This is a genomic window from Pararcticibacter amylolyticus (genome assembly GCF_003130405.1).
In the GTDB taxonomy this organism is placed as follows: Bacteria; Bacteroidota; Bacteroidia; order Sphingobacteriales; family Sphingobacteriaceae; genus Arcticibacter; species Arcticibacter amylolyticus.
The window spans coordinates 217,082-274,752 of the sequence record NZ_QEAS01000008.1 but is presented as its reverse complement, the minus strand read 5'-3'; the positions used below and the strand labels follow the sequence as shown (position 1 = coordinate 274,752).

Annotated in this window: 53 protein-coding genes and 3 pseudogenes (1 of these 56 cut by a window edge); 17 read left to right on the top strand and 39 right to left on the bottom strand. The window is 41.9% G+C overall.

Annotated features, from left to right (window positions below):
• Nucleotides 1-580, bottom strand: the beginning of a protein-coding gene (locus tag DDR33_RS11685) for an aminotransferase-like domain-containing protein (RefSeq protein WP_109415962.1). Its footprint begins 866 nt before the window's first position; the window shows 580 of its 1,446 coding nt (coding positions 1-580); its start codon is at nt 578-580; the stop codon falls past the left edge of the window.
• A gap of 267 nt (nt 581-847) precedes the next feature.
• Between DDR33_RS11685 and DDR33_RS11680 the strand changes: the two genes are divergently transcribed.
• Nucleotides 848-2,023, top strand: coding sequence for a hypothetical protein (locus tag DDR33_RS11680; protein WP_109415961.1), 1,176 nt, complete (start codon nt 848-850; stop codon nt 2,021-2,023).
• On the opposite strand, the gene DDR33_RS11675 is transcribed toward DDR33_RS11680, so the two are convergent.
• Nucleotides 2,020-2,277, bottom strand: coding sequence for a hypothetical protein (locus DDR33_RS11675; RefSeq protein WP_109415960.1), 258 nt, complete (start codon nt 2,275-2,277; stop codon nt 2,020-2,022). The genes DDR33_RS11680 and DDR33_RS11675 overlap by 4 nt on opposite strands.
• Before the next feature lie 410 nt (nt 2,278-2,687).
• Between DDR33_RS11675 and DDR33_RS11670 the strand changes: the two genes are divergently transcribed.
• Together DDR33_RS11670 and DDR33_RS11665 are read left to right on the top strand one after the other, a co-directional pair.
• Complete coding sequence (locus DDR33_RS11670; RefSeq protein ID WP_109415959.1) at nt 2,688-3,152, top strand: MauE/DoxX family redox-associated membrane protein; 465 nt, start codon at nt 2,688-2,690, stop codon at nt 3,150-3,152.
• Between the two features lie 30 nt (nt 3,153-3,182).
• The gene (locus DDR33_RS11665; protein WP_109415958.1) at nt 3,183-3,524 is read left to right on the top strand and encodes a hypothetical protein; all 342 of its coding nucleotides are present in this window, start codon (nt 3,183-3,185) and stop codon (nt 3,522-3,524) included.
• A gap of 61 nt (nt 3,525-3,585) precedes the next feature.
• Here DDR33_RS11665 and DDR33_RS11660 read toward each other — a convergent pair whose 3' ends face one another.
• From DDR33_RS11660 to DDR33_RS25830, 5 genes are all read right to left on the bottom strand, one after another.
• A complete protein-coding gene (locus DDR33_RS11660; protein WP_109415957.1) occupies nt 3,586-5,115 on the bottom strand; it encodes a TlpA family protein disulfide reductase in 1,530 nt (509 codons plus the stop codon).
• A gap of 19 nt (nt 5,116-5,134) precedes the next feature.
• Entirely contained in the window at nt 5,135-6,520 is a 1,386-nt protein-coding gene (locus DDR33_RS11655) for a RagB/SusD family nutrient uptake outer membrane protein (protein ID WP_109415956.1), read from the bottom strand.
• Nucleotides 6,521-6,530: 10 nt separating this feature from the next.
• Entirely contained in the window at nt 6,531-9,806 is a 3,276-nt protein-coding gene (locus tag DDR33_RS11650; RefSeq protein ID WP_109415955.1) for a SusC/RagA family TonB-linked outer membrane protein, read from the bottom strand.
• 78 nt (nt 9,807-9,884) lie between these two features.
• Nucleotides 9,885-10,115, bottom strand: a complete 231-nt coding sequence (locus tag DDR33_RS11645) for a hypothetical protein (RefSeq protein ID WP_109415954.1) — start codon at nt 10,113-10,115, stop codon at nt 9,885-9,887.
• Between the two features lie 143 nt (nt 10,116-10,258).
• Nucleotides 10,259-10,429, bottom strand: a complete 171-nt coding sequence (locus DDR33_RS25830; RefSeq protein WP_158280722.1) for a hypothetical protein — start codon at nt 10,427-10,429, stop codon at nt 10,259-10,261.
• Between the two features lie 621 nt (nt 10,430-11,050).
• On the opposite strand from DDR33_RS25830, the gene DDR33_RS11640 reads away from it, so the two are divergent.
• Complete coding sequence (locus DDR33_RS11640; protein ID WP_109415953.1) at nt 11,051-11,287, top strand: helix-turn-helix domain-containing protein; 237 nt, start codon at nt 11,051-11,053, stop codon at nt 11,285-11,287.
• A gap of 244 nt (nt 11,288-11,531) precedes the next feature.
• On the opposite strand, the gene DDR33_RS11635 is transcribed toward DDR33_RS11640, so the two are convergent.
• Nucleotides 11,532-12,371, bottom strand: a complete 840-nt coding sequence (locus DDR33_RS11635) for a hypothetical protein (protein ID WP_109415952.1) — start codon at nt 12,369-12,371, stop codon at nt 11,532-11,534.
• Nucleotides 12,364-12,948: a hypothetical protein gene (locus DDR33_RS11630; RefSeq protein ID WP_109415951.1), complete on the bottom strand. Its 585-nt coding sequence runs from the start codon at nt 12,946-12,948 to the stop codon at nt 12,364-12,366. The genes DDR33_RS11635 and DDR33_RS11630 overlap by 8 nt, the downstream gene beginning before the upstream one ends.
• 274 nt (nt 12,949-13,222) lie before the next feature.
• Between DDR33_RS11630 and DDR33_RS25825 the strand changes: the two genes are divergently transcribed.
• Complete coding sequence (locus DDR33_RS25825) at nt 13,223-13,396, top strand: hypothetical protein (protein ID WP_158280721.1); 174 nt, start codon at nt 13,223-13,225, stop codon at nt 13,394-13,396.
• A gap of 234 nt (nt 13,397-13,630) precedes the next feature.
• On the opposite strand, the gene DDR33_RS11620 is transcribed toward DDR33_RS25825, so the two are convergent.
• From DDR33_RS11620 to DDR33_RS11605, 4 genes and pseudogenes are all read right to left on the bottom strand, one after another.
• Nucleotides 13,631-14,539, bottom strand: a complete 909-nt coding sequence (locus tag DDR33_RS11620; RefSeq protein WP_109415949.1) for a hypothetical protein — start codon at nt 14,537-14,539, stop codon at nt 13,631-13,633.
• 82 nt (nt 14,540-14,621) lie between these two features.
• Nucleotides 14,622-15,895 (bottom strand): annotated as a pseudogene (tnpC, locus tag DDR33_RS11615) (IS66 family transposase); the annotation flags it as partial.
• Nucleotides 15,896-15,907: 12 nt separating this feature from the next.
• Entirely contained in the window at nt 15,908-16,183 is a 276-nt protein-coding gene (tnpA, locus tag DDR33_RS11610) for an IS66 family insertion sequence element accessory protein TnpA (RefSeq protein ID WP_238387770.1), read from the bottom strand.
• A gap of 174 nt (nt 16,184-16,357) precedes the next feature.
• The gene (locus DDR33_RS11605) at nt 16,358-20,047 is read right to left on the bottom strand and encodes a YobI family P-loop NTPase (protein ID WP_109415948.1); all 3,690 of its coding nucleotides are present in this window, start codon (nt 20,045-20,047) and stop codon (nt 16,358-16,360) included.
• Nucleotides 20,048-20,546: 499 nt separating this feature from the next.
• Between DDR33_RS11605 and DDR33_RS11600 the strand changes: the two genes are divergently transcribed.
• The 3 genes from DDR33_RS11600 (at nt 20,547) to DDR33_RS25570 (ending at nt 23,665) form a co-directional block, all read left to right on the top strand.
• Entirely contained in the window at nt 20,547-22,232 is a 1,686-nt protein-coding gene (locus tag DDR33_RS11600; protein ID WP_202913723.1) for an ATP-dependent nuclease, read from the top strand.
• A complete protein-coding gene (locus tag DDR33_RS11595) occupies nt 22,229-23,350 on the top strand; it encodes a UvrD-helicase domain-containing protein (RefSeq protein WP_109415946.1) in 1,122 nt (373 codons plus the stop codon). Before DDR33_RS11600 ends, DDR33_RS11595 begins: the two co-directional genes overlap by 4 nt.
• 81 nt (nt 23,351-23,431) lie before the next feature.
• Nucleotides 23,432-23,665: a hypothetical protein gene (locus DDR33_RS25570; protein ID WP_146198754.1), complete on the top strand. Its 234-nt coding sequence runs from the start codon at nt 23,432-23,434 to the stop codon at nt 23,663-23,665.
• A 58-nt stretch (nt 23,666-23,723) separates the two neighbouring features.
• Here DDR33_RS25570 and DDR33_RS26670 read toward each other — a convergent pair whose 3' ends face one another.
• From DDR33_RS26670 to DDR33_RS11555, 6 genes are all read right to left on the bottom strand, one after another.
• Complete coding sequence (locus DDR33_RS26670; RefSeq protein WP_238387769.1) at nt 23,724-24,185, bottom strand: type II restriction endonuclease; 462 nt, start codon at nt 24,183-24,185, stop codon at nt 23,724-23,726.
• A 98-nt stretch (nt 24,186-24,283) separates the two neighbouring features.
• The gene (locus tag DDR33_RS11585) at nt 24,284-24,643 is read right to left on the bottom strand and encodes a hypothetical protein (protein WP_109415945.1); all 360 of its coding nucleotides are present in this window, start codon (nt 24,641-24,643) and stop codon (nt 24,284-24,286) included.
• A gap of 46 nt (nt 24,644-24,689) precedes the next feature.
• Entirely contained in the window at nt 24,690-25,235 is a 546-nt protein-coding gene (locus DDR33_RS11580; protein ID WP_109415944.1) for a DMP19 family protein, read from the bottom strand.
• 100 nt (nt 25,236-25,335) lie between these two features.
• Nucleotides 25,336-25,920 (bottom strand): SMI1/KNR4 family protein, encoded by a 585-nt coding sequence (locus DDR33_RS11575; RefSeq protein ID WP_109415943.1) that lies wholly within the window; start codon nt 25,918-25,920, stop codon nt 25,336-25,338.
• Nucleotides 25,921-26,810: 890 nt separating this feature from the next.
• Nucleotides 26,811-27,365 carry a hypothetical protein gene (locus DDR33_RS11565; protein WP_109415941.1) on the bottom strand — a complete coding sequence of 185 codons (555 nt, stop codon included), beginning with the start codon at nt 27,363-27,365 and terminating at the stop codon, nt 26,811-26,813.
• A 325-nt stretch (nt 27,366-27,690) separates the two neighbouring features.
• Nucleotides 27,691-28,134 carry a hypothetical protein gene (locus DDR33_RS11555; protein ID WP_109415940.1) on the bottom strand — a complete coding sequence of 148 codons (444 nt, stop codon included), beginning with the start codon at nt 28,132-28,134 and terminating at the stop codon, nt 27,691-27,693.
• 346 nt (nt 28,135-28,480) lie between these two features.
• Here DDR33_RS11555 and DDR33_RS11550 point away from each other — a divergent pair, with 346 nt between their 5' ends.
• Nucleotides 28,481-28,936, top strand: coding sequence for a hypothetical protein (locus DDR33_RS11550; RefSeq protein ID WP_146198752.1), 456 nt, complete (start codon nt 28,481-28,483; stop codon nt 28,934-28,936).
• Between the two features lie 148 nt (nt 28,937-29,084).
• On the opposite strand, the gene DDR33_RS11545 is transcribed toward DDR33_RS11550, so the two are convergent.
• From DDR33_RS11545 to DDR33_RS11515, 6 genes are all read right to left on the bottom strand, one after another.
• Nucleotides 29,085-29,537: a protein-export chaperone SecB gene (locus DDR33_RS11545; protein WP_109415938.1), complete on the bottom strand. Its 453-nt coding sequence runs from the start codon at nt 29,535-29,537 to the stop codon at nt 29,085-29,087.
• Complete coding sequence (locus DDR33_RS11540) at nt 29,537-29,992, bottom strand: helix-turn-helix domain-containing protein (protein ID WP_109415937.1); 456 nt, start codon at nt 29,990-29,992, stop codon at nt 29,537-29,539. The genes DDR33_RS11545 and DDR33_RS11540 overlap by 1 nt, the downstream gene beginning before the upstream one ends.
• On the bottom strand, nt 29,961-30,371 hold the full coding sequence (locus DDR33_RS11535; RefSeq protein WP_109415936.1) for a hypothetical protein: 411 nt from the start codon (nt 30,369-30,371) through the stop codon (nt 29,961-29,963). Before DDR33_RS11535 ends, DDR33_RS11540 begins: the two co-directional genes overlap by 32 nt.
• A 218-nt stretch (nt 30,372-30,589) precedes the next feature.
• On the bottom strand, nt 30,590-31,462 hold the full coding sequence (locus DDR33_RS11530; RefSeq protein WP_109415935.1) for a sce7726 family protein: 873 nt from the start codon (nt 31,460-31,462) through the stop codon (nt 30,590-30,592).
• 453 nt (nt 31,463-31,915) lie between these two features.
• A complete protein-coding gene (locus DDR33_RS11520) occupies nt 31,916-32,749 on the bottom strand; it encodes an HNH endonuclease (protein ID WP_109415933.1) in 834 nt (277 codons plus the stop codon).
• A gap of 296 nt (nt 32,750-33,045) precedes the next feature.
• Nucleotides 33,046-33,357 (bottom strand): hypothetical protein, encoded by a 312-nt coding sequence (locus DDR33_RS11515; protein WP_109415932.1) that lies wholly within the window; start codon nt 33,355-33,357, stop codon nt 33,046-33,048.
• Between the two features lie 98 nt (nt 33,358-33,455).
• Here DDR33_RS11515 and DDR33_RS11510 point away from each other — a divergent pair, with 98 nt between their 5' ends.
• Nucleotides 33,456-33,653 (top strand): toll/interleukin-1 receptor domain-containing protein, encoded by a 198-nt coding sequence (locus DDR33_RS11510; RefSeq protein WP_146198751.1) that lies wholly within the window; start codon nt 33,456-33,458, stop codon nt 33,651-33,653.
• Nucleotides 33,654-33,867: 214 nt separating this feature from the next.
• Here the strand turns inward: DDR33_RS11510 and DDR33_RS26975 are convergent.
• The 4 genes and pseudogenes from DDR33_RS26975 to DDR33_RS25820 form a co-directional block, all read right to left on the bottom strand.
• Nucleotides 33,868-34,137 (bottom strand): annotated as a pseudogene (locus DDR33_RS26975) (hypothetical protein); the annotation flags it as partial.
• Between the two features lie 208 nt (nt 34,138-34,345).
• Nucleotides 34,346-35,605, bottom strand: coding sequence for a TlpA family protein disulfide reductase (locus DDR33_RS11500; protein ID WP_158280719.1), 1,260 nt, complete (start codon nt 35,603-35,605; stop codon nt 34,346-34,348).
• Nucleotides 35,606-35,918: 313 nt separating this feature from the next.
• Nucleotides 35,919-36,233: a DUF1573 domain-containing protein gene (locus DDR33_RS11495; protein WP_262509937.1), complete on the bottom strand. Its 315-nt coding sequence runs from the start codon at nt 36,231-36,233 to the stop codon at nt 35,919-35,921.
• Between the two features lie 409 nt (nt 36,234-36,642).
• Nucleotides 36,643-36,987 (bottom strand): annotated as a pseudogene (locus DDR33_RS25820) (DUF3427 domain-containing protein); the annotation flags it as partial.
• A 369-nt stretch (nt 36,988-37,356) separates the two neighbouring features.
• Between DDR33_RS25820 and DDR33_RS25815 the strand changes: the two are divergent.
• Together DDR33_RS25815 and DDR33_RS11475 are read left to right on the top strand one after the other, a co-directional pair.
• Nucleotides 37,357-37,497 carry a hypothetical protein gene (locus tag DDR33_RS25815; RefSeq protein ID WP_158280718.1) on the top strand — a complete coding sequence of 47 codons (141 nt, stop codon included), beginning with the start codon at nt 37,357-37,359 and terminating at the stop codon, nt 37,495-37,497.
• A 262-nt stretch (nt 37,498-37,759) separates the two neighbouring features.
• Nucleotides 37,760-38,350 (top strand): hypothetical protein, encoded by a 591-nt coding sequence (locus tag DDR33_RS11475; RefSeq protein WP_109415924.1) that lies wholly within the window; start codon nt 37,760-37,762, stop codon nt 38,348-38,350.
• Nucleotides 38,351-39,280: 930 nt separating this feature from the next.
• Here the strand turns inward: DDR33_RS11475 and DDR33_RS11465 are convergent.
• Together DDR33_RS11465 and DDR33_RS26970 are read right to left on the bottom strand one after the other, a co-directional pair.
• Nucleotides 39,281-39,841, bottom strand: coding sequence for a hypothetical protein (locus DDR33_RS11465; RefSeq protein WP_238387768.1), 561 nt, complete (start codon nt 39,839-39,841; stop codon nt 39,281-39,283).
• Between the two features lie 147 nt (nt 39,842-39,988).
• Nucleotides 39,989-40,168 carry a winged helix-turn-helix domain-containing protein gene (locus DDR33_RS26970; RefSeq protein ID WP_394341112.1) on the bottom strand — a complete coding sequence of 60 codons (180 nt, stop codon included), beginning with the start codon at nt 40,166-40,168 and terminating at the stop codon, nt 39,989-39,991.
• A 635-nt stretch (nt 40,169-40,803) separates the two neighbouring features.
• Between DDR33_RS26970 and DDR33_RS11455 the strand changes: the two genes are divergently transcribed.
• The 3 genes from DDR33_RS11455 to DDR33_RS11445 all read left to right on the top strand — a co-directional run bounded on the left by DDR33_RS11455 (nt 40,804) and on the right by DDR33_RS11445 (nt 42,689).
• Nucleotides 40,804-41,676, top strand: a complete 873-nt coding sequence (locus DDR33_RS11455; RefSeq protein ID WP_109415920.1) for a helix-turn-helix domain-containing protein — start codon at nt 40,804-40,806, stop codon at nt 41,674-41,676.
• A 72-nt stretch (nt 41,677-41,748) separates the two neighbouring features.
• The gene (locus DDR33_RS11450; RefSeq protein WP_202913722.1) at nt 41,749-42,168 is read left to right on the top strand and encodes an ester cyclase; all 420 of its coding nucleotides are present in this window, start codon (nt 41,749-41,751) and stop codon (nt 42,166-42,168) included.
• Nucleotides 42,169-42,179: 11 nt separating this feature from the next.
• Nucleotides 42,180-42,689, top strand: a complete 510-nt coding sequence (locus tag DDR33_RS11445; protein ID WP_109415919.1) for a DinB family protein — start codon at nt 42,180-42,182, stop codon at nt 42,687-42,689.
• Between the two features lie 559 nt (nt 42,690-43,248).
• On the opposite strand, the gene DDR33_RS11440 is transcribed toward DDR33_RS11445, so the two are convergent.
• Nucleotides 43,249-44,103, bottom strand: a complete 855-nt coding sequence (locus tag DDR33_RS11440; protein ID WP_109415918.1) for an RpnC/YadD family protein — start codon at nt 44,101-44,103, stop codon at nt 43,249-43,251.
• A 365-nt stretch (nt 44,104-44,468) separates the two neighbouring features.
• Here DDR33_RS11440 and DDR33_RS11435 point away from each other — a divergent pair, with 365 nt between their 5' ends.
• The gene (locus DDR33_RS11435) at nt 44,469-44,900 is read left to right on the top strand and encodes a hypothetical protein (RefSeq protein ID WP_146198750.1); all 432 of its coding nucleotides are present in this window, start codon (nt 44,469-44,471) and stop codon (nt 44,898-44,900) included.
• A gap of 406 nt (nt 44,901-45,306) precedes the next feature.
• On the opposite strand, the gene DDR33_RS11430 is transcribed toward DDR33_RS11435, so the two are convergent.
• The 6 genes from DDR33_RS11430 to DDR33_RS11405 all read right to left on the bottom strand — a co-directional run bounded on the left by DDR33_RS11430 (nt 45,307) and on the right by DDR33_RS11405 (nt 55,481).
• Nucleotides 45,307-47,436, bottom strand: a complete 2,130-nt coding sequence (locus tag DDR33_RS11430) for an alpha-galactosidase (RefSeq protein WP_202913721.1) — start codon at nt 47,434-47,436, stop codon at nt 45,307-45,309.
• Nucleotides 47,437-47,468: 32 nt separating this feature from the next.
• Nucleotides 47,469-48,473, bottom strand: coding sequence for a glycoside hydrolase family 43 protein (locus DDR33_RS11425; RefSeq protein ID WP_109415915.1), 1,005 nt, complete (start codon nt 48,471-48,473; stop codon nt 47,469-47,471).
• 63 nt (nt 48,474-48,536) lie between these two features.
• A complete protein-coding gene (locus DDR33_RS11420; RefSeq protein WP_109415979.1) occupies nt 48,537-50,003 on the bottom strand; it encodes a RagB/SusD family nutrient uptake outer membrane protein in 1,467 nt (488 codons plus the stop codon).
• Nucleotides 50,004-50,015: 12 nt separating this feature from the next.
• Nucleotides 50,016-53,387: a SusC/RagA family TonB-linked outer membrane protein gene (locus DDR33_RS11415; RefSeq protein WP_158280716.1), complete on the bottom strand. Its 3,372-nt coding sequence runs from the start codon at nt 53,385-53,387 to the stop codon at nt 50,016-50,018.
• 227 nt (nt 53,388-53,614) lie between these two features.
• A complete protein-coding gene (locus tag DDR33_RS11410; RefSeq protein ID WP_109415913.1) occupies nt 53,615-54,829 on the bottom strand; it encodes a FecR family protein in 1,215 nt (404 codons plus the stop codon).
• Nucleotides 54,830-54,887: 58 nt separating this feature from the next.
• Entirely contained in the window at nt 54,888-55,481 is a 594-nt protein-coding gene (locus DDR33_RS11405; RefSeq protein ID WP_109415912.1) for an RNA polymerase sigma factor, read from the bottom strand.
• A gap of 415 nt (nt 55,482-55,896) precedes the next feature.
• Here DDR33_RS11405 and DDR33_RS11395 point away from each other — a divergent pair, with 415 nt between their 5' ends.
• A complete protein-coding gene (locus DDR33_RS11395) occupies nt 55,897-56,952 on the top strand; it encodes a WD40 repeat domain-containing protein (RefSeq protein ID WP_109415910.1) in 1,056 nt (351 codons plus the stop codon).
• A 532-nt stretch (nt 56,953-57,484) separates the two neighbouring features.
• Here the strand turns inward: DDR33_RS11395 and DDR33_RS25810 are convergent.
• On the bottom strand, nt 57,485-57,671 hold a 187-nt coding region (locus tag DDR33_RS25810), incomplete at its 5' end, for a hypothetical protein (protein ID WP_202913720.1).

Here is a 57,671-nt window from a genome sequence, read left to right as displayed (position 1 = left end):
GACTGGTTAAGGCTGTATTTGCTCCCCTGATCACCGAACACTGCCTCTGTTTTATGCTCACTCCACTAAACCTGGCCAGGTTTTCAGCAATCCGGGAAACGACCTTTGCTTCCTGTGCGGCATAGTTTCCCGGAAAAGAGTTGGTGTAAGCCGTGCGGCATTTCGACTTCTTTTTTGCTTCCAGCGAGGGGTCGGGATATGGAACGTCCAGGTCGAAACGGATGATCTTATTTCTTATCTGGCAGGACGGCAGAACATCCAGCGGCTCTACCATGCGCACGGGATAAGACGCTTCTTCCGTTAGTCCCCTTATCTCCTTGCCGGTTTCTATTTGTCTGACATATATCCGTTTCCGTTGATCGGCAGCCACATATCCAGCCGATTGCAATTGCTTGCCTGCCTTTACAATCAAGGTATAGCTCAGGCCTGTAAGCTTCTGCTGCCTCCTGTAGGCAGGCAACTGCTGACCGGGTGTAAGTTGTTTGTTCTTAATCGCCGTGATGATCTTGTTAACCAGTTGCTTCGTCTTTGAAATCCCCTTTTCAAACTCAAAAACAAAATATTGTTCAGGATCGTTCATTTCTTCATTTTGATAAGCGTTTCATCTTTCGGCAGAAAGCGGTTCAATAAACCTTAAAAAAACCGGTGGATGACACTATTCATTTATATTTTCTTCGGATGAAGTTCTTTTCTAGTCAATATTACGACTTGAATTAAAAAAGTATTACTGGTATACTATAAATTCAGGGTCTGGTATGTTTTTTTAGCGGGCCGGCCTGCTTAAATTGCCTGTAGATCATCCACAGATTAAAACCTTTTTTAAGACATAGATTTAACAAAAGAGGATATGCTCAATGAATCAGCTAAACTGACATCGCTTGTTGGCCAGCTTAACGCCCTGAATTCCGGAGACTTGCAGCAACTTACCGGTCTCACGGAAGCTATCACTGCCGAGTGCATACGTCTGAAGGCCGCCGTTTACCAGATTTTCAAGTCAGAACCCAATGAGTCAATAGCGGCATGGGATATCAATAACTTTCATGCAGAGCTTATCAGGCTCAGCAATCTTGTTACTGAAAAGCTTCAGTGGCGGGATGATCACGACATCGTGGAGGTGATGTCACCAGTCGGTGACATCCACCCTCTTGCCTATGCCCTGTATTGCCTTACCGATATGGTCAACTTCAGCGAAAACTGTTTCCGGGGCTTCGTCGGCAGCTGGCAGGCTGTTCCGCACTTTTGCGTGATAAAAATGAGGGCGTTGCTGCGAAGCACGTGGCCTGCCATCGAGCAGGGCCTCCGGAAAAAGAGAATTAGCTTCTGGATGATCCGTGAAATTAGCAGCGGGTTGAACGCCCTGGTGAAGAGGACTTACCCCGCTATCACCTACCGCGACCACGATTATCTCCAGGTGTTCCTTTCGGAACTCGCCCGTCTGGCATCTGATCCGCGTAAAAAGAATTGGGAGCAACGTCTGCTTTATTTTCTGAATCATTATAATTTCAACCACATGGGATTCTTCAATCACTGGACGGCCTCTTTCCGGAAAAGACTGGAAGCGCCGGTTGAGGTGGAAGATAAGATCAGGCTGATTGACAACACGAAACACCTGTTTAGCCATACTAGCGGATTGAAACACCTGGCTTTCGATCCGGGATCAGATACCCTGAATGCCCATATCCTTTTGTTCCTGGATGAACAGCGGATACTGATCTCCGGCAGAAGCACCAGCTCTCCCCGACCGGCTAAACTAAAGATGCGGTTGTCCGCTGACGAACTTAGCCTGGAGTTTCATTATAGATACCGTCAGAACTTGTTTAATTACCAGACCAGAAAAGAGGCGGCTCATGACTTTGCCGCCGTTCACAGCAGCAGCCAAACGGAAGAAATCAGTGCTCACACCATCGGGCGACTGGACAAAAAAAGGCTTTTCTCCTCTGCGGTCAAATATCATCGCATCCTGCTTGCCATAGACAAACAAATAAGGAAGGATTTTGATATTGAGGAGAAGGGATCAGATTAATTTTTCCTATCCACTCTATGGCTAATCCTGACATTCGAAACACCCTTTCTGATATCTTCCAGGGATCTTGGATTATTAGCCCAAATACCGAATAAACCCTCAGGATCGATCCTTTTATCCCCCTTCTTTACCGGAACAGCACTAAAGCTATCTTCAGTGGAAATGACTTTTATAGAATTTATATCAAGTGATTTAAGTAAAGCAGTTAACTTTTCAAAATCATTTTTGCTGTCTACTTCGATAGTTACTTTCATATTGCTTAAAACAAGAGCTATTAGCAAATCTACAGAATAACCCATAATATATCGAAATACCCTTCTTCGTTACGAGGCTTAAAATATTTTTAAAGAAGTGGGGGTCGAAAAACGGTATCCCCGCAAAGCCGTTCGCAGCACGGCACGCCACTTTTCATTTTATTTTGCATCTCATTACCACTTTTCAGGTCCCTTTTTCACTGCTTTTCGCACTTTTCGCAACCCGTCCGCCCCGGCAGTTTTTGACTTTCTTTTGTGTAAAACAAAAGACATATACTATGAAACGCAAAAACACCCGCGAGCGCAGATTCGCAGTATTCTGACTCCAAGTAAAGAAATGTCCTGCAGAGCAGGAACCCAGTTGCGACAGCAGTCAAATCAAGTTCAGTGTAAAAGAAAGTCATACGATCATGTATCACGTACTCATCAATAAAACAAACATATTCAACAACAGGATCAGAGCCCTCTTTACAGGCAAAGTAAAGGACTATACCGTGTTCGTCATCTGTATGCTCTGCCTTGTCCTTTTCGTCATTTCAGCATACGATAAGATTGCTGATCACGAAACGTTCGAAAAAGGGCTGGCAAGAGTTGCTTTCATCGGAAGATATGCCCCGCTGATAGCCTGGACAGTACCCATACTGGAAGCAGGGATTGCTGTATTGCTGATGATACCTCCGGCCAGCAGGCTGGGACTTTATGGGTTTACGGGACTAATGATCGTCTTTACACTGTATATTTTGAGCATGCTGCTGTGGGCAGAACACCTTCCCTGCAACTGCAACCTGCTTCCTCACAAAGATGAGCTGGGGCGGACATTTCCTTTTCAACCTGGGCTTTACAGGGTTGGCCCTGTTTGGCCTGAAGATCAGTAAAAAACATCCATTAATTTAAAGAGAAACATCATGAACAATTTCAGTAAATTTTTATTGGGCCTGTTCCTTGCTGCCTTAACGGTGGGAGGCAGTGCTTTCAGGTATGCAGAAAATGCAAAAGCAGCAAGAGCTGCGGGAGATATTTATGGAAATAAGCCGGATGATAATAGTTATCAGCGTCTTACTGAAGGATACAATCCGGATCTATGCGAAGGAGAAAGCCCGAACCCATGCCGCTATACAGTGACAACCGAGGGTGCAAGCCACGTGACCGCAGCCTCCTACACGGTATCTGAGCTGGAAGCATTTGCCAACATGTCGACCCCATGGGTCATCCGGTCTACCGAAAGAGGACAATATTTCGGCAATTAATACAGAACCCATTACAACAAAAAGAGGTTATCAGCCCGATAACCTCTTTTTGTTGAGCCCTTTATTGCAGCCCTTTTTGCATCAGTTGGATGAATTCCCTGGTCGTTCCTGTACTCGTATCCGGACCGCTTGGCCACGGAGGATTAGCCGAAAAAACCTTCCCGTCTTTTACTATGAACATCTTCGGATAAGCGCCGATCTGCAGCGACTTAATAACCGGGTGGTTTTTCCCTGCCCCACCGGTGTAAAGATTAACTGCTTCCGGCTCGGTGTATTCATGTGTCTGAACACTTCTTTTCCATTGCTCTCTGTCTTTATCAATACTAATGGAAACAAAGCGAACACCCGGATGATCTTTATACGTTTGCCATACTCCTGCCATTGCACGTTTCAAATTCGCACATCCGGGACAGCCCGTATACCAAAAGTCGACGATCAGCAACTTCTCTGACAAATCTGAAAGCCTGACGAGCTTGCCCTGCGTGTCCTCCAGTTCAAATGGAAAAAAATCAGCTCCCACTCTTAACTGCTCTGATATATTTATCAGGACCAATCTGTACCGATCCTGGCCAGCCAGAGATAGGCCTTCTTCCAGAAAGCTGGTAATGGAGGGCCGGGTTTTCCAGTACAAAAAGAACGACGCAAGTAATTTATCTCTGATCACCCCTGAGTAACCACTCTTAATCCTGTTATAAACTGCTGCAATATGCCGGGGTTCAGCGTTCGCCTCCAGTTGCATGCCGTCGAATAAGCGGGTTAGAGTCAGTTCCCGTTCAAAAAGAAAATCTGTATATAAGGGGGCGGCGGCGAGGATACTTTGCGGCAAAACGGGACCTTTAAAGTTGCGGATATCATTATATAGCTCACTGGCAAGGAAAGCACTGTATTCTTCCACACTACCCGTCATCCTGACGCCTGCCAGAAAGCTGTTGTATGCCAGGCCATAAATATTGGCGGTCAGGATGTCCGCCATTTCCCGGCCAATCCTGCTTCTGTAACGATTAATGACCGCCTTTTGCACCTTAATAGCCGAATCAATGCCTTTCTTTTGTTTACTATAGATCGCACTAAACTGACCTGCATTGAACAGGGTGGTACGATCTTTAAGAATGAATTTTGCCTGGTGCAGGTCAGTCTGACAATTTAACCTCGCTGATCCCTTTCCCGTAAAACGGATATCATTTTTCGAAAGAACACATCTCAGGTCGTCCCCGTTCTCCAAGATGTACACGTTATTATTGTCATTTACCCATTTCCGGCCCAACAGATTGTCTTCATACCTGAGGATCATGTACATCCTCCTGGCTAAAAGCGGGATCATCATCGTAAAAGGCTCATTGAAACCCACCTTCAGCTCAATCATTTTACTTTTAAAGTTCGCACTGCCCGACAATATCATGCCATTGAAGGGACATTCAGAAACAATAGCATAAAGCCGGGTTTTCCCGCCGGGCATCTGCTGAATTTCAGGATCGGCAACCCTGCCCTTTAGAGAAATAAAAGGAGTTGCCGCCGATGCATGTGTTACGAAGAACGCGAATGCGGGAAGTACTGTGAGTAATATGCGGTTGATTCTCTTTATACTGATCATAAGATTTTTGATTGATGCGTTAACGCGGGTTCTGAGGGATCCCGCTCCTGGTTATTTCATGGTCCGGGATTGGAAATACGTAGCGGGGATCATTGGGCGGCAGGGTATATCGGGTCCCGTTTAGCTCACGAGTGAGGGTGATGTTGGCGCCCTCCTTATTCAGCCGCTTAAGGTCGGTCCAGCGGAGGCCCCGCCATATCAGCTCTTTTCTACGCTCTTCGAGTATCCGCGCGAGCAATACATCTTCGTTTGCAGTATCAAACGGAACAAAGCTGCTCTTTTTGTACCGTTTGACCAGCAAAGCATTTAGAAAAGAAAGCGATTCAGACAGGTCATGACGACGCACTGCACACTCGGCCTTAATGAGGTATACTTCGCCGGTGGCAAGCCCGGTAAAAGAATACAACGAAGTTGATCCGTTGTACATCATTTTCATCGTATAAGCGCCGCTGTTTTGTCTCCGGAAATAAATCAGGGGACGCAGATCGTCTGCATGGTAAAGCTGCCGCAACGCGGGGCTGATGGTATAATACCTGTTGCCTGGACTCAGATTAATACTGGTGTAGTCGGTAGTAGTCGTTTTCCTGAAGATCAGCTCGTCATTTGTAATGGCAAACGGAGTGGTGCTGGTCTGGCTTACGGTATTGTAGTCAATCAGTTTATTGTAGAGAGACAATGAGCTGTCGGCCTGTAATTCCGCCAGATCATATTTCCGCATACTGAGGTAAACCCGGGCCATCAGCGCATACGAGGCCGTCTTTGAAGGCCTGTTCCGGTTGTTAGCTGATGGAGCAGCGCTTAGTAAAGCGGCCGATTGCTGCAAATCAGAAAGTATCAGGTCGTAAGTACGACGTACTGACGCCCGCGGCTGGATATCCTCAATAGAGGGATTCGTTTTGAGAGGTACACCCGGATCATTATCTGCTGATGCTTCGTCAAATGCTTGTGCAAAATTGCTCACAAGATCATAATAAGCGAAGGCGCGGTGGAACAAAGCCCAGCCTTTAAGGAAGTTAAAGTGATCGCGTTCGTTCTGGGAGGGCGTCATCTTTGCAAGTCCCGCAAGTACGCTGTTCGCGTAAAAGATACATTCATAGGGCGTACTCCAGTCACCCGCGTCTATTTCTCCTCCAAAAATGTCACGGTTCCATATATATGCGTTCCGCTCGGCCGCCCTTCTTGCACTCTGATAAATCTCATAGCTAAGGAATTCGTATTCATCGGCAGAGAGAGTGGGCAATGCCGAGCTTCCCAGGATGTTTGTATTCTCCAGCAGACCCTCGAAATCATCAAGAGTTTCCGGTTGTATAATATTTGTATCCGGCTTAACGTCCAAAAAATCATTACGGCAACCTGAGGCCGCAAGCAACGCAAATACAGAGAGAAAGGTGAATATTCTATTCATAAGATTATCATTAAAAACCAGCTTTTAAACCAAATGCGACCGACAGCGGTGCCGGGTATCCCACACTTACGTCGGGGTCAAGCCCTCTCCTGTTCGCCTTCCAGAGGATTCCCAGGTTCGTGGCATAGCAATAAATATCAAGGGATTTATTGACGGTGTACGATGCCCTGATGTCCTGCAGGCGTATCTGATTGCCTTTTTCGACCAGTACTGAAGAGTACTGATAAAACTCATCGCGGTTACCCGTCGCAGGATATATCCATGCCGGCACATCGGTGAGCAGTTCGTCACCCGGTTTTTGCCACCGTTTATCAAAATCGGGCTGCATATAAGCCCCGGCGTTCAATGCCCCGTACCTGACCGAACTCCTCCGGAAGTAATAACCGTATTTATAGGTGAGAGCAAAGGAAAGCTCTGCCTTTTTATAGGAAAAGGTGTTACGCAAACTACCATATAAGGTAGGGACCGCCGAGCCATAAAAGTTTAGTTGATTATAATCCATCGAGTTACGGATCTGCAGATAGTCGGTACTGATTTCCCCGTTCAACTCTCCCCTGGGCTCCCCTGTTGCATCCAGGCCACGCCACCTGTAAGCAAATACCGATCTTACGGGATATCCTGCGATCGGAGTGATTGGGGTGGTAAGGATCGAAGCATTCGTCAGAGGATCCAGCTTGTACTCCTTTACCCGGTCTTTCGCAATATTGAGAATTCCCGTTGTTGTCCAGCGGAATGCGCCGTTGGTATTCAGGCTGTTCAGTTGCAGATCAAATCCCCTGGTCATGGAATTTGCCGTATTTCCGGTATACGAAACCCTTCCGGTCTGCGGTGCAACCGGGCTGCTGCCGATCAGGTCTATCCCCTTCTTGGAAAAATATTCCACGCTTCCCGACAAGCGCCGGGCCTGGGTTGCAAATTCAAGCGCAAAATTGATATTCCTCACCCGTTCCCACCGGAGATCGTCATTCGGCGGATTGGTAACGGAATAGTAATTACGGTTGAACGTATTCAGCCCGGCAGGCTCAGCCGTAAGATATGCCGACAGACTACGGTCTACATTACCGTTGTATCCATAGGTCGCTCTGAGCTGTAAAAAAGAAAAGAGGTCGGAACTGAGTATGGCCGACTTATGAGCATTCCATGCAAATCCTGCCGACCACAACGGAACTCCCTTCTGGTTAGCCTTTACGCCGAACAGATTCGATTCGTCCTTACGATAACTTCCAGACACGATGTACCTCTCATCATAGGTGTATGAAGCGTTAATATAGTATGAAATATAACGGTCTACCGTGCCGCTTTCCGATGTCCGGCTGGAGATCCTGGAAGTTATGCCCGCGTTATAATAGTAGGGAAACTGGGTAATGGCATCCACCACCTGGCTGGTTGCGGTAGAAGGCTTGTAGGCATACAGCGTGTATGAGTTATAAGCTGTTTTGTCCTCCCTGAGTTCATAGCCAGCCAGGGCCGATACCTCATGCTTACCGGCGATCAGCTTCCTGAAGTCGGCCTGCACCCTGCCGTAGTTCCCCTGGTTTGAAGAAAACGACGGAGTATAAATATCGCCCGTTTCTATCGGCCTGATCACTTCTCCGGTAGCAGCATTGATCCGTGAAAACTTGTTGATCATGTCGCGGGTGTAAAAGGAATTAGCTCCGTAAGACACTTCTCCCCGCAAATTCGAGCTAAAGTATTGGTAACTGGCAGAAGCAGTGAGCGACGGCAGGATCTTGTAAGCCGCTCCAAGGAGGATCCGGTAGTCGTTGGTCTTCGGATTCGACCATGAACTGCCGTTTCGCAATTCCTCCAGAGGACGAAACTTCCAGTCGAGCAGTTTCCCGTTTCCGGCGGTGTCCGTGTACGCTGAGCGGTAATATCCGTTCATGAGAACCGGAAGGGCATTTCCATGCTCGTCAGCGATCTGCTCGTATGGCAAAAACGGGGAATAACCCGCGGCGTTGGTGTTCTTCATTTCACTGCGGGTGTAGGTAATATCCGGAGAAAGAGTAAGTTTCCCGGCGAGAAAAGAATACGAATTGCTTGCCTTCAGGGTGATCCTCGAACTGGAGGCGGCTACCTCATTGGGCAGGTCTTTGTCGTATCCGGCAGAGAAGAAATACGTTTGGGCGGGGCCGCCTCCCCTGATGTTGAAATGATACTGCTGGCGTGTGCTGTTCCGGTAGTAATATTTATCCAGCTGGTCGCGCATGTCGAGGCTGCGCAGTGCATCGATTTCCGCGTTTGCCTGTGCGGCAAAGTCGGGCTGAAGCTTTGCTTTCTGCAGGAGTTCAACCACCGGCGATATCACCATGTAATCTGTATTGAGCGCTGTTGTATACGCTCCTTTTTCATAAAGCGCTTTTTCCAGGTCGATAAACTCGCCGGATGACAACTGCGGCTGGTAATACAGGTCTGGCTTAGCACCTACAGTGAGGTTGCTGTTCAGCTCCACTTTCGTTTTCTCATTCGCTCTCCCCTTCTTTGTGGTGATCACCAGCACCCCGTTTCCGGCACGGACACCCCAGATGGAAGCTGCGGCGGCGTCTTTTAAAAGAGTGACGGTTTCGACGTCGTTGGGGTTGATGGTATTGATATCCCCTTCGAAGGGAAAGTTATCGATCACAACCAGAGGAGCGGTATTGGCAAAGATGGTGCTGCGTCCGCGGATGTTGAAGCCTACCGTTTTGTCGACCAGCAAGCCATTGGTTACTCCGTTGAGGCGGCTGATCAGGTCGGGAGATACAGCCCGGTTCAGTGTCTTGTTATCAATAAAAGTAAAACTTCCTGTTGCCCTTTCTTTGGGGAGCTGCTGGTAGCCGGTGCTCACGACCTGCACTTCGCTGAGCTGGGTATTATCGGGATTGAGCGAAACGGGAAGGAAGGTCTGCCCTGGCTTCAAGCTGGTTTCGAGGGTTTGATAGCCGATGAAGGAAATGACCAGGACGGCACCGGGGGGAATGTTCTGAAAGGAGAAAACGCCGTCTTTGCCGGAGGAGGTGGCCAGTGCGGTGCCTTTCACTTTAATGAGTGCTCCGGGGAGGGCTTCGCCTTTTTCGTCGGTGACTTTTCCTTTGATGGAATGGCCAGTTTGCGCGTAGGTGCTGACGATGGCCATCAGGGAGAAGAGGATGATCATCAGGATGTAAAAACAGAGCAGGTACTGACCGAGAAGTTTTTCGGACGCTGGTTGTTGTATCGGGGCGGGAGTTTCCGCCGAAGGGTTATGATGTTTCTTTTTTTGCTTAAAACAGGACAAAAGAATCCCCTGTACTCGGATTTTGAGCATTTTTGATTAATGATTAAAGGGTTAAGAAAAGACTATGGAGGCCGGGCGGCCTTGTGTATTAAGAGGAAAACGCAGGGATTATCCTGCCGGGCCTCCTTCGTTCTTTTGGGATTCTTCAGCTGCGTTGCTGTGTTTGTAAATGTCTGACAAAAGGCCGTCGAGGGCTTCATAAAAAGAGATGAGGTTGCTGCGTTCTTTGCGGGAGAAGGAGCCGAATTCGCCGGTCACGACGGATCTCATTATTCTCCACAAATACTCTCTGCTATACTCCTCGTCGTAGTTTATCATAAATTCGGAAAACGGTGACATCAGATGTAAACCTCCTTTCCGGCTATTGCGATCAGAGAAAAAGGGTTGTTTCTTGCTTTCATTTTTAATGAGTTAAGGAGAAGTGAAGTTGAGTCAGGATCATCTGTCGAACTTTGATGGATATTCCTCGTGAACACCATCGATCATTTGACCGGGCGTTTCAATAAAAGAAGCAGATTCTCCCGTTCGATAGGCAACAAATCACCTAAGTTTCCGACTACGGCTGACTTCAGCAATGTCCATAACAATTGTTTGCTTTCCTCCTGGGAATGCGAATTAACGAACTGAAAGATCTGCTCCTGAGATTTCTTCATGTAATTACAGATGAATGAAATGATAAAAGATATTGAGGTGAGTTAGAGAGGTTTCAGATGGGATTTTTAGGTTTCCTAGCAAACAGTAAGAGAAATCGATAGAAAACGAGACCTCGCAAATAATCTTGCCTTTCTGATAATAGTGAAGATAAGTGCAACTTGCAACGAATTTTACCCGATGCTACCAGCCAAGAAGGTAAAGTACGAAAGGAAGTAACAGTCCCTTTACCTTTTTTAGTTATGTATACCTGGAGCTTAAATTCTTTTTGCTTGAACTGTTTTTTCATCAACTCGTTTTCTTAACGAGCCGTGCCACAAGATACAGGAATTACTAAAGTGTGGGACCTGCATCCCGTAGCTCCATAGATTCTCAGGTCTTACGTTTCCACGGGTGTATAGCAGAGCCCCACACCTTCAGTATTTGCAAATATACGCTTTCCCGAAAGTATTGGGGCATTTTACTGCTTCTTGCAGAAACGACCTGAGAGTGGAGCTGCAAGACTCTTTTTAATGCCTATATTATATCTCTATTTGTTTCTATTACATAACTCAAAGATAGCAAATTAGGCATAGTAAACAAATTTGTTGACCAGTATTTTTATTAATTCCGGAGTTTGCGCAATGAACTTGTCTCAAAAAAGCTTCAGAACGAAACTTGGAAAACGAATACAGCAATTAAGGGAAGATAAGAATCTTGAGCAGGGAGAATTAGCAGCTATCATAGGGAAAGATAAACAATTTATAAATCGGTACGAACGGCAAGGAGCTAATCCGACAGCTTACATTTTAGTTCAAATTGCAGAGGCATTGAATGCTTCAGTTGATCAGTTGCTAGATTTCTCAAATCTAGAAGAATAGTTTGTCTCATTTCTAACCGTTTGGTGTATTGTCACCTTACTTAATCCATTAAATGAGAATCTGTCTCGCCCGGAAAAGGAGAGCAGCCTGCAAATTTCATGTGAAGTTTTGCAGAATTTAAAATACGATTGAAGAGCACATCTTAAAATTTAACTTGAGGAAATATAACAACGAAGTGACATATTATATTTCAATATCATCTCGAAAAAATATGATGCAAGCCAATGTCTAAAAAAGTATTTAGTTAGTCTTGATCCAGTGCATAATTTTTCATTATTTTGATATATTTTTTCAGGAATAGTGTTAGCTCATCCTGATATTCTTTTGGAATCGTGCTGGCGTTGTGGGCTACAGCGTTTCGTATTTTAGATAGCGAATTTAAATGTGCCAACACTTCGTCGGTCTCTTTTCGATCATCAAATATATTAGGATACTGTTTTAAGAACTTACCGTAATCGTCCCACATGCAATAGTATAAAATAGTATCCCCTCTTTTTGGCAGCATCTCTGACAGATGGATTTCAGACCGAATTCTTTCAGCTTTAACCAAATCAATATCAGAACACACGGTTTTTTCCCAATCCTGACCAAGAATTGAACTCAATCGAATGGTCAAAAATTTTCTAATGCTATTTTCCAGATGATATAGCAAGAAATAAATTTTCGAAAAAAACTCAGCATTTCTCTTGATTTTTGCATTTAAAAATGGAATATCGCTAGGTTTCAATTCAAAGTGGCCAGCATTAACACTGTAGTTAATAAATGGCACTTCTTGCGCAATTATATTTGTCTTTAATTCAACGTTATAATTTCCCTCAATATGAAAACCTGTCTTAGTTTTTATAAATTTAACTTTTCTTCTTTTTGGCGTTGCTTTATTTGAATGACTTATTAAATATCGTCGGATATTTGATAATGGCACAAGTTTAAGTTGCTGAAATGCCAAAACAATATCTTTATGGTTGAAGTCAGCTTTCTTTTCTACTTCCAAAAAAAACAGTGCGAAGTAGTCTACTTTTTCTGAGGTTTTAAGATTAGTGAAATCCTTTACACTGTCTACAAAACTTTGCAAGTCATCAAGCATTATTTTCGTTTTGTGTTTGTTTTGACTTACGCTTTGTTTGCTTTACTTCTTTGGAGGTAGACCTGCCCGCTAAAATTTCCCTTGCATAGTTTATACCCTCCGGTTTCAGTATAAAATTTTCTCCACTTGTTTTGATCCAATCTTTTTTTATACAAGCCGCTATGTTATTATTCAAATTTCCACTTGTGCTTTTATTCAATCGATTATTTTCACGGTACTTTTCTAATATTTCATCACGAGTAAACGTGTCAGTTCCAAATTTTGATGAATAAAACGAATAACACAAGATCCACTCATTTTCATTCTTTGGATAGTTTTTAATCATCAAGTCTCTAAGACTTGGATATTCAGATGGGTCTGAGGCATTTTCGTTACTATAAGCCGCGTTTGCCCCATTTTGTATTAATGTTATATCGCCATTGGTAGGTGCACTTCTGTTGCCAGTATAATTTTGGGGTTGCGATGCGATGCCAAACCTTTCTATTAAATATTTTATAACTCTAAATTTCGCGTCTTCATCAAGATCCTTTACTAACTCTGTGCACTTTGCAATTGCTTCAATTTCCTTGTCAAACATGTTTTTACCTAAATCTGGATTAATAAAGGTACGACATTTGCCAACACACTACAAGCGAATTTACTCACACAACCAGTTGATTGTTGATAACTTAAGCTTCGCTGTTACAAAAGAACCGGATCCTTTGGATACTAGAGATATAATTCTTCTTCATAACCCCATTCAAAAGGGCTTCATAAATCAGTTTATATCGCGGCTATCTTCTTTGCGACTTGATTTGTCGCTTTTATTCAACAAATTAAAATGTATCTTAATGTTTAAATTTTTATGATTGATGAAAAAGAATAAGACTTCTGATAATAAAAAGACGGAACCACCAAAAATGGTGTCTGCAAGACCAATTTTCGATAAATCAGGTATTGACTCTGAACAAGCTAGAAAATATACGAGGGATTTTCTCCTGGAAATGGAGAAAATAAAAGATGAAAATAAACTTAAGAAATTCTAAAGAAGGACAATTTGACACCTGAGGAAATCTACATTTTGACAGTTAATTATTCTAGCTTTAAACTGTTCCTTTTTTGTGGGAGGTTACATATTCAAAAAGTTCAGCTCCCTGGAAATAAGATATTAAAGATGGATCTCAATAAAAAAGCAGATTCCGGGCTGGGTATCAGACTAAAGCTGAAATATAAAGATCTGCTGTAAGTTGATGTACTTCTATATGGGATTTAGCAGCGAATTACCTGTCAACATAATTATATTTAGGGACTTTAACCTGTTCTGATTCGACGAAAGATTTGGGAATAGAAAGAACGTATTGATTTGGCGTTAAGAAATAAATCCGATCCGAATTTTGATAGACGGATTGCATGGTTACCGAATTGTCTTTTTCTATATACGGCTTAAGCTGTGTTCTTTTTAGTTTGTCAACAGCAGTCATATCCAGGAAGTAGACAATTTTGTCACGCTTTTCGCCCCCATACTGAGCAGGAATATGACCAATTAAATTTGCGCCAACTGTTGATGCAAGAGCCAGCAGGGTAGTAACGACTATCGCTATTCGGCTTGCCTGATAGGTTGTGCCTTCTTTATTAAATATGCGAAGACCTATACAAGTTAGGAAAGCCATAAATACGACAAGATAAAACCAGGTTTTTGGTGAGACAACCCCACTGATGCCTATAGTAACATAGATAAAAAAAGACGAGATCATGAATGCACCTTTTAAGTACATGCGAACCGTTGATTTCATTGGTACTTTATTAATTATGGCAGCAACTGCCAGTATGCCTAAAACCACTATAGTCGAATTATCCATTGCCGTTTTTAGTAGCAAGGCCCCTAATGACAATGCATAGAGCAAAGAATAACCAAAAGCATCATGAAGGTTATCAATTAGTTCGGGGTAGGTAGACTGATTGACGTTCCTGTAATCTCCGAATTTAAATGTTGCAAAGCAGACTAATATTATGGGCGCTATGATTACAAGATACAAAATACCTAAACTCAAAATCCGTTCATCCAGGGCTACGTTTTCAGTTATTCCAAAATTGTTTAGATATGCATTCAGCATTACATATCCAAACAAGTACACGAATACAGCCACCAGCGGCAATAACCCAGCGTATTTCGCTAATTTTTCATACATATTATTGTACCTCCCCTTGTTGGTTGAACAATAATAATTAATTAAGTGGATAATAAGGTATCCGCCCGACCAACCCTGTCTTTTAGGACTCGATTAGTTTCTTATAATTCTGCGGATAGAGGTCTCGAATGTTCTTATGGTTAATCGTCATCATATTTTGCAGGGCGTGTTTCAACCACTGCAGCGGATTCACCTCATGCTTTTTGCAAATAGCAAAAAAGGAATAGATCATCCCTGCTCTGGCAGCTGCATCATGGCTTCCTGCAAAGAGGTAGATCTTGCGACCCAGAGAGATGGGCCTCAGTGCATTCTCGATTTGGTTATTGTCAATTAACAAGCTTCCGTCCTGCAGATAGGCGCTTAACTTATCCCAGCGCTCCATGGCATAGCGCATGGCTTTACCGATCTGACTTTTGGGCAAGGTGTTCTTTACCTCATGAAAGATCCATTTTCCCAGTTCATTGATCACCGGAAGAGATTCTTCCAGGCGAAGCGCTTTGATCTGCTGGGCACAGAGTCCTTCCTCTTTTGCCTTTCGCTCTACTGCATACAGTTGTTGGATGAGATGGAGGGCTTTAGTTGCCCTGGTTTTATCATTATCCCGTGCCCGTTCAAACTCCCTTCAGGCATGGGCCCAGCAGGCTACCGGTGTTACCTCGGCTCGCTGACCTATCTTTTCGTATACGCCGTACCCGTCACTCTGGAGGTATCCTTTAAAGCTTTTAAGCATCTCCGTAGTGGCTGCCGCACCCCGGGTAGGCTGATAGCCCATCATTACCAACCCATCTAAAGGACTATGGTAGACCCAATACCAGCCCATATGGGCAGCACCTTTCTTATCGCTTTCCAATACTTGATGCTGGTCTCATCGACCTGTAAATACCCTTTTTGATATCAAACCTGAGTTGCTGGTAGAGTGGTTCCAGTCTTTCCAGTGCCTGTTTGACCCAGCCTTCAATGGTAGAGGAGGCTATGGGGATGCTCTCCCGGGCAAAGCGCTGCTTTTGCCGGGAGAGCGGCAAATGATCCATGTATTTATCAGTAAGGATCATGGCCAGCAGCCCTGCTCCCGGAATGCCTTTATCGATCCCCGTTCGGGAAGCTCTCCGGTTTTTACTCCTTCTTCGTTTTTAGCGGTATACTTATAACGGATGTAGCGGCGGATAAAGAAGCGGGCAGGCTCACATTCCAGTTCTTCGGTTACTTCTTTACCGATGCAGACCATATCCGTTAGATCCCCCTCTGGGTGGATCTCAATTTCTCTACCGGTAAGTGTGCAGGAAGGGCAGCACGGCCTTTATGTGAAGACTACTTTTTACGGGTATAGGTGATCTGTTCTTTGATTTCTTCCTGTTGACAGGCTGAACATTAATACAAATGGATGAGCTGAGAAAGGACTTTCAGATCTAAGGCTGGTACTTTGACGCGCACTCCGTTAGGGTAACTAACTTCTATTAACTCTACCGATCCGGCAGGGGGAGCCAGCGGTATAAATCCTTTCTTCTTTTCTGATTCTTTGCTTCGGGATACCCAGTAGGCAAACGTCCCTACTTTCATTCCCAACTCCTTGCAGAACTCTTTTTGTGATAATCCACTTTGACGCCAGCGCTCAACCTCTGACCTCATTCTTTCTCTTTGATCCATTCCTTTTATCTTTATCGTGCGGACAAAGTAAGACTATTAAGAATTGAAGGTCAAGATGGGGTTAGTCGGGCGGATACCGATATGTGTTGATAATTTATAAAATCGCTAGATAAAACTATTTTCTTTACCGCAGTTAGCCTGAAGATTAGAAGTACCCTTTAGACTGTTAAAAAATCACTGGTAATTGGCTATTACCCGATATTTACCTTCATCCTTCCAATCTTTATCAAAGCTTTTTATCATCCTACGGTCTTTTAAGGTATTGAAAAGGTCCCTGTTGTATTCTGTTATTGAAAATGTTGGCTTATGCTTCTTTTTAAACAAATCTTTGTAATCGTCACCTAATTTAGAAACAAGTTCCTCAAATTCGGTATCAGAACATTTGCTGTTATGCATATTAAGTAGCCGGATCCTATCCTCTACTGAAGAAGAACTCTTAAATAGACATTCCATCAGTGAAGAGGATATTTCTATATATGCCGATTTTGATAAGATATGGCATACCTGCCTTGCTATAGTGATATTTTCAATAATCAAATTTTCATCTGTATCTTTTACATATTCGATAAGTTTTAATTTCTCTTCAAAGGAAAAGCTTGTGGATTGCAAAAGTTTGGATAGCTCGTTGCTTTCAATTTCTATGTCGTTGACTTTCTCGAAAAAATCGAGGCGATTTTTTTCAATAAACATTATGTGATAATTTTCTGCGCCGAATTTGCTACGCAAATTATTGTAATTGCCAACTTCAAAACTTAAAATGTTATTCTCAACGAGGTGTTTGACTTTGTCCTTTTCCAAGTGTTCGAAAGATAGCTCGATCCACCTCACAGGATAGCTCTTGATTAAGGAGGTGTATGCCTCATATGATAATTCGTTACAATACAAAATCTTTACAAAAAACGATTTGACGGTATTCTTATCATAAGATGTGATTACTGTCATATTTTGCTCTGAAAGTGGCTCAAAAGCCTCAGATTGATTAAGAAAATTGACCAGGGTACCATCCAGTTCTTTAGTATCTAATTGCTCGAAATAAACCAGCAGGTTCTCCCAGTTTACTTTTATTTTGTTGCCTTGGATCAGTGCTGCTCGGATTGGTTGGTTTTCAATATCGCTTAAATGGCAAAGTATTGTTGATTGTGAGCTTATTAGCGCTATTTTCGTACCTTCTGTAATCTGTTCATGGTTAAGCATTGCTATAAGAGACGACTCTGCCTCTTCATTATTTCCAGACCTCAATACAACTCCCTTCACATAGTTTTCTAAATGTGATTCAAGATAGGAAGTAAGTGTCGTGCAGCCGGAACTAAATACCGTCGTATAATTGGCCTTTTTAAGTTGCTGTTCATCGATATCGGGATTCTTAAAGGTAAGAATGGTAGCGATGTTATTGGCAGTTATCTTGTAAAAAGTATTAATATAGATATGATCAAATATCTCATGGGACTGTGCAGAAGGCATAGATAGGGATTCTATTTTTACGTTCAACGATGTCAATATATCTTTAGCCTTTTCTATATCTATGTGATTCAGCAATTCTATGATACGTTCATGTTTTTCGATATACGATTTAATAGTTGTACCTAATTCAACAATATCAGGCACATCTGCATGCTCTAAAATCAATAAAAGGTACTCATTCTTTCTATCCGTTGTGAAATTTCCTTTGTGGACAACCTCATCCCAAAACGCATTCCACTCTTTACAAAGCCTATTAATGAAAAGCGCAGAATGATTTCGACGTTTGTCAAGATATGTATCGATAAATGAAGTTTTCTTATCTGATACTGAACAGAGCTGTTTGATAACTGAATTGTATGCCTCTTTGCAGGAGCTGTAATTTTCTGCCATGTGATCCATTAGGTCGAAGTTCAATACGGCCAGACGGCTGAAATATTTAAGGGAAATTCTCTTAAAGAGGTTTTCCAACCGGGTAAGCTTATACTCGAATGGAGCGCTGATACCGCTTTTAAGGTACCGTAGAAACGTATTATCTTCTTTTGTCAAGTTTACTGCATGAAAAAGTGATATATAATCACTATAGTTTTCATTCAGATAACCGTTCAGAAGTAGGTTGCGAATGAGATAATTATCAGAAAAGCTTTCCAGATATGGATCGATGCTGACCAATTCAAATATTTTCTTAAGATTCCATGAATCCATTTCTATGATTTCAGCCTTTAACTTCTGGATGTCAGTTTTAAGCAATTTTTGTACGTTATCAACCCTGCCATTAATGAACTCAACTCGCTCGTCATAAGTAAAATACTGACTGACAGCAGCTTCTATTTTGCTAAACGGGAGATCAATATTGGTGCTGGTAAGATAATATTCGTTGCTGTAGTAGCGACTAGAATAAAATTGATAATTTACATTGGTAGTGGCTCTCAATTTATCAAATATTTCTTCATCAATAAGATCGCTGATCTTTCTCTGCTGGCCATCAATAATAAAGGCAACGGCATCTGGGATCTGATTGAAGTATTCTAAAAGATAGATCTTGCGTAGCTCATGAAGATCGTTAATCTGTTCTTTCTCAATATTTGAAATTTTCCTTGCTATTTCGTTGATCTTTTTATTGTGTGCCGATTTTAATCCTTCTATATATCTATCCTTGCCTGCGATAAAGCTATAAAGCTTTCCCTTACGTTTATGAAGTTCACCGAAATCGTCTGGAAACAAGTTTTTATAGGTTATCATAGCAAAAAGCTCATCCTGATTCAACTCATCATCATTTATATTTGACCGGTACAATTGATACTCATGAAATATGTTTGTAAGCAGCCTCATATCTATGTCATCAATGAAAGTGACTACATCTTCGGTAAATTCCTTCGATAATACCCCTTCTAGCGATGAATTTCCGATCAAACGAGCCATCTGTTCACCTGCATTTGAGGGATTTATAAATGGTATAACCGGAATGATATATTCAAAGAACTTTACACGTTCACTTTTATCGGTGAACATCTCATCTTTGATAGCGTACACAAAATTGATCTCTCTGGCAACCGATATGGAACTATTTAAAAGTATATTAATCTCACGAAGTTTGGTAAAAATGTCAGTGGTTTCAAAGCGGTCAAGATCCTCGATAACTACAACGTTATACGTTGTTCTTTCGAAGAAGTAAATAATCTCCTCCAGATGCTCGTTAAAAACTGACTTGTCGATTTTGTCACCCAGTTCAAGCTCTCCCTTGATCGTGAACTTGCTGATCTTTGAATTACTAAAAAGCCTTATTATTGATTTGGCAAATAGGCCAACGCCAGTGAAAAATATAATGAATGGAATTGGCGCAAAAAAGTCAAATTCTTTCTCAGTATCCCAGTTCTGTGGATCCAATTTGTTTACGTATTTTAATTGAAACAGGACGAGCGAACTGGCGACCCATAAGACTAGAGACGCTGCATAAAGCCAAATTTTTGCTGTGGTTAAATTAACAATGCGTTTGAACCTTGAATCCGGTATGTCAGAGGGCCGTACATGATAAAAAATCTGTTGCAGGATACTTACTTCAAGTTGTCGCTCCAGATTCTTACCACTGTTCTCCCCTGACCCATTTTTTTCATCCTTAATATCCTTGAAGGAAGCTAAAGACAGATTCAAATAATAGTATTGGGGAAATTGACTCTGGAAGGTCCTGATAATTGTACTTTTACCTGAGCCATAGCCACCAGTAAGCGCAATATTTGTAATTTCAGAATCGGTAATAGCATTTTTAAGCGCATCTAAATATGGCTGGACCTTTTTCAGATCTTCTGGCTTTGTTAAGATTTTAGGTGCAAGAGAATCGATTTGGCTAACTGGTTGAGGGGATGCCTTTTTAAAATACGCCAGACAATAGCGAATAAATTTAATCATACAATGCTAATCTATCAACAATTTAAAACAATATAGCATCAGAAGAAAATTTTTCGTATTTGAATTATCCCTGTGTATAGCTCGGATATGGAATGTGCATTTAAGAGACGGGGCATCAAAATAAAATTATTGTTTTGCCCCCAAGTACCAATCATTCACAAGATCGTCAAAGATACTTTAACAAGAAAGATCGCCAAAGAAGATTATGCCACGATCATCACTTCCATCTTTGAAGAGCAGGAATTAAAAGTTTAAGATCCTCATACGGTGGAACAGTAAAAGTTTACCATATTTTCAGTCTGCTTCTATCGATTAGCGGTTACCCGATTATTTCAGGGTCTTAATGCTCATTTAAACATTGTCACTTCTTGTTAAATCGATGAATGGATGGACGCTTAGTCCGTTTTCAATGCCTGAACGATATTGTCGGAATGGTGCTCGAGCGGCATTTGTTAGATCTTCTAAAGCGGATCTGGTGATCAAAAAGGCTAGATAAAAGATGGAATATTATTTCCTACTTTTACTTATTGAACCGATCACCATGCATATACAAAAAGTTATTATCGAGAATTTTAAATGTTTTAAAGGCCTGTTTAAGCTACCGCTGAACCAAGGGATAAATATTTTGGTCGGCAATAACGAAGCCGGAAAATCTACCATATTAGAGGCCATACATTTGGCATTGACTGGCTTATTGCATGGGCGTTATCTAAAGAATGAACTCACGCAGTATATTTTTAACAGCGAAGTAATTACCACCTATATCACAGAGCTGGAGGCAAAAGGTAAAAATGCCTTGTTACCGCATATTCTTATCGAAGTGGTCATGGCTGGTGACGACATCGCTGAATTTGAAGGCAATGGGAATAGAGAACGTGCAAAACAGGCCGGCGTATCGCTTAAGATCCAGTTCAATGATAAATACCAAGACGAATATGAAAAGTTGGTGCAGGCAGGTGGAATTAAAACCTTGCCTGTTGAATACTACGAAGTGCACTGGTCATCTTTTGCTAGGGATGAAAGTATTACCCCTCGGACGATACCTATTAAATCTGCCTTGATAGATTCTGCGAGCAATAGGTATCAAAACGGGTCAGACATTTACGTCTCACGTATCATCAAAGAGTTTTTGGACGATGAAGAGATCGTCAAGATTTCTCAGTCGCACCGGCAGATGAAAGAATATTTTATGGCTCAGTCTGCTATTCAAACAATTAATGAAAAGATCAGGAAAGCGGCTAAGATCACTGAAAAACAGATCGAACTTTCGGTCGAGCTTTCCTCCAAAAATGCCTGGGAAAGCAGCCTGATGACCTATTTGGATGATGTGCCTTTTCATTACATAGGTAAGGGAGAGCAGTGTATCATCAAAACCAAATTAGCCCTGGGGCATAATAAAGCCAAACAGGCCAATATGATCTTACTGGAAGAACCGGAGAATCATTTGTCCTATTCCAAACTAAACCAACTGATCGATGATATTCAAACTGAACAATCTGAAAAACAATTGCTCATTTCAACCCACAGCAGTTTTGTAGCGAATAAGTTGGGGTTGGAGCATCTGATATTATTAAACAACCAAAAGGCGGCTAGGTTGAACGACCTTAATCCGAAGACCCAGGATTTTTTCCGAAAACTGGCCGGTTATGACACCTTGCGTTTGATCTTATGTAAGAAGGCCATCCTGGTAGAAGGCGATTCTGATGAGTTAGTGGTGCAGCGTGCTTTCCGGGAAAAGCATAATGGTAAGCTTCCTATTGAAAAAGGAATTGATGTCATTTCGGTCGGTACCTCTTTCTTACGCTTCCTGGAGATCGCCGAAAAAGTAGGAAAACCGGTAGTTGTGATTACCGATAACGACGGTGATATTACAGCTCTGGAAAAGAAGTATGAAGACTATTTAGGCCCCAACGAAAAGGCAAACATCAAGATATATTATGACAAAACGGTTGACACAAGGCGGGGGACTTCAGATGCAAAACCGTTTAATTTTAATACACTTGAACCCAGGATCGTCGCAAGCAACAATCTGGCAAAAATGAATACCGTTTTAGGTACCAGCTATACCGATATCGAAGATTTGCACCGCTACATGAAAGCGAACAAGACCGATTGTGCTTTAAAGGTCTTTAACAGCAATGAAGAAATCGAATTGCCCGACTATATTTTAGAAGCGATCCAATGACAACCGGGACAAATAATTTGATCGTAGCGGCGGCAGGTTCAGGCAAAACAACACACCTGGTCAAGGAAGCGCTTAAAGTTAAAGGTAAACGGGTGCTCATTACGACGTTCACAGAAGCCAATGAGCAGGAGATACGAAATAAGATCGTAGAACTCAATCATTGTATCCCGCCTAATATCACTGTTCAAACCTGGTTCAGTTTTTTATTGCAGCATGGGGTACGCCCTTTTCAGGGCTGTTTGCTAGAGAAACGGATCAATGGTTTGTTATTGGTAAGCGGGCAGTCCGGTAAAAAAGGTGAAGACCGTTTTGGCAAACCCATCTATTTCAGTGAAAAGGAGTTCGAACGACATTACTTTACTCCCGGGATGAAGGTCTACTCTGATAAATTAGCCAAGTTCGTGGTGCGTTGTAACGAACGTTCCGATGGCGCAGTGATCGAGCGGCTTACAAATATCTACACGAATATTTTCATAGATGAGGTACAGGACCTGGCTGGTTACGATCTGGAATTCTTAAAGCTATTATTCAATTGCAAGGCAGAGATATTGCTGGTCGGCGACCCTCGTCAAGGCACTTATTCGACCGCCAACGCTGCTAAAAATAAACAATTTAAAAAGTCAGAGATCGTACATTTTTTTGAAGACCATTCTTTAGGTCTAACGACAGATGACACTTCTTTAATGGTCAACCATCGCTGTATTAAAGCTATCTGCGATCTTTCCAATTCCCTTTTTCCCGATTTTAAGCCAACAAGTTCTGGCAACTTTACGGTTACCGGGCATGATGGCTTATTTTTTATACGGCCGGCCGATGTAGCCGGATATCTAGCCAAATACCGACCGATACAACTGCGGGATAAGGTTACCCAGGCTGTCGATCAACAGTACGAGGTCATGAATTTCGGAGAGTCCAAGGGGCTGTCATTCGAGCGAGTGTTGATCTATCCGACCCAACCCATACTCGACTGGTTGAAGAGCCGTAGCACTGTTCTTGCGCCAACGAGCCGATCGAAATTCTATGTGGCTTTGACCAGGGCTAGAAGCAGCGTCGCTGTAATTTTTGATTTTAATGATAAAACCGAATATTCATCATTCACCAAATACACTCCTAGCTAATATGACGATGGTTACTGTCCCGCAATCACAAATGAAAATGTACCTGTCCTTTTAGCTAGATTAAAGCCAACAGGGAATCCCGTGTCCATTGCTGTAGTTCCCGAAGGTGGTACTACACGTAATGAATGCTTCGACAATGTAGCCGCTAAAATATTCCGCGATGGCGGGAAGATGATCGTACGCTGGCAGTTATGGCAGCATCCTTTCATGCTCGAAGCAGAATATCATGCGGTGTGGCGGTCGCCGGATGGTTCGATAGTTGACATAACCCCTAAAAATATCCTGCGATGTCACTATCTTTTCCACACACGTTAGTACATGCTCCCCATGGTTCCCCTGAGAAATGACAAAATTTCTTTGGATATTTCACGACTTAAAACAACAACGTAGTGTCACTATACTGCTTTTGCTTGCCGTCAACAATTGTTATAAAATCCTTCAGTGAAATCAGCTGCTTTTGCTGTTCAGAAGTATCTGTGGAATATAAGGGCGAGGGAATTACGAGTTGAAGGTGGTTGACCCGCATCTCCTCAGTCTGGTTCCGGCTGATTGCCGGTTCAAGAGTGATTAAATGCTTATGGGGAATTTTCGCTGCTTCTGACAACACCTGCCTCCATCTGTCTTTTGCAGTTGTCTTTAAACCCAGCATTGTGAGCAACGACGTGTTAAAGTGAGGATCATTATAATATTTGATTCCTCGAAAAATAAAATCAGGCCTATTATTTCTTTCAGTTACAGCCCCATGGGAATAATGAATCCTGTTTGCTGAGAAAATTACAGCAAGGTTATTTTCGAAGGCAAGCCCTGCCCCTCGCCTTCCTGCGATTCTGCACACTGAGTGAAAATTTGATAAACTCCTCAACGGTCGTCCTTTTGCTCTATGTCTGTATCTTCAATTTTATTATAATACCCCCGCACCTTTCGGGGTGAGGCTTACTTAACCGCATTTACGGCGAGATAAATATACCCTCGAATTTTTTCCCCATAAAAAAAACCTTCAAGTAGTTTTCCCTGGCTTTCTATGAGGTTCTCATTAAGGTAAAGTCTGGGTAGTTCCTGCATCAGCAACTGTATGATTTTATTGCTGAGCTCAATTTGCCTGCTAAGGCCGTTTTCGTCTTTATATTCGGAGAGGGCGTATTTTATCGTGCCGGCCAGGTACATGCTGAGATACCGGGCTGCTTCTTCCTTGTCCAGTACGCTGCTTTTAATATAATACTGTTCCGGCAACTGGGTTTCCAGCTTATTGGCGAGCAGTTTTGTTATGAGTTGTTCGTAGAGTCCTTCCTCCATTTATAAGGTTGTGTAGATTCAAAGGTATCGGTTTTTGGGGAGATTTTTAGCGGGAATCGTCGGGACAATCGCTGAAATTTTGTTTGTGGGTTCTTATGAAGTGAATGAGAATTGAGTTGAGGTCTTCTTTACCATATAACTGGTAGAATTGCCTGTCTAACTCATTTAGGGGGTTGTTGTCATACGATTTGCTGAAACCTTCAATTGTACCATCCTGTTGGTTGGTTATCTTGTCGTAATAATCTTCGTATGTCATATTTGCTTTTACTACAAGCTGGGAGAATCTGTTTGCTCCTACAAGCGAGAGTGCTTGTGGTGCCAGATGTGCATACTTTCCCGTAGGATTAAAATAGAACTGATTAAAGCCTCCGTTATTTACTTCAGACTGTAAATGCCAAATCACATAGATTGCCTGTCTTGCCTTTGACAGTGAAGACACGGCCCGGAACTCATGTTCGTCAAGTGACCTTATCTTTTCACGAATATTATGGAAAATAACCTGAATTAGACGGCTATCGTGGGTTTTATCAATTTTGCTGACAGTTAAATAGAGATACTCGGAGGGATCGAGCGATGTTGGAAGGATACGCATGTTCAAATTAAACGAAATTTCTGATTGTAAATCTGCGACAATGTTACGGCTTCTGAAAACAGCATTGTGTATGCTCTGTTAGAGGAAGACAAATAGTAGTTTATTGCTTTTTTTCAGAAAGTTCGTCAAATGCTTTAAAATCACAATTTAAATATCCGTTGTCGTCCAGGAACACAATACCGATACGATATGCATCAGCGATGACCTCAAACATATTTGTTAAAGAACTATAAGTATAATCAGGGTCAGAACCGAAAGTATTTGTCCAGAATATCCTGCCATAATTCGGTGTTTCTTCATTCAAATCCACCCAATAACAATTTCCTGTTCCATCTTCTAAAAACGGAAACAATTGCTTACCGGGCTGAAAATCTATAGTCCAATTATGAAAGCTTTCTTGAAACTCCATACTTTGAGCGTAATAGCTAACAGCATCCTCTAATGATAAGAAGTTGTGGATTGGTATCAGTCCCGTAAGGCCCGATGGTGTTACGCTGTCAATATTAGTTCCGTCTGCAAACAAATAAAGCTCTCTCAATTCGGCATTGAAGGTTAGGCCTAAAGCATCTTCTGCCTTTGCTATATGTTGTAAGCTGGCAGGCTCTCTCAGTATGTTAGGGAAGTGATATTTTAATTCCTTCTGCTTGATGAGAATTGTCGTGAAGCTTTGTACAATGCTGTTCATGAACGTAAAATTTTAACATTTGATATAGCTAAGATAGCTAACTCTACTGCATCAGCCTGCTCCCCAAAAAAAGAAAAACTTCCAGGAAATGCCTCGACTTTTCCAAGTGGATTCGATTCTGATTCCTGGCTTTACAAATTTTCAAGTTTAGATTTCTACAAAGACGCCAATTTGACCGCTCTGTGTTATTATTATGGCTGGTTTACCTTCGTATCGCGTTACCAAACCTTTGAAACATTGGCGGTGCCCTTTCCAGCCAGGATATACTTTTATTGTGCTACTCTTAATCACAATAGTCATGTTATACTTTCCTGACTGATTTCCAAGGTAGAAAAGTTTCAGTGAGTCATTGATAATTTTGTAATCGGTTATTGTATCACACACATAAATGTCTTTGCCTTCGTACTTTGTCATATCCGGACTTGTTTGAATGTGAGGCATTTGAACGTTAGCCATATTCTTCAAAGCTTCCTCGACGGATGGCCGCTGTGAATACCCACTGGTATATAACAGGATGAAAAGGAGTATAATGGCAGGAGATTTCATACAATGAAGATAAGGAATAAATAAATTGCATTTTTACGATCAAAGGATATTCTGAAAGGGAAGTTTTGATTATAACCCTTCTATTTCATCGGGAGTTAGGCCAGTGTCTTTTGCAATATCTGTCACCGAAATTTCCAATTTCTTGAGATTCAGGACAATGTCACGTTTCTCTTCGCGCATTTTAACTTCGGCTTTGGTCGCTCTTTCGCTGCTCCTCTGGCTTCACCTATAGCCTCACCTCTTTGGAAAAGAAAATCCTTTTCTTCTCTAAAAATTGACTTACTGCTTGCACAACCTTCTCAAATTGTGGTTGTATATATGCACATCCAGGGAACTGCATCTCTTCACTTTTCTCGCGTAGAAAGATCAAGTTCCTTGTTTATAATCAGGCTTGCTCTTTTCCGATCTAATTTTCTGTCTTTAGCTCTTTCTTCCCTTAAGCGCTTATTTACATTACCAATACACATCTCATATTCCGCGAAATAACTACCTTGCTTAATCATCATTCCGTTCATCGGACATGTCTCATATCCGCAGTTATGCTTTGAATACTCACCGAAATTCCGATGCTTTATTCTTTTATCGCGTAGTATTTTTTCCTGATTAATCACAATCATTCGCCACAATTCATCCTTGTCACTCTTTGTGAGCTCCAACCCTAAGGTTTTAACTTTAATAAAAGTCCAGGGATCTTTCACTTGTAGAAACTGAAACGTCTTTTCGAATTTCTTATTTGCGTAATCCCTGACTAATATCCTTTGATTTTCATCCAACCTGGGATTTTCTATCAAAGACCTATATAAGCCCAGTGTATTAAAGTCAGAATACTTTTTATGGTTATCGATGAAGAACATATATTCTTCGAACGTTAACGTATTAAATTGCCTTCCTACTTTCATTAATCTATAATTTTGTGGGTCGTATTAGTCAGAATTAAGCTTTGTTTGCCGGTAACAAGGATAGAACTGCGCCGCCTAAAACTGCTTCTGCCGTTGCCATTGCTAAAGTAGGAAAAAACGAGGTATTAGCAGAATGAGAATAATACTTTTGCATTTACGGGTTGCTTTAATCAAGGAAGAATAACCGTATTCGTTATTTTCAATCGGGTCTACCCGATTAGTACCTCTATATTTTGCGACCTTGATAGATATACCGTTTTCATCGGCCAACAGGTACGCCGCATAATTCAGGGCGCTATCTTCTGTGAATAATACTTTAACACGTTTATTTAAACGCGGTATTAGCTCTGACATATTGTATATTTTCGTTTTCCGCAGTAATGAAGATCATTGTTTCTGCCTCTATTTTCCCGCTTTTATAGTAAGTAAAAGTCTGCTCGTCTGAATTGAGAACGATAAGATCGCCGATAGAAATTGCTTTAGGGATGTATCCGTAAAATTCAGCATAATCTCCTTGTATCCTATAAGGAAATACGCCTAAGCTGTCAGATCCGGTAAATTCTCTCCTGTTTGATTCAATCACCTTTATTTTAACAATCCCATAGGAGTGGTTATGAGATCTACTATAGGAGAGTATCTTTCCAGAAAACTGAATGTTGTTTTTTATCAAGTTGCCAGCACTGGCCATCTTTTTTGCACCGAGGCGATATGATGCGAATGCAATAATGGAAAAAGCCGCAAGTAATATTATAAGTTTGCTGGTTTTCATATTCGTAACCCGGTTGATCCGGTAATTTAATAATCGTATAACGAAAGGGAACAGAAAAGCGGCTGGAAATCACACCCCGAAGATAACAATTGATTTTACAGAAAATCATTACTTTTACGTTTCTTTCGTTATGGATATGGAAGTAAATAAAAATGCCCGAACCTGGATCGCGTTCTTGAGTCTGACTTTTATACAGGTCCTATCCACCAGACAACTTAAGGAACTTCTGAGCAGATTTATATCAAGCAGGATGCCCGTCATCTGCAGCCTACAGATTCTGTCCATTTCATTCTCGCCGATTGAACCTTACGATTTTCGCAAGGTTTATTTGCACGACCAAAATGAAATGCGCGAAGAACATGGTGTTTTGATCGATGAGCGGATAAAGATTTTTCAGCAGTTTTTCAATCCTCCCCTTTCCAGGTTTAAATATAAAAGCCAAACCTTTCACTCGATGACGGTTCAAACCTGGACGAGGCAGACCGGCGACTTGCGGCAAATCCATATTTTCCGTTGTGCTATTCCTCTTGACACAATCATAGAAAGCACCGACCTTGAAACGGGAAGAGTAGCTGACCGTACCCCTGTGAAAGGCACTTTTTACTTTAACATATATGTTTTTAACAAACAAAGCTCCCGGAGAAACATGATCTACATTACTTCGCCCGATTTAGGCTTTCAATCATTTTGTATTGACGGGAAGTATGATGAATCAGTAAGGGAAACTATTGTCCTGGGCGCTTATGAGGCCCAGGAAAAGCTAAAAAAGAAGGTGTTTGAAATCTCCGGAATTCACATCTAAAGACTTAGGATAAGTGACCTTTCACCCTCATTTTTTGTAAACAACTTACAGATTAGGACTATTCCATGGCTTCGAGCAGTTTTCCCTGGCTCTCTATGAGGTTCTCATAAGGTCGTGAGATTCAAAGGTGTCGAAATCTTGTTTATTACTACACTCTTTCAGACTTTTGGACAAACAAATCCGTAATATCAATCGGAGGAAGATCATAAGGACCAAATACAGACAAACTTGTGGTTTGAAGTATATGAGTCCTCAAGCGATTAATTAAAAGATTAACAGCAGAATAATTTCTCAGATTATCGCGATGTGCTTCTGACAGTGCCTCGTTAGGATTGATCCTAAATACCCCTGCTCCCTCGACAGAAATTTTATATCCAGCAATCAAACTCTCATCTGTATTGATATCTATTTTAGTAAAGACTTGAAATTCATCCGGGTTGGTATCCTGAATATCAAAATCGATATCTATAACGTAATTTCTGAAAAAATCGGCGGGATTTATCTTTTTCTTTTTGGGTTTGACTTCTGGTTGTACAAATTGAAAATTGCTTTGAAGCAAAGCAAAATTTAACCAGGAAAGTGGAGAAATCTTTGCTTTCATTACGCTATCTTTTGTTCATTATAATCAACTCGCAATGCAACGGAAGTGTGTTTGCCGTAATCTGGAGTTAAATTCTTGTAAACGCCTACGAATCCATACGGATTTTCCACCTCAGGAAATTCAAATTTCGTTTTCGATATATCTGCATTAGTTTCCTTGGCCTTCACTTCAAACTTTAAGCTCAAAGCCTCCTGAATCCTGGCAAGAATCGTAAAGTTAGGGAGGCGATCACCTCTGAAGAGTTGGGTTATATAACTAGCAGATGTACCTATCCGCTCAGCCAAAGCCTTTTTGTTCAGGCCTTGCTGTTCGAGTGCATGTTCAACTTCACTCAAAAAATGAAAGGCTAATAATCTCGCCTCCTGATCAATTAATTCTTCTTTGGTGAAGCTGTTAAACAACTCATCAAAAGATCTTTTAATCTCAGCTGGGGTCGATGATTTCTTTGTAGTCATAACTTGCTACTCTATGAATGATGTTTAAAATTTTTTGATTGATTTTTTGCGTTTTCTTGCTTTCTAATAGTTCAGATGCTATAATTACAAAAGTCTTATCCTCCCTTGTAACCTCCCTGCAGTATATGCGAGCATTCTCTTGTCCTTTAAAAAACTTCATCGCCCGAACTCCTTTAGACTTTGCATCCGGCTCTTCTTTGTCGTATAGCTCAGTATTCCTGAGTCCATTCAAAATGACATTAGCTATATCTCTAAACTTGCTCTTATGCCTTTTGTCAGCACCGAGGAAAGCAAGGATCACCTCATAATTAGATTGGTCGACGGCTATGCACCGTTTTCCATCTTCTGACCGAGTGATAACTATTGCTTTTCTATCCATACAAACTTAAGCTATTGCTTAATTGTTTTCAATATTTATTTCAAAAATTTACATTCCATCTTTAAATCTGGGATTAAGAACACAACCCGCCACGGTTGGTGAAGACTTTTTGACCGGCTCGGGAACTGGTGATATTTTTCCTGAATGGCCTAAGCGTCCGCTTAACTCCCGTAAGGCAAGGAGTTCAAACTGTTTACATCGAAAATAAGGGAAATACATTACATTGTGAGGTTTAAAAAGTTATATAGATTTTGAAATTCTGTTTTATTGGGATTAATGGTGAGACAGATATGCTTAATTTCTTCCGGCGTTTCCCTTGACTGAATCATTCTCTCCTCATGGAATGCACGGGTTCTTAATTGCTTGAGCGATAAAGCATGAACGAAGTGCGGATCTAACTTCTCAATCAAAGCGAGGCAGGCACGATAGAACTTAATGTTGGCGACTTTCGGAACATCACCAAACGCTTCCAAGAGCAGATTTGAATACTCGTCCTTCCGCAAGGTATTCATCATAGTTTTACTATCTAACAGCGAGAATTCCTCAACTGCTTCCTTTATAACAGAAAGGCCTGAATCGGAGGAAAGTGACAATAGCCCTACGCTGTCATCACCTAGAATTTTCTCATACTTACCGACCAAAGAATGGTGCGTGACGAGATATATTTTAGGCGAGAACTTTCTGTAGTCGCTGATCTGCTTTTTAAGCTTGTAAGGTGAGTCGAGCTCGGTTTTTACCTCATACACGGTATTAGTGCCGTTGATGATGACTATATCTGCGATAGAGGCTCCTACGCGTAGCTCGTTGAGCATAACGGCTTCGTTAAGTTTGTGACGTTCTAATAAAAGGTTGTTTGCGATATGGTTTTTGTATATGTATTCATTCCGGTAATTATGCATCAGGTGCTTATAGGCTTTTCCGAGCACCTTTTTCATTGTTACCTCCTTCCTGAAACTTAACCTGGAACGATAGTGAAATATTGTTTCTGCGACGTAATCACTTTGTCCGCTTTTGAAAATCTCTTTAAAAGTTGGGACTGAAAATATCGCAGCGATAGATCTGAAGTAATCGTCTATCAGGTTTTTTTTCATTAACAGCCTTTTGGGTAAAACAAATTAAAGAAATATTTAACAAATAATGAATGAGTAAATGAATCTCTATGTTATCCGGTGGGACCTTAGATTGACAAACGTGCTTGGGCCGATGTTGACCCGTGTTTTGATGATAAAGTTTGATCATCGGATTGTTGGTGTATTCCCATGGATTTTAAAGCGGTTAAGTTTCCCGCGAAAATAATATTACTGGCGACGTGCGTACAATTCCTCGGTCCCGTTGCAAAATGTAGCATTTATGCTGGTCATGCTGGGGGATTCGTTGCCATTTTCTCTTCTGCCGGGGATGAAATAAAACGGCATCGTAAGAACCATGAGTCGTATTGTGTTTCATTTATGATTCGGGTTTGATTTCAGATCACTTTGCCGAGGAGGACTGGATGAAAAGATTGGGAATAGACCTTTGAGATTTGCTCGTTTATTCAAGTCCTCCTACTTTAGAAAGACCTGCCTTCTGTGATAATCGAGATATGGAATGTTGCTTTCATAAATCTTAGTCAAGCTGGTACCTCCTTCTGTTATGTTAAGCAATGCCGACTGTTCTTTTATTCTTTTTGATAAGAGGATGGCTCCGTCGTCCTTAAAGGAAACGAATCCGTGATCAAATAATAAATCAATCGTCGGACTTAGTAGTAAACCATTAAACGGATCTAATCTCTCGTAATTGGTAGAACTCTTCCAAGGCTTAATGTGTGAGGCCCTCAAAATCTCTGGTATCTTTATTCCGGTCACTGCACAGCCGTCCCAGAGATCGAAAAGACTCATACGGAACTTACCTTGTCCAATGCGGCTCAATACTAAATTTCTTTTCTCTGTGTTCCTCTCGGTATAAGGCAACTGTGGTTCTTCGGCTCCAGTTTTGTCTTTATGTTCACTATCCAGGATCTTAAAGATAAATTCAAACGGTTTATGGCTAAAGGGTTCATGATCGATGTACTGAACGATTCCCATATAGATAAACGGCTGATGATGCCTGTATCTATAGAATAAGTGAATTTCTTCACCATTCTGATGTGCGTTGATGATCCGGTTGTTATTGCCGCCTTTTTCTTCTCCATCCCAATAAAGAAAGTGGTCGATAATATAATCGTTATATTGAGTTGATGTGGCGGGCTTTTCTTTCGTAACGAAAAGAATAATGCGATTGGTATTGACAGGAGTGAACACTCCCCTACTGAAAGCTTGATGGCTCTGATAACCCCACAGTTTTGCCAGTTGTGGCCTGTCATAAGTGTTACCAACCTTAATTTTGGAAAAATCCATCATATTCGCATTCGAGACTGCTCAAAATTTTGTTTTGAAGGTAATAGTTATTGTGTGAATGACCAAAACTTTGAGGATAGTTAGGCTACAATTCCAGCCTTTTCTGCAAATCATTTATGTGAACCTATACCTGAATCCGTGCGTACGAAGTTACTTCAGCACAAACATTTCAGGTTTAGTGTTTTGGCTCAAGATATGGAACATGTTGTATCTTCGGATCTCCCTTGAATATACATCTGCAATGTACAATTATAACTGGTTTCACCGGAAAATGTTATAAGTGAAACGCGGTATTGTGATTAATCGAGATAAGCCGCCATTTCAATCTGACTGAGCTTCCCGTCTACGAATTGCATCATTTCTCTGGCCCGGGCAAATGCTTCTTCTTTTGTTGTTGCATGTGCTGTGTAGGCGCCGCTTTCAATGCCTATCATCGCTGCGCGACCTTTTACCTGCACGAAGCTTATCCCGTAAGGGTAATCGAAGACGGAGCTGTATTCGATAATGACGTAATGGGTTTCGGGGCTGTTTACGTACATGTATCCTTGTTCTCCGGTTTCTTCGTCGTCGTAGGCTTCGAGAACGGACCAGTTGGATGGGAGATTGATCATTTTTGCAAGGTTTTGTTGTTTCTGACGAAGTAAATATAGCTAATTATTTTAGTAAAAAGAAAGAAAAAATATGGATATTATTGCAAAATATAAGTAGTATGTCCAGAGCATTTATTTCCTATAGCCACTCTGATGAAGACGTTATCGAACGGCTTCACACTCATTTGGCCGTTATTAAACGAAATAGCGGTTTAGAAATATGGGTGGACAGTGAGATCGTTGCAGGAGGGCTTCTTGATAACGAAATTGAAGAAGCCTTGACCGGATCAATGAAGAGCTCACTCCCAAATATATAGCTGAGCGGCTTTGGACTAAGTTCATTGAACAAGTGGGGGTTAGCTTTTAGAATAATTCGGCGGTAGCAGAGTTTATGAAGGTTCGGGTAGTATCGAAGATGAATGATTCTAAGATAAAAGTATGGGCTTTTATCTTAGCTTTAATAGTGGCAAGCCTCTTTCTATGGATGGTACTAACTCCTCCGAGTGTTTTTAATATGCTACCTTTCGCTATTCATGAGGCGATAGCTCCTGAAAGTTTTTCAGAAAAAGCTTTTATTGTCACGTTTGATATAACAGTCTCTTTGTTGTTATTATTCGTAGGTTGGAGAATATTATTCAATGTATTGAAGAGATGATTGAATCCTTTTGTAATAAAAATCACCCGGAAGTTCATGTGCTTCTTCAGTTCCTGATGCTCAAACCCATGCACTGATAGACCGGTAAACCTGGATAGTTGTAGTCGGGTTATATAGGGTTTTCCCTGCAAAGCTGCCAGTATCTTTCTTGAATTTCTCTCATTTTATGATGACTGTAGTTGTCCTGGCGTAACAGTAAACGTTCCTCAGAAGAAAATTCCATGGGAGGCCTGAAGTGGATATTTTGACCAGCTCATATCTGAAGGGAGTTAATGGAAAAGTAAAGCGACTTTAACTTAAAACTGACTAAAGCTAAGAGCCAATTAAAAAGAGCCAGCATATTAAAGGCTCAATTTATATTTCATCTGCATTAACCAGGCGCTTTATATCGTCTATATTAGTTGCAGACATTGACTTGATTGCGTTTGGCACAATCTTTCCTGAAGGAGCCAGGCAGATGTAAGTAGGAAAGCTGGCTGTATTTACCATCGCCATTAGCTCTTCCACCAGTTTGTGCCCGGTAAAGAAGTGAATTCCTGGCTGCCGGAATTCAGCAATTTTGTTTTTCCACTTGCTTATATCTGAATCCTTATTGCTGCATAAATAGACGAACTGAACAGGAAGGTCCGATGATAATCTGTACAGTTCTTTACTGTAGGCCATTTGCGAGATACACGGCTTGCACCATGTTGCCCAAAGATCCAGGATTATAGTTTTTCCCGGGTAGGCGCGTTTAAGCTTCGCGAGAAAATCCTTTGCTTCCATGTCCGGTAGTATAGAAAGCTGCGCTCCAAAGGAAAGCGACTCCGGATGTTCTCCTACCAGTAAATTGCCGGCTAAAGGTTTGGCATCTTTCAGAATGCTATCGACTTCCCTCAAATGCTTACATGCGGTTTCGTACCGCTTCTTTAAAACTTCTCTGACCCATTGTGTTTGGGTTTCAGCGATAAGATCTTTTAATATCAGCGCGTTGTCTTTAGGATCATCACGGAAGATTTGCAATTTTAGAAGATTTGCCAGAGGTTCTCCAAAAAGGCTATCCAGTTCCCTCACCTCTTTCCTGACACTGTAATTGTTCAAATTGAGTTTAGACGCAACGTTTACATAATAGCTGTATAACGATCTGACGAACGTCATTCCATTATTTGATATCAGATAAGGCTTGTGTGCTTTAATTGCATCCCATAATATCGGCTGTTTGCCGGAAATATAAGCGGCGTGAAGCAGTCTACTGTAATAGTTGGACATCCGTTCGTTTTCTGACAACCATTCAAACCCCGATGGGTTTTCTGTTGCAAAAGCATGATCGATTCTTCCCTTTATCTTATACAAAGAGTCCAGCGGCAGATCTTCAGGAACTTTATCCATTTCATTTGCGGTATACAGCATCGACCGGCCCAGCCATTCATTTAACGCAGCGTCAGGCCCCCGATATGACACTCCTTCGCCAGAAAACTCCACTGGCTTGCGCTTCAATTTTGTAAGATCAAAGGTGATAGACAAACCTTTGTTTGCCAGTATTGCGGAATAGAAATACTTGTCGATAGTAAGCCAGATCTGCTGGTATGGAAATGAATATTCCAGTTCGATAGAAAAACGGCCATTGCGATCCACATGGACAGTTCTATCCGAATGGAATTCCGGGAACGGCGTTACGATAGTGTATGATATTGTTAAATCTTCCGGAGTCGGCCCGGGGGCATTTATTATCTGGCATGATACGACTGGAACGATAGCATTGAAATAAATCTTATTGAACTCTTCGTCAGAGCCTGATGTTAATCGACTCTGACACTTTCCAGGCTTAACGGAGTACACTATGGTAAAAGCAACAAGGAAAAGGAGGCAAAAAGATTTACGTCTCTTCAAAAAAGGCTGAAGTGATTCATTATAAGATTGCATATTGTTATATTGTTCTATCGTTCTATTATATTACAACAGCTCTGATAATCAGTATTTCAGGACTGTTGCAGGCATTCGAATATACCGTTATTTTTTGCATTATCGGCCCGGCCAAAGTAGGTAATATATTAACTTTTACGGTTGAGGAGTCTCCGGGTAGAATATCTCTTATTTCACACTCAGGTTTAGTACACTGGCAGTCTGAAACTATATCGTTTACTGTTAGGATCCGGTGACCTGTATTATAAAGCATAAACCTTACCTCAGTTTTCTTTGCCATTGGTATAGTATCAATCTTCAGAACCTTGGTAGCAAAATACGCATTAGCACAAGTGACCACATCGCCATTCTTTTTCTCATTCCTGTATCCTTTGCTTTTTTAATTCTACTTAAACCGCAAAATGAATTAAGGTTCATAGCCAAATATGATGGGGGTACTTTAAAAGGCAGGTGATTCATATAGTACTTTTTAATTTAATTATTTGAAAGGCTTTCATTACAATTTGTTCTTTTTATTCCTTAGCTCCCCTTTGGCTTCTAAGGCTATACTGTATGTACCCTAACTAGGCATATTACCCCCAAAGTAAATATGCTTTTTGTAAATATTTTTCCGCAACCGGACAATGCATGCGGCCTGGATAAGTATAAGGACATTCTGTATTCTTAGCCGGAGACGTTTTCTCCCATGTCGCAATCGACTCAATCCCACCATTCTATAGACCATTGGATCCGTTTGCGGTTTCAGTTTATCATTCATTGCGGATGCGGCTATAGTACTTTTCCCGCAAAACGCGGAGAATGATAGGCTCAGCTAACTGCCATTCTATATTCATAGGCTTGGCTCCGGTATAGCTTTTAAAATTTGCCTCTTCCAGGAAAACGTAAGACATAGTAAATCCATATTCGTCGTCATTCTGCTCTCTTACAAAGAGCAAAACCTTCCTGCCTGTAGTCTGATGATTGATATAGGCTTTTCCAGATGGATTTTCTGCTGATGCGCGGTTCTGGCTCTGCCAGTGAAACAGGCTTTCGTTAATAGCGTAATCTTCGTACAGCGTAGTCGGAGAGTATTCTTTTTCTGTCTTCTTGAGGGTAACGAAGAGGGCTTCGGCGTTTACTTATTTGTTATATGCTACTCCTTCCCTGTTTGAGCTCGCTTTTTCAAACTGATGGAGCCCTAATGCTGCCAGAATCTGGTCTCTGTTATACCTGCTGTGTACCTTTAACGGGAAGGGGAAGCCAGGATCAATGTCCTTTTCAATAAAATCTACTCTCAAGATCAGAAGGTCTGAAAAATGCTAATTACCACATCGCCAATCTGAAACCGGAATAAATATATTACAATAAGTAATATCCCTGTCAGTAAGAACGATTTGGCCTGACTGTACAAGTTTCTGTTTAATTGCAAGTAGGTTCCTGTTACGCAGGCAAGTAAGACCACAATCAATGCCCCCCAGTTACCAATGAAAATATTTACAGGCAAGCTTTCTATTCGTTCTGACTCTGCTCCTTCTCCGAAAGACATCCAGTATAACACTGGTATTACAAAGACATATAAGAGCGAACATATTGCCAAGGCTGTTATGAATACTATAAGAAAGTGAACGGCCAGCGTTTTGGCACTAAGTGCCTTTTTGATAGCTCGTAATGCTGAATGAATCATTGGTTCCTGGTCATGTTTATTCTTTAAGGTTCCTTGAGAACAATAGTACACATTCTATTAGTAAGCTCAAACTCCGTAAGTTTACTTTAATGCAAATATATGAGATCTTATGTTGAAGTGGAAGGTATTAACACTGATAACAAGCAGTATATGAACTAAGTTGAGGTTACTTGATCATCTATAAAATTGATTAATTTAATCGCGTGAAAAAGTATCTTCAGATAATCCTAATTCTTCTATCTACTGCTATAAAAACACCTGGTCAGACCTCGCAAAACTGCGATTCTCTTTCCAACAAGAGGTATAAACTATCTGCCTTATGGAATTCTCAAAATCCGCTTGGAGCAGTAATTGCCATTGATATGGCAGGGCCTGACAATAGTTCTGTTATAGTAAGTGATTACCAAAGCGACAAATGGACATGTTTAACTATTTTTGATCCTAAATATGGACAACATCCGGTGAGTGGTCATCGGGACTTTGGGCTCACTGCAAATGTCGATGGTTCTTATACTTTTTATACAAGGGGCGTTGACAGGCTAACAAGTTGGGATGCCGCTGCTTTTCAATCCTTCGCTGAGGCTATATCTGTAGCGGATGGTGCAGCGCCGTTTTCAATTGGAGATCAATTATGGAGTTCTTTTCAAATGATGATTGAAAATTTCACAAATTCGAATGGTGGAAATGCGTCAATTAAAGAGATGCAGGTCCTCCGTCCTAATTGGAGTAATGTAAAAGCTGTAATAGAAGGACGCGCCTCTTTAAGTACATTAAGTAAAGATTGTCCAGATTGATAACTTATAAATAAGGATATGAAAATTACATATATCGTTTCATGGTGTATCTGTTTTTTACAACTATGCTTCTTTATGTTCATGCCTATGGCAGGACCTTTATCCATATTACTATTACTTCAAAGGGGATATTATGACGAAAAAGCATTAAGAAGGATGATTGAAAACGACGATGTATTCAATGCTTTCGTATCTGGAAATAAAATTACCGCGATTCTATATTTTGGAGCGGTCATGATTAGCACAATCTCCCCGTTATTTTACAAGCTTGAAAAAAGGACAAAGTATCTTATCGGCATTGTCTGTTGTCTGATATCTCTGTTTGTTATTCTTATACCGAGATTGCTGGGGGTATTTTTCTGATGGTAGATATCATATTGAACGTAGTTATTTCTCCATAAAAAGAGCCACGCAATTGTGGCTCTGATATTTTTCTTTCTCATGCAAACTACATAAGGCTGCACACTGGCTCCTGATAGGCTCCTGACTGGACTCTGATCTGTAACGCTACAGCGTCGCTCACCCGACGCCGAGGCGTCGCCAAAATTCCGAATCGAAAGCGTCGCAAGAGCGTCTCGAAAGCGTTTCAAAAGCGTTTGAACTCCGAAGCCAATCAGGAGCCAACCGGAGCGAAACTACCGGCTCGGAGGATCGCTTAGCATTCATACCCAAATCGACTAAAGATTTGTCCCCAAACTGAAGCAATTAAAACTAGAGAATATTACTAACATGATGTACCATATTTCTGCTTCGTGCTGTCCCTTTGTTCTTCCCCGACGAATTGCCTACCGGTATCAAATAGGTCTGAATCCTGACAGTGTTTACTTGCTTTACTATTTTTCTACCGGCGGCCTGCTGATTGATATAGGCTTTTCAGGATAGCCATCAACGCCGCTAATACTATGGCAAATAGCAAGAAATGACTTGTATTTAGAAAATGATTATGTCTTGCCAGTGTTTATATTGCTTTGTACCTGGTGTTGTTTCAATGCCCTTCAAAGTAAGGATCTGTTTAGAAGCATCAAAATCAGCCTGAACGTTATCCTTTAACTCCAGCCATTCGTATCTCTTCTTCACTTTACGCCATTCAACAACGGGCAACCAGGGAATTGTTTGAAAAACCTCTATAGTCGTTGCCCGCGAATCGGAAATAGCGTTGCCGTTGTAATATTCTTTAACTATAATCCCATCCTGCAAACTGATGCGGTTATCGGGAATTACCTCTCCCATTATCAACCCAAGCCCGAGAATCCCTATAGTGCAGCTTAAAAGGGCTAAGCCGAACACCACAACAGAGCATAGGATTCCAATACCTTTAAGCAAGCCATTCCTGTCGTAAATCGCCGTCCATATAAGAATACAACACGTAAAATATATAGAAGAGGCCAGTATCCAGTCCACCAGTTCAGAAGTAGTAGAAATATCCAGCGCCAGCGCCAGGACGATAATCGCTGTGGTGCTTATACAAAATTTTAAAATCCTCTCGCACATTATTGGTTTGCTCCTATTCCGTCGGATTACTTCGAGGGTGATAAATGGATATACCAAAAGCACAAAAAGAGTAAGAGAAAAGATCATTTCCATATTATTATATCCGACCCTATTAATTAGACAATAATAATGAATTACGTGGGAGTATTATATATCAACCCCACGCACTGATAAGCCGGTAAACTCGGATAGTTGCGTTCGTGTTATATATGGATTTTCCTCCAATACTGCCAGTATCTTTGCTGAAGTTTCTCCCACAGTTTCTGCCACAGTTTCTCCCACAGTTTTCCCTGGCGACTGCCGTCGCCTCAGCGTAACAGTAAACATTCCATCATAAGAAAATTCAGGAGAGGGCAAGTTGGATTTTGACATTATTCGACCCTATCGGAAAACAGTTCCACCGTTGTTCTCGCTCCTTTGTCGTAATAATCTCTATGAGATAACTGAATCGATTGCCGGCAACAATTCACTTCTTAATCGGGGAGCCTTTCCTGTTAAAATGAACAAAGAAACATTAAAGCCTAATCTTGCCAGGGTGACTGAGATATTAGGTGAACAGAATAACTATCATTGCTGTAAATTGGATAGTCCGGAAGACGCAAGGTGATCTCACTAAGCAATAAGGAATCGATCTGGTTGCACCCATAAATGGTTGACCAGGCTTTGATCACCAAACCATCACTCCCCGAATCCATGACCGCGACAAGTCAGACACTTATCCGCAAGTAACTGTTACTAAAAATGAGGCAGATATCAAAAAAGAAATTTCAAGAAATTGTGAGAATCAACGTGATAATTGCCCGGTGAAAGATATTTTGAACCGCGTTGGCGATAAATGATCGACGGTATATCTCAGAAAATGCTCTCTGTGACTTTAAAAATATGCATCTTTACAACTGTGCCAATACCAACATGCCCGGGATCAAAGCTTCGCGGGAACGTTATGAAAAGGCGGTGGCTTTATGAATACGTTTTATTTACCTGATGATATTTTAGATGGTTCTCCCACTGGTGCAGATGAGGTAGTGATCCGTTGCTATACCTCCGATCAGGATTCCGTTAAGAACAGAATCGTTTTAAATCAAAATATGATCAACCTGTTGGTCAGTGGTACAAAGACGGTTGTTTACCCGGATGCCACGGCTGTGGTGAATGCCGGCGAACTGGTGGTGCTGTCAACCGGAAACGTGCTTACATCAGAGCTTTTAACAGGTGGGCAGCATTTCAGCAGTATCTTATTTTACTTCAGCAACGAGATATTTAACCGCTTCCTGATTAAATATGACCATTTGCTGCAATCGGTGATCCCTTTAAGCGGTAAACAGCCCTTCCTTATCTTTAAGCAGGATAGCTTGATCAAGCATTTTATCGACTCCATTCAGGCCTTGATGAATGGGGAAAGCCAGTTACCGGCTGCGGTAAGGCTGATCAAACTCGAAGAGCTGCTTTTATATCTTTTGCATTCAGACGCCGGGCGGTTCCGGGCTATTCAGATCATTACGAAAGATAAGGAACAACTGCAGATAAAAAAAGTAGTGGAAAGCCACATCGGTCAGTTGATCACGGTTGGTGAACTGGCGTTCCTTTGCCATATGAGCACCTCCACCTTTAAAAGACGGTTCAGGGAGATCTATCATACCACCCCTCAAAAATGGATGCTTACCAGGAAGCTTGAAATGGCTGCGGAACTGCTTAGATCTGCAGGTGAAAGCCCTTCGGGCATTTATCTGAAGGTTGGCTATCAAAATCATTCCAGCTTTTCGGAGGCTTTCCGTAACCATTTCGGTACCACCCCAAGCGATTACCAAATACAACAGTTGAACGTTATGCCATAACAACTGAACGTTAGGCCCTAACCTGTACCCACAGCCGGTTGGTACCTTTGTATCATCAAAACAACAATAACAATGGAAACCATGATAGAAAACAATAAAGCAGTTGTGCGTCGCTTTAATAAAGAGGTGATCGAACAGGGAAATATCGACAGCTTCAACGCACTTATGGACAGCAAGTTTGTTAACCGGTCGGCCCCGGCTGGTATGGATAACGGGCCGAAGGGTATGATCTGGTTCTTTAATGAGATTTTACGCCCGGCCATGCCCGACATAAAAGTGACCATACATGAACAGGTAGCGGAAGGCGATATGGTGACTACCCGCAAAGTGATTAGCGGTACGCAAACAGGAACGTTGTTAGGTGTTCCCGCGACGGGAAAGAAAGTCAGCATTGAGGTGATCGACATGGTAAGGGTGAAAGATGGCAAATATCTTGAACACTGGGGCATCACCACTTTACCCGAACTTCTTGCCACTTTAGCGCAGGCCTAAGCAAATAAGCCATGTTGAAACAATATTTTACTGATCTGGCAGCTTACAATAGCTGGGCAGATCAAAAGGTAATGGACTGGCTAAGCCAGATCACTGTTGAGCAATGGGAACAGGTCAATGTCAGCAGCTTTTGCAGTATCAAACAAACCGCTGTGCACATAGCCAGCGCTGAAAAGATCTGGGTTGATTTTTGGACTAAATCAGCAGATCCGGTGTACCTTTCGGCAACTTTTACGGGTACTAAAAATGAATTAACGGACATCTGGAAGGCAGCCTCCAATGATTTGGAAGCTTATATTAAAAGCCATCCGGAAGAGGATCTTATGCGATCAGTTAGTTTTATCTATCCGAATGGCAATACTGGACAGATGCCTTACTATCAAACATTTGCCCATGTCGTTAATCATTCAACGTATCATCGCGGGCAACTGGTTACACTCTTACGGCAGGCAGGCTATCATCAATTTTCCTCCGTTGACCTTGCTACTTACTTTGTCAATAAAAATGTAATTGACGCTTAATGCAGGCTTGTTCGGATACGCGCGCAATTGATGGTTATACCTGAATCTCATTCCTCACGAACTTCTTGTTCTCATCGGGAACGGTGAGGTATGCTTCAATTCCTTCCTGGGTGGTTTCTGTCTTCAGGGCGTGGTGAACTGTTCGAGCACCTTCTGGGTAACATCAATGGAGTTAATAGTTGTGAAAAAGCTTTTATACAGGCGAAGTTTTCTTTCCTATCGGCGAGCAGTTTTGTTATAAGTTGTTCGTAGAGTCCTTCCTCTATTTATAAGGTTGTGTAGAGTCAAAGGTAATATTATTATAGAGAGTTCAACCTAATCAGGAGAATTGCCCCAGGGTTCATGATTCTGGTTCAGAAAGATCAAGTTCCCGGTTTATAATTTGGCTTGCACTTTTAGGGTCTGATTTTGTACATTCTTATTTTCCGAAATTTGACATTGTTAATTTCGGATTATACCTCGGCCATGACCCGCTCTTTTTCAGCACCTTTTGCCTCGCCCCTTTTGAAGAGAAAATCTTTCTCTTCCCTGAAAAACTGACTTACTGTTTGCACAGGTTTTAGGCTTTGTCCAATGAAGCTCGTACTTCTCTGGCAAACTCTACAGAGGTACCTGCTGCTTTGGCTGCCTGCTCATCGGAAAAATGAAATTCGCGGATAAGATTGGCTACTACCTCATATGATTTCTTTTCTAAGCCTTTTTCCATGCCTTTGCTTTCACCTCTACGAAAAAGAAAGTCTCTCTCTTCTTTAAAGAATTTGCTTACTGCTTCCATAACTCGCTCAAATTGTGGCTCTATGCTGCGACGTAACTGTACAAAGATACGTAATTGTTTGAAATATCTGCTTTCTGCAAAATCACTCTCTTCGCCTCCTCTGATATCTTCCACGATCTCTTTAACAACCGAATAACTATCGTTGTTGGCAAAGTCTGCCAGGATGGCCAGCATCTTCACTTCAGGGTTTGCGGCATTCAAAAACAGCCTGTAATTCATCGAAGAAATCTCCAAAAGGTCATAACTGAATTTAAGCCTTTCTGTATGGAGATATTTTGCCATCAAAGGCTTCTTGTCGCGAAGAAAGATCACATATTGCCGCACCGGAAGGTGGTACCTGCGCATGAGCATAATGTAATATTCTACCATTCGGAATACCATCTCACCCTCGTCTTCTACCTGGAACTCTATATGAAGCAGGAAGGTTTCGCCGCTGACAGTAGTAATCTTCTTAAGGGCGTCGGGCTTTCGCTCTTTGGTGTGCTGGATATCATCGGGCAACTCTTCACTCTCTGCCACTTCAATACCCAAAACTTCTTTGATAAAAACAGGAAGGGTTACTTCAAGGTTTTCGCGCAAAATTTTATCGTATTGACCTGATTGCCGCGGTCCCGGATTTTTACTACCACTCTCAGACATATATGGTAATTGATTTTGGTAATACAATAATAAAAACTATCAGTCCGGTAGAAAAATGATCGTGATCACACAACTGCCTGTGAAATCATTCACCAAAGTTGAGATTTAATCGAACCATCACGTTGTAAAAGTCATCGGTGTTCGATAAGTTTATTAATTTTGACTATGTGTAAATCGCATGGAAATGAATATTTTCAGATAACAAACAGACAATACTATTGCTAAAAGGAAATTTAAAATATCGGGTATTTGCAATCTGCTCCTTGCTGATACTTTCAAGTTCGTTCCGGCCTGATTCGCTTTATGACTTCAGATCGGTTTACCTGCGGGATCTAAATGAAATGCATACAGAACATGGCGTTTCAATGAGTGACAGAGTAAAGATCTTCAGGCAATTTCTCACCCCACCGCTTTCGAAGTTTAACTATAGGAATCGAACCGTTCAGGGGACAAACATACAAAGTTGGATAAGGCGCAAAGGGGATTTGAGGCAAATCCGTATCCTTCAATCTACGATCACTATCGATACCATAGCAGAACTTACAGATATTGAAACAGGAAGGGTAACAAACCGCATACCGGTAAAGGGTAACTTTCACTTCAAGGTATACGTTTTTAACAAACTAAGCTCTCCGCAACGATTGATATATATTACTTCCCCTAATTCGGGGCTTCAATACTTTCTTATTGATGGAAAAGCTGATGGCCCTTTAAGGGAATCTATTGAGGTTGGTATGGATGAAGCGTTGGAAAAGTTGCGGAAAGAAGTCACTAAAGTTTCAGGGATTCGCATTTGAGCTATTAAATGGATGGTTCGAAATATTAACGTGCTGTTTTGTCACCTGTTGAGCTTTCCTATCCACCACAGTCCAACCTAATCAGGAGAATTACCCCAGGATTCATGATTCTGGCTCAGAAAGACCAAGTTCCCGGTTTATAATCAGGCCTGCGCTTTTCCGGTCTGATTTTCTGTCTTTAGCTCTTTCTTCCCTTAAGCGCTTATTTACATTGCCAATACACATCTCATATTCTGCGAAATAACTGCCTTGCTTAATCATAATTCCGTTCATCGGACATGTCTAAAGAATGACTAGTTGTTAGAGAGGCCAAAAACTATGGCAACCACCCTACCAGGAAAGATATTCAACCGCTTTAAAGCCAAAGGCATTCGCAATAAAATAACGCGAATGCCTTTAAGATCATTTAAATCTCTGTTATCTCGAACACAGCACTTGTGAGTGCACTATTTAACGATAGCTCAAGCCCATTTTTCATCAGGTAATCCCCGGAGTATGTTTTCCCGTTGTCAGGATAGGCCGATTTTGCATCAGGCAAAAGATTAATTTCCTCTACTTTGTAGTTTTTCCGCGGATCCAACCCTTCCAAAGCAACCTTGTTAAAGGTTTCGGCATACCTTGTATTAAGATTATAGGAAAATACCACCGACTGACTTTTATCTTTAGATACGTACATCAGTACCGCCCTGTTTTCTTCATACGGAGACACTAACCTGTAAAGGTCACCCTGCCAGATTATACTGCTCAAACGCTTGTAATTTTTAATGGCCTCCTGACTAAAGCGGATATCGGCACTGCTTAGATGACTAACGTCTATGTCATAGCCCAACCTGCCCATCATGGCGACGTCCGTCCGGAATTTTAGTGATTGCTTGCCCCAGGATGTAACGTGACTTGAAAGCGCTAATGACGGAAAGAAATACGAATATCCCCATTGCATATAAACACGTTCTAAACCGTCGGTATTATCACTCGGCCAGAACTCAGTGAAATATTTCAGCGCTCCGTAGTCAGTTCTCCCTCCCCCTCCTGAACAAAGCATCATCGGGAGATGGGGATACTTCGCCCTGATCCTGTCAAACACTTTATATAAACTCCTGACATATTCAATATAAACATGCGTCTGCTTATTTTTTAAATATGGAGAATATGTATTGGTCATCATCCTGTTGCAATCCCACTTTATATATGCGATACCCGGATATTTAGTGAGCAATCCATCCACAAGATCATAAATGAAATCCTGTACCTCAGGATTAACAAGGTCTAAAACCAACTGGTTCCTGTAATAATGTTCCTCCCTGTTTGGTACTTTCAATATCCAGTCGGGGTGCTTTTTGTAGAGTTCACTTTTCGGATTGACCATCTCGGGTTCAAGCCAGATTCCGAACTTCACACCCTTGCTCCCCGCATCCTTCACAAGATGCCCCAGACCATGCGGCAACTTTGTTATATTCTCCTGCCAGTCGCCCAATCCCTGCCGGTCATTATCTCGCGGATATTTATTCCCGAACCAACCATCGTCAAGCAGGAAAAGATCTGTTCCCAGCTCGGAGGCAAAAGAGAATAATTGAGAAAGCTTTTGTTCATCAAAATCAAAGAACGTGGCTTCCCAGTTATTCAGTAAGGTCATACGGGGTTTTGTTCCGTCGAGAACTCCAAAATTCCTTGCCCAGTCATGAATCTTTCTGCTGGCATTACCTTTACCGGCATTACTATATGCGAAAGTGAAAGCCGGGGTAACAAAATTCTCTCCCGGCTTTAACCAGTATTCTGATGCATAAGGATTCATACCTGCAATAACCCGTAATGAATTTAACTCATCAACTTCAAAAGCAAACTGAAAATTACCGGTCCATTCTAATGTTCCGGCTATCAGCTCTCCTGAGTTCTCGGTGGCAGGTTTATTTAAGGAAAGGAAGAACACCGGCGTCTGATACATCTGCGTCCGGGTTCCAAGTTTACTGTCAATAATCTTAATACCGCTGGTCAATTCACTTTCTTTCATTTTCATTTCCGACGCCCAGTCACCATGAAACTGTGTAAGCCAATAGTGCGGAGCATCGAAATGCAGCATACAGGAAGCAAAATTACTGAGAGGAATAGGTTTCTTCTCCTGATGTCTTATTTCCGTCCAGTAGCGAAAAACGTCCTCGTTATAATACCCCTCTATATGAAGTAAAACCTCTACCGGATAACGCGGGTCTTTTAACCGGATACTTGTTGATATGATATCTCCATTCCTGTTGCTGGTGGCGTCAGCATACTCCAACTCAAGCGAGGGGTTCCCATCATTGTGGACCAGCCGGATTGCCGGCTCAAATAAATTATCCGTTCCCGCAGGAATATAAACCTGATTCCGCCTCCTTCCGATTTTTTGATATTCCTCCCGATTAGCCAGCTTTCCGCCCAGATAGCTCTGATATAGCTTTCTGTCTTCCCCCACCCGGAATACCAGTGCATTTGACTTCGTTTCTGTTATTATTTGCGTGCTGTCCCTGGCTACAGAGCATTCCGCAATTGAGATGAGTCCCATGGTAAAAAATAGTAATAGACTGACATCGTATCTCATTTCACAATACTTAATTTTCCGTTGTTCTCACTTAATTGATAAATCACGGGATGTGCACCTGTATTAGGCGCATGATAAGAAATCCTCAAAACACCCTTAAAATCGGTAAAAATCATAGCGTGCCCGCCATCATCATCATTTAATGGCTGATCATCCTGCGTCCACGGACCAGCGATAGTTCCGCTTTCCGATCTGGCAAGACCGATTGCATACTTCCCCGCTTTTGTATAGCTTGACCATAACATTAAAAGCTCTCCGTTTTTTGCTTTATAAAGAAAAGGAGCATCCGTTACATAACCGGTTACTCCCTGAGAGGATATCGTCCCGGTCCAGGGCGCGTCACTTGCCTTAAAAAGCACTACAGGATCGCCGATAGTAGTTTTAAGATCAGATGATAACTTCTGTGCTGCAACCTGCCCGTCTGTTACCTCCAGCCATTCGTGACAGAAAACGATCCAGGGTTGATTCTGTCCGTCGACATATAAACTCCCGTCAAGGCACATCCAGGATGATGGAGTGACTGCATTATTAACCAGAGGCTGGAAAGGACCCAGCGGGCTGTCCGCAACAAGAATAGAAGTCCCCCGCTTGCTGCCGGTGCCGCTGAATGTTGCAAACATATAGTACTTCCCTTGGTATTTATACAGATCGGGAGCCCAGAAATCTTCCTTTCCCCAGAATGTTGACGCAGCATTAAAAGATGAGCCTTCATCTCTCCAGTTCACCATATCTTTGCTGCTGTATACTTTAAAGGAAGGCTTATTATTCACGTGCAGATAATAGGTTTTTGTTTCTTCATCTGCGAGAATAAAGGGGTCCCGGGCACTGAGACTTGAATACGCAATCGGATAAAGAAGCTTTGTCGAGTCAACAACAACGGGTGCAGGATCACCTCCATCCTCTTTCTTACAAGCAACAGTAGACAACGTAATTAAGGTTATAACGATTAAAGACATGCAAGCCTTTACTGCGTTGATGGTTTCATTTCTAAGATGTTTCATTTTCTTGTTCTTCTGTAATCAGGTCAAAATAGCCGGCAACCAGTCCGGTCGCCGGCCAATGGCTCAATAGCCGGGGTTTTGTGTTAAATTATAGTTTTCAATAAGAGCCCATTGAGGAATGGGAAATAAAAGATTCTTCTCACTGAAGCTGGTGGCATTTTGCCTTCCTGTTTCCAGATATTTCCCCATACGGATCAGGTCATCGCGACGTTTGCCCTCATACCAAAACTCCCATCCCCTTTCCTGCAGGATGCGGTCTCTCAAAGCCTCCTTGTTTGCGAAAGATGATAATTTAAGCTCATGAGACGAACCATTGTAATTATCAAAACACCGTCTCCTTACATCATTTATCAGATTTATACTTTCCTGGGTAGGTCCGTTGAGCTCATTCAATATTTCTGCTTTAAACAAGATGACTTCTGCATAACGGTCCAGCACCTTGTCATTTCCCGACCATATACCAAACGCCTGTGGGTCTATAGGATATTTCAGAGGCAGAGCACCAATATCACCTGAAGTCCTGAGATTAATCTGACTTCCTGAGCGGCTCGTATACTGAACAATTAGAGATTGCCTTCTCTTATCCTGAGGATCAAAAGTATCATAGAATGCCCAGGGCATACGGTGTCCGTTCCATCCGTCGAGCGAATTTCCTGAAGGAGACGGATAATCTCCGGGGATAATATTTACGTATGTATGATTACCGTATTCCTCACGTGGTTCGCCAACGACGACAAAGATCAACTCCCTGTTTTTTTCGTTCTGGGCGGAAAAGATATCCCTGTAATTAGGTTCAAGGCGGTAATAATTTAACCCGATAATTTCATTGGCTACCTGAAGGGCGTTCTGCCAGTCTTTTTTATACATATAGAATTTAAGGAGATAGTGCAAAGCTGCCCCCTTCGTCACTCTTCCATATTCTGCCTGCTCTACCGGAAGGTCATCGGCTGCAGATCTCAACTCTGTTTTAATGAACTGATCCACTTCACCCTGGGAAGGCCGTGCCGGTTTATAGTCCGGATCCGGGTTTAACGCCCTCTCCCCTTCAGTAATAAGAGGAAGCGGACCATACAGACGTGTGAGGTCGTACACAAAGAAAGCCCTTAACGCTCTTACCTGTGCTATATACCCTTTCTTTATTTCTGGTGCCAGGGAGGATTGTTCCATCTTTGCCAGAGTATAAGTACATCTCGTTACCGCGGGGTTCAACCATCCGTAAAATCCGGCGGACATTGCTTCGCCAATTACCCAGTTACCATTCAGAAAGTTCGTCCATCCCCATTTTGTGGTCCATTCTCCCGTTGCAACTTCATCCATAACCAAGGAGCTGCCGTCGGAAAATAAGTAGGGAGCCCAGCCACCTAACCGCAATTCATGATAGATTGCAGTGGTGGCAGCATTAAAATCCTGACCCGTTTTGTAAAAATTTTCAGTGTTTATAGACCCGGATAATTCAGGGTTCAAATCCTTTTCGCATGCAAGCAGAACGCTCGTCAACACTAAAAGGAGATACATATATAAATTCTTCATTTCTTTTCTCATTTAAAATTTAAGATCTAACCCAAGAGAGAAGGTACGTTGCTGAGGATATGACGCCCGGTCATATTCGGTTTCAGGATCAAGTCCTTTATAGTCGGTAATTGTAAACAGATTTTGAGCACCGACATATAATCTTGAAGATCTCAGGAACTTACTCCTGATGAGAGTTCTGGCCAGATTATAACCAAGCGTAATGGTTTTAAGCCTCAGGTAACTTGATTTTTCCCAATAAGGTGCTCCATAAGCATCAAAGCTGTTCACTTCTCCGCCGGGCATCTCTGTATCGGTATTGGAAGAAGTCCACCGGTCCTGAACCTCTTTCAGAAAATTAAAGTTATCTTTAAACCGCTGGGTTCCGTAACTGCCATACACACTATGTTCCATACGGGTACTAGGCCACTTCAAACCGCCAAAAGAGCCATAGAAAAAGAAATTAAGATCAAACCCTTTATACTCGAACGTATTGTTCAGGCCCAATGAGAAATCAGGAGCAGTAGTACCGAGCAATTGTACGTCAGCCTGGTTAATTTTTCCGTCAGGAACCCCTGTTAAATTACCTTCGGCATCAAGCCCCCTTATATCCTTATACTTTTGCTGACCGGGCAGCAGCCCTGGCATTGCCGGGGTACTCTCCCCGGGTTGTTTAATACCATCAGGAATGAGCGTAAAAACGGAAGTCAGCTCGTCAGTCTCTCCCTGATATGGCTGCAGCATAACCTTCGGGTCCCGTTTCTTCCATCTGTCCTGGTAAGAAGTATAAGTTAAAGCAGAACTCCATCTGAAAGGCTTCACAATATTGATAGAATTAATTGTTATTTCAAGCCCCTTTCCCTGCGTAGTTCCCACATTCCAGGGAATAGATCCAACTACCGAGCTTTGAGGCAATGATCTGTTACTGAGTAAATCATCTACCTGCTTGTAATATACATCTGCGCTTCCTGCAAGACGATTGTTAAAGAAACCAAAATCAATCCCCAGGTTGTATTCTGTTGTACTCTCCCACTTGAGGTTTGGATTTCCCAGCTTTGTTAAACTCACGCCGGTATTTAGATTACCATTGAAATAATAGTTTACGTTATTAAAGCCGAAGTATTCTGAGGCTGCATCATTGGGAATATTTTCGTTTCCTACCTTACCCACACTAAGCCGCAACTTAAGGTCTGACACAGGTTTTTTTCCCTTCATAAAGGGCTCTTCTATTACCCTCCAGGCAAATGCCCCTGACGGGAAGAATGCATACCGGTTATTTGCACCAAACCTGTCACTCCCATCTACTCTTCCGGAGAAGGTAAGTAAATACTTGTTGCTATAGCTATACTGGATTCTTGAAAAATAAGAAGCGAGAACATGCCTGTCACGATAAGAGCTAACGCTGGGCCGCTGGGATCCAGCCTGCAATGCGTCCCATCCAAGCAGGTCAGAAGAAAAATTCTGTGCCCTTGTACCTGAACCTCTGCCATTATAATTCTGATAAGAATAACCGGCAACGGCCTGGATATTGTGCACCGTACCAAAATCTTTCCTGTAGTTCAGTGTACCCTCCAATACATAATCATTCCGCTCGGCTCTGTTTATAATTGCTTCCCCGTTCACCTGGCTTCCATACCTGGTGGTCTTGGGAAAGTAGCCCTGTCTCAAACTATTCCTTATGTCGGCCCCCATATTAAGTTTGACCCACAGATCTTTTGTAAGATAGACATTAGAGAAAATACTTCCCAGCAGTCTTCTTGGCTCGGTCTCGTCTCTGATATCGAGAAAGGAGAGCGGGTTTCCCAGTAAGGGCTGATTGGGGTCCTCAATCCACTTATTGGTCAAAGGATCTCTTTCAGCTTTTATCAGAGGACTATAATTTAAAGCGGTTTCGATGATCCCGGCATCCGCGTCCCTGCCGCCACCCAACTGCGAGTTTTTTGCTTTTGTAAAAGCATAAGTGGCAGAAATACCATAATCCCACCATTTTGTAATTTTCTGATCGAGGTTAAGTCTGAACGAATATCTCTCGAGTCCGGATTCTTTTACAACTCCTTTCTGATTAAAATAATTAAAGGAAAACAATGCTTTAATGTTGTCATTGCCCTGGCTGATTGAAAGATTGTGCTGATTGATATTCCCGGTTTGCGTAATCAGGTCATACCAGTTGGTGCCGGTCCCCGCAGCGGCAATTGCCTGTTCTGTGTTTCTTGCGACAAAAGGAGGAACGTCAGAAGGATTTTTGTTACCATAAGGAGGCAGGTTGTTCTGCAAAAGATATAACTCATACAAATAGTTATTCTGCTCGGTCATATACTCTCTGGCATTTAGCAATTCCGGCTTTTTAGCAATACTTTGATAAGAAGTGTTAAAGCTATAATCAACACTAACCCCGGCTTTTGCCCTCTTGGTGGTAATCAAAATAACGCCGTTACTTGCTCTTGCCCCATAAATTGCAGTAGCTGAAGCATCCTTCAATATTTCGATAGAAGCAATATCATTAGGATTGATATCGTTCAGTGCACCGCGGCCTCCCATGTTGTATTTGTTTCCGCTACCCGGTTCAACAGCATCGTAGATGACAGGGAAACCATCAATCACTACGAGAGGCCCGTTCCCGGCGCCCGTAGAAGTTTGCCCCCTTATAAAAAGAGAAACACCGCCTCCGGGCTGTGAACTATTAAAAACCGTTAGTCCGGCGGCCTGCCCCTGCAGCATCTGATCAATAGCGGGCTGGGCAGTCCTGTCGATCTGCTCCGGCTTTACCGAAACAATCGCTGCGTTTACATCACTTTTTTTCTGAGTGCCATACCCTACTACAACTATCTCGTTAAGTGAAGTAACCTGCTCCTTTAAAGAAATTTCAATAGTACTTTTACCTTTCACCGGAACTTCCCGGGGGGCAAAACCGACATAAGTAAATACCAGTACCTGGTTATCTGACTGGACATTAATACTGAAGGTTCCTTGTATATCTGTTACGACCCCTGTTGGCTCCCCTTTAATTTTGACGCTTACACCCGGCAAGGGCTCACCGCGCTGGTCTGTAACCCGCCCTTTTATCGTGGTTATCCTGCTTGCTGAAGCTTCGCCGGATTCTTTCCCCGCGCCACTTTTCCAGCTTATAATGACCGTCTTATTATCAATAGCATAATCAAAAGGCTGATCCTGCAGGCAAATGGACAACACCTTTTCAATTTCGGTATTTTCAAATTTCACATTAAGTGGCTTTGCTTTCTCAAGAATCTCACCATCACATAAAATAAAGAATCCCGTCTGCTTTCTTATTTCGCGCAATACTTGTTCAAGGGAAGCTTTCTTGTGGTTTAACGTTATTTTTTGGCCATAACCGGCAGCACTAACCTGAAGAAAGGATACGACCATCAAAACAACAACAAGTTTCATAATCAGTAAAATTTTACGAAACAGGTTTCCATACCGGACTCCTGTTCCGAAAGAAGAAATTTCATACATTTGAAATTAGGTTATGAGTTTATAGTTGGACAGATTATTAATTTATTAACCTTACAGTCTGAATTCAGGCTTATACCAGGGGCGTTGCAACCGCTCCTGGTATTTTTACCTTCATCAGAAAATCCCCAAAGGGAAAGCATAGTCTGAAAAAGATAAAACTATGTCATGACAATTACCCTCCTTCCTTCTATTTTAAAGTGAACAATTTTAGTCATCTCAAGCATTTTCAATACCTGGGAAACGTTTTCAAACCTTGAAATGGATCCCCAAAGCTTCTTTCCGGAAACATCCGAGCGGTACTCAATTTCAACATCATACCACCGCGCTATCTTTTGCATCACACTTTCAATATTCTCATTTGTAAACATAAAGTATCCGTTCTTCCAGGCGATAGCCTCTTCTGTATCGGCACTCTTTACATCCAACCGGTTGTTATTCCAATTAAATATGACCTTCTGCCCCGGTTTAATTACTACGCTGTTTTTCTCATTTTTAACCCTCACTGCTCCCTCTAATAAAGTGGTAGAGGTTCTCTCCTCATCTTTATAGGCCGATACATTAAAATGCGTCCCCAAAACTTCAATCTCCTGCCCTTTACTCTTCACAATAAAAGGAATTTTGGCGGCACCTTCCTTTCGTCCCCTGGCAGAGACCTCAAAATAAGCCTCTCCATCTAACTCTACCACACGTTTATCGCCTGTAAACGCCGCAGGATAGCGAAGAGATGAAGCTGCATTTAGCCACACACTGCTCCCGTCCGGCAACACCACCTGATACTGACCTCCTTTTGGAGTTTCAATGGTGTTGTATCCATGTATGCTGCCAGCCCCGTTTCCCGGCGTCTCCTGTAGTTGGTAAATGATCCGACCACGGGCCGATTTAAGTATTGACAAACTTCCCTGGCTGGCAATAGTTCCGTTCTGACGATCACTAAGGTTTATTTTCGACCCGTTAGCAAGGGTTAATATCGCCCTGTTTCCTCCCGGCCTGATATCGTTTGTGCGGGTAACCGAAACTTCAGACTGTCCGGGATTAGTTTTTGTATGATATATCAGGTAAAGGCTTCCGGATAAAAGAAGAAATGCTATACTTGCCGCTACGCGCCACTTAATCAGCCGCGATTTTCTGTCAATACGAATTTCCGGCCCGGATATCTCTTTCTTTAACCTTTCTGATACCCTGCGACTGACATCATCAGGCAGCTCATGAGGAATATCCAGAGCCTTTCTGAATTCTGCAGCCATTTCCCTTACCAACAGCCTGGTTGACTTATCCTGTCCTATATAATTAAATAACTCGTCGGCTTCCTCAGCACTGCATTGATTCGCCAGATACTTATTCAAAAGAAGTTCAAAGCGGGTTTCCTGTTCCATACTGAAATACTATATCCGTATTTCGTAAAACAGGGTGGATCGCTGAAGAAAAAAATATTTATTTATTCTTTATACCTAAGAGAAGAAGGCCTAAAATGATATCAGCATTCTTGTAAAAATACTCCTTAATGAATTTTACAGCTAATACCATATGTTCTTTAACCGTATTTTTTGAGAGACCCAGAAGTTTCGCAGTCTCCTCATACGTTTTTCCCTCCAGCCTGCACAGTTTAAAAACTCTCTGGCGCTGAGGAGGAAGCAGGGATATTGCGTCTTCCAGGAGACCGGAATATTCTTTCCATTCCACCTGGTCGCCGGTAATCTGAACAGCTAAGTCGCTGATGGCTTCTATCACATGTTTCCTCAATTCTCCGTCCGTCGAAATTCTTTTCATCATTTTGAATACCAGATTACGACTTATACGATAGAGGTAGCCAATACCTGCTATTTCAGGCCGGATCTTTGTCCTGACCTCCCAAAGTTTAAGAAATGTATCATGCAATATATCCTCTGCCAGATCCGGAATCTTAACATATTTAAGAATAAAATAATACACCGGGGAATGATATCTGTTGTAAATAGCAAGATAAGCATCTTTATCCCCGTTTTTTAACCGGGCAAAAATTATCGCATCTACTTCAGATACTTTCATTCAGACTTATAATTGGATATCAGGGTGCAATCTACCTATTTTTTTAAAAAACGGATGTAAGCAATCGCCCTTTCACAGAAATCCGTCGATTGTTTCACCGTAAATCTAAAGGTTGGAATCGTCCGGATAATCGCTGGAATGTTGTTTATGGGTTCTTATGAAGTGAATTAGAATTGTCTTATATGGGGGTTATAAACTTGAAATGGTGTGATTTCCTTCTTCCATTGACGAGGTACAATGTACATTCACAATCAGTCATAATAGGCAAGAGAAGGAAGAGTTTCCCCAAAGATATAGCTGAGCGGTTTTGGACTAAGTTTATTGAACAAATGGGAGTTTTTAAAACGCTTAAAGACGATGCCGTCAACAAAACATAAAGCCGGCTGTTCTTTTATTCTGATTCAAAAATAGTCTTATGACGCAGTCCTTTCAACAATTTCATCTGCCAATAGCAAGAACTTTTTCCACTGATAAGAAAGTTAAAGAGGCCCTTATAGTGGGAGATAATCTGATCGTGATAACATTTCAGGACAGTCAACAGATCGTTGCAGTCAATTACACCCTGGATGCACTTTGGAAAAGGGAGGTAGATTTGCATACACGCGACTACATATATCCAACTTTAACGGTTAGGGAAGACGCCCAACTTTATAGCATAGCTGATATCAATACGGTGCGTCTCTTTTCAATAGAGGGAGAATTGCTTTTTACATTTCTGCATGAGGTATGGCATTCCTTTCTGGGTACAGGTTGCTACTTTCAGGGTAACAGCGTCCTATTTGTTGCACCATTGTCCGAAAGCGATTGGCTGCTTTTAGTGGATACCCGCACTTTCCAGGTTTTACACAAGTATAAGCTCGATGGCCACCAGGAATATAATTACTCTTTTCATGCCACCCCATCACCAGATACCGTCTTTCTTGGTCTGGCTGCCGGTCAGGACGATACCCGCCTGTTTAGCATTCAATGTTCTAATGAACAATTGCACGTAACTGAATTGACTGATTGTAACGACCAGATTTTTGGTGCATTCTCCCCATCAGGAAAAGAGTTTGCCACGGCACCGCATTACAATGAAGGCATTAAAGTATGGTCATTTCCCCTGGGTAAGCTAATCGCTGAAATTTCCCAGGAGCAGCTTTTTGAAGGCCGGGACGAATATCCTGCTGAAAACGAGGATAGCCTTAATTACAAGGTCTTATACTTGAACGATGATACTTTGCTGGCGATCACACGTTTTGGAAGACTATTGCTGATTAAGCGCACTACAATGACTTGCTTCGGCGAATTACTATTGGAAGGATGTAAGATTGTCCCATTTAATTTTGACGATGCTTTAGCTATAGAAGCTGGACAAATTGAAGACTACGAGGGCGAAGTGTCGGATGTTCAATTGTTGCCCAATAACAGCATTTTGGTAAACCATAGCGATGGCGGGCTAATGCTCTACAACCTGGAAGCTGTTATTTGATTCGTACAATGCCAAAAATCTATTATTCACAGGAAAAAGCAAAGAGATTATAAGCGATAACGATATGATATTGCGAAAAACCGAAGTCGAAGACCGGGATTTCTTGTTTATCTTTCAGCTCGACGATGAAGCGAATTATCCAGCTGCTTTTACTCCAAAAGACCCTGCAGATAAAGTTGCATATTGGGCTCCGCCCATCCTTACGGGAAAACTGCATATCAAGTCACTTCTGTTGAGTAACATTAAAACTGACTAGTTCTGACCCAGCCAGCACTTCTCTAAATATATACTCATATTCAACTATTTGCTCCTCACTCAATTCGGTTATTTTCTTTACAAGCAAGCTAACCTGATCGCTGAAGCTCTGACGACCTCCATTGACTGGTCAATAATCTCCCAGAACGCTGTCTCACTTAGCTTACCTATCGGTGTTAAAGGATTATTTGGGTTCGCATGGTCAGACGGACTATAGCCATTAGTGGATATAAACAAAATAAGAGTGTGCAATATTTCAGGCGTTTAAAGGGATAAACTAAGGAGTTTTCCAACTAATAACTACGCGGCCATGGCCTGTCTGTCCATAAGAGTTACCATCTTTGTTATCTTTCCGGATGCCGACATTAAATGAGCCCCCTCCTCCAGGCACCTGATATACAAATGTTCCGGCTCCGCCACTGAAACCTCCGCCACCACCACCGCCGGATGAGTTATAAGCAAAA

Excerpts from the sequence above, each read along its gene's own strand:
- DDR33_RS11455 (WP_109415920.1), top strand. The coding sequence starts at position 40,804 with ATGAATACGTTTTATTTACCTGATGATATTTTAGATGGTTCTCCCACT.
- DDR33_RS11430 (WP_202913721.1), bottom strand. The coding sequence starts at position 47,436 with ATGGGACTCATCTCAATTGCGGAATGCTCTGTAGCCAGGGACAGCACG.
- DDR33_RS11580 (WP_109415944.1), bottom strand. The coding sequence starts at position 25,235 with ATGCGTATCCTTCCAACATCGCTCGATCCCTCCGAGTATCTCTATTTA.
- DDR33_RS11535 (WP_109415936.1), bottom strand. The coding sequence starts at position 30,371 with ATGGATAGAAAAGCAATAGTTATCACTCGGTCAGAAGATGGAAAACGG.
- DDR33_RS11670 (WP_109415959.1), top strand. The coding sequence starts at position 2,688 with ATGTATCACGTACTCATCAATAAAACAAACATATTCAACAACAGGATC.
- DDR33_RS11420 (WP_109415979.1), bottom strand. The coding sequence starts at position 50,003 with ATGAAGAATTTATATATGTATCTCCTTTTAGTGTTGACGAGCGTTCTG.
- DDR33_RS11540 (WP_109415937.1), bottom strand. The coding sequence starts at position 29,992 with ATGACTACAAAGAAATCATCGACCCCAGCTGAGATTAAAAGATCTTTT.
- DDR33_RS11680 (WP_109415961.1), top strand. The coding sequence starts at position 848 with ATGCTCAATGAATCAGCTAAACTGACATCGCTTGTTGGCCAGCTTAAC.
- DDR33_RS11650 (WP_109415955.1), bottom strand. The coding sequence starts at position 9,806 with ATGCTCAAAATCCGAGTACAGGGGATTCTTTTGTCCTGTTTTAAGCAA.
- DDR33_RS11410 (WP_109415913.1), bottom strand. The coding sequence starts at position 54,829 with ATGGAACAGGAAACCCGCTTTGAACTTCTTTTGAATAAGTATCTGGCG.
- DDR33_RS11600 (WP_202913723.1), top strand. The coding sequence starts at position 20,547 with ATGGAATATTATTTCCTACTTTTACTTATTGAACCGATCACCATGCAT.
- DDR33_RS11660 (WP_109415957.1), bottom strand. The coding sequence starts at position 5,115 with ATGATCAGTATAAAGAGAATCAACCGCATATTACTCACAGTACTTCCC.
- DDR33_RS11435 (WP_146198750.1), top strand. The coding sequence starts at position 44,469 with ATGAGTGACAGAGTAAAGATCTTCAGGCAATTTCTCACCCCACCGCTT.
- DDR33_RS11555 (WP_109415940.1), bottom strand. The coding sequence starts at position 28,134 with ATGAAAACCAGCAAACTTATAATATTACTTGCGGCTTTTTCCATTATT.
- DDR33_RS11585 (WP_109415945.1), bottom strand. The coding sequence starts at position 24,643 with ATGGAGGAAGGACTCTACGAACAACTCATAACAAAACTGCTCGCCAAT.
- DDR33_RS25830 (WP_158280722.1), bottom strand. The coding sequence starts at position 10,429 with ATGAAGAAATCTCAGGAGCAGATCTTTCAGTTCGTTAATTCGCATTCC.
- DDR33_RS11645 (WP_109415954.1), bottom strand. The coding sequence starts at position 10,115 with ATGTCACCGTTTTCCGAATTTATGATAAACTACGACGAGGAGTATAGC.
- DDR33_RS11655 (WP_109415956.1), bottom strand. The coding sequence starts at position 6,520 with ATGAATAGAATATTCACCTTTCTCTCTGTATTTGCGTTGCTTGCGGCC.
- DDR33_RS11665 (WP_109415958.1), top strand. The coding sequence starts at position 3,183 with ATGAACAATTTCAGTAAATTTTTATTGGGCCTGTTCCTTGCTGCCTTA.
- DDR33_RS11675 (WP_109415960.1), bottom strand. The coding sequence starts at position 2,277 with ATGAAAGTAACTATCGAAGTAGACAGCAAAAATGATTTTGAAAAGTTA.
- DDR33_RS11630 (WP_109415951.1), bottom strand. The coding sequence starts at position 12,948 with ATGTTTGACAAGGAAATTGAAGCAATTGCAAAGTGCACAGAGTTAGTA.
- DDR33_RS11605 (WP_109415948.1), bottom strand. The coding sequence starts at position 20,047 with ATGATTAAATTTATTCGCTATTGTCTGGCGTATTTTAAAAAGGCATCC.
- DDR33_RS11450 (WP_202913722.1), top strand. The coding sequence starts at position 41,749 with ATGGAAACCATGATAGAAAACAATAAAGCAGTTGTGCGTCGCTTTAAT.
- DDR33_RS11530 (WP_109415935.1), bottom strand. The coding sequence starts at position 31,462 with ATGAAAAAAAACCTGATAGACGATTACTTCAGATCTATCGCTGCGATA.
- DDR33_RS11425 (WP_109415915.1), bottom strand. The coding sequence starts at position 48,473 with ATGAAACATCTTAGAAATGAAACCATCAACGCAGTAAAGGCTTGCATG.
- DDR33_RS11405 (WP_109415912.1), bottom strand. The coding sequence starts at position 55,481 with ATGAAAGTATCTGAAGTAGATGCGATAATTTTTGCCCGGTTAAAAAAC.
- tnpA (WP_238387770.1), bottom strand. The coding sequence starts at position 16,183 with ATGGATCAAAGAGAAAGAATGAGGTCAGAGGTTGAGCGCTGGCGTCAA.
- DDR33_RS11395 (WP_109415910.1), top strand. The coding sequence starts at position 55,897 with ATGACGCAGTCCTTTCAACAATTTCATCTGCCAATAGCAAGAACTTTT.
- DDR33_RS11595 (WP_109415946.1), top strand. The coding sequence starts at position 22,229 with ATGACAACCGGGACAAATAATTTGATCGTAGCGGCGGCAGGTTCAGGC.
- DDR33_RS26970 (WP_394341112.1), bottom strand. The coding sequence starts at position 40,168 with ATGTTTACTGTTACGCTGAGGCGACGGCAGTCGCCAGGGAAAACTGTG.
- DDR33_RS11565 (WP_109415941.1), bottom strand. The coding sequence starts at position 27,365 with ATGAAAGTAGGAAGGCAATTTAATACGTTAACGTTCGAAGAATATATG.
- DDR33_RS25825 (WP_158280721.1), top strand. The coding sequence starts at position 13,223 with ATGAAAAAGAATAAGACTTCTGATAATAAAAAGACGGAACCACCAAAA.
- DDR33_RS11510 (WP_146198751.1), top strand. The coding sequence starts at position 33,456 with ATGTCCAGAGCATTTATTTCCTATAGCCACTCTGATGAAGACGTTATC.
- DDR33_RS11415 (WP_158280716.1), bottom strand. The coding sequence starts at position 53,387 with ATGAAACTTGTTGTTGTTTTGATGGTCGTATCCTTTCTTCAGGTTAGT.
- DDR33_RS11445 (WP_109415919.1), top strand. The coding sequence starts at position 42,180 with ATGTTGAAACAATATTTTACTGATCTGGCAGCTTACAATAGCTGGGCA.
- DDR33_RS11575 (WP_109415943.1), bottom strand. The coding sequence starts at position 25,920 with ATGAACAGCATTGTACAAAGCTTCACGACAATTCTCATCAAGCAGAAG.
- DDR33_RS11635 (WP_109415952.1), bottom strand. The coding sequence starts at position 12,371 with ATGCTTGATGACTTGCAAAGTTTTGTAGACAGTGTAAAGGATTTCACT.
- DDR33_RS25815 (WP_158280718.1), top strand. The coding sequence starts at position 37,357 with ATGAAAATATTTACAGGCAAGCTTTCTATTCGTTCTGACTCTGCTCCT.
- DDR33_RS11640 (WP_109415953.1), top strand. The coding sequence starts at position 11,051 with ATGAACTTGTCTCAAAAAAGCTTCAGAACGAAACTTGGAAAACGAATA.
- DDR33_RS11440 (WP_109415918.1), bottom strand. The coding sequence starts at position 44,103 with ATGTCTGAGAGTGGTAGTAAAAATCCGGGACCGCGGCAATCAGGTCAA.
- DDR33_RS11465 (WP_238387768.1), bottom strand. The coding sequence starts at position 39,841 with ATGTGCGAGAGGATTTTAAAATTTTGTATAAGCACCACAGCGATTATC.
- DDR33_RS11515 (WP_109415932.1), bottom strand. The coding sequence starts at position 33,357 with ATGATCAATCTCCCATCCAACTGGTCCGTTCTCGAAGCCTACGACGAC.
- DDR33_RS11550 (WP_146198752.1), top strand. The coding sequence starts at position 28,481 with ATGCGCGAAGAACATGGTGTTTTGATCGATGAGCGGATAAAGATTTTT.
- DDR33_RS11545 (WP_109415938.1), bottom strand. The coding sequence starts at position 29,537 with ATGAAAGCAAAGATTTCTCCACTTTCCTGGTTAAATTTTGCTTTGCTT.
- DDR33_RS11620 (WP_109415949.1), bottom strand. The coding sequence starts at position 14,539 with ATGTATGAAAAATTAGCGAAATACGCTGGGTTATTGCCGCTGGTGGCT.
- DDR33_RS11520 (WP_109415933.1), bottom strand. The coding sequence starts at position 32,749 with ATGATGGATTTTTCCAAAATTAAGGTTGGTAACACTTATGACAGGCCA.